The sequence below is a fragment of the Granulibacter bethesdensis genome (genome assembly GCF_001889525.1).
Taxonomy (GTDB): Bacteria; Pseudomonadota; Alphaproteobacteria; order Acetobacterales; family Acetobacteraceae; genus Granulibacter; species Granulibacter bethesdensis_C.
Map to the genome: position 1 here is coordinate 2,587,501 of NZ_CP018192.1, position 57,671 is coordinate 2,645,171.

The window sequence follows — 57,671 nt, forward strand, 5'->3', positions numbered from 1 at the left end:
GCACACCCTTTTCACGATGGCACTGCTCCAGATCGACAGCACAGGCCACTGATATTGTAGCCATATTGATATGGATGGCACCCGGCTTCATCGCCTCCAGCCCGCCGGCATCCATCATGACAGCACGGGTGGCCGCATCGTCCGACAGCATGGAGATGACCACATCTGCACCCGCGCAGGTGTCGCGAGGCGTCGCCCCGGCCACAGCGCCTTGGGCCACCAGCGCTGAGACCGAGTCAGGCGAGCGGTTCCAGACTCTGACCCGGTAGCCGGCCTTCACCAGATTGGCTGCCATGGGCTTGCCCATTGTGCCAAGTCCCAGAAATCCGATCTTCATTCCGCGTCTCCTCATGGTCAGGGCTTGGTCCGCAGAGTTCTTCATACTCTCCATGACAACAGGCGGCTTTTCACCGCCTGCTCCACACCACGAGGAATCTGACGGCTCTTACAGACCCAGCATAGCCCCGAACGGCAGAATGAACGTGCCACCCACATAGACGCCATCCTGAGGCCGCTTCGCAGCGGTCGGCGTATAGTAGGAGTTCGGATTGACGATGTAGTCGAACACCGGCTCGAACGCGACGGCGGAGTAAAGCTGGATATGCGCGTTCAGCTCAAAAATCGCCTTGTCGCGGGAGAAGTCACCGCCGGTACCACCGGCCACCGCATTGGCCTGCGCCAGATAATTGGCCAGCGCGCCCGTCATCCGTTCCCACTTGATCTTGACGCCGAAACGATCATTGGGACGGCTCTGGAAAGGTGCCTGCAGGGTTGCTCCGACATAGAGGTCTGATTGAATAGGAGCCGTTGCATCCAGCCCAAGCCCAAGCCCGCTATACAGCACCAGCGCGGTCGGGGTCAGGGTTTTACCTTTGCCGCCATCCGCACGCCACACCGTCTGCTGAGTATTCAGTACCAGCCCCTGCGTACCGTGGCTCTGGCGGAGCGGATCACCCGGAAAATAGGCTTTCGGCTGACCGGAGACGGTTTTGAAGGAATTATGATCTGCATTGTTGTAAAATGCGGTGAATGAATAGCTGCCAGGATAGGCTGAATTACTGAAATCAGTTTTCTGGCCGATTTCAACCATGGTCAACGCGCCCTGAGGCGTTTCCAGACCCCAATCCCACCCGCTGCGGCTGTTCGCATTCGGATTAGTGGCAAAAGACCCCGCCTCCACATACCAGCCTGGGCTGAAGGCGTAGCTAACCCTGCCGCCCCACATCGAATACTGCGGAGAAACATAGCCGGCATTAATATAAAGAACATCCTGATAACAGCTGTTGATAACCTGACAGTTCGGAGCCGCGAAATACCGGTTGGGATGCGTGCGGCCTGCTTCGATGACTAGCTTGTCATTCAGGAGATGCTGTTCATAAGTCAGCAGGGACAACTGATTAGGACGAAGATTATAGGGAGGCGGATAACCGATACTGTTATCGCCGATCTCCCCCGAGATCAGGACATTGGAACGCAGGGTAAAAATCGTTTCCTCGAAATGGAACGTGCCGCCCTTGATCCCGAGAATTTTTTCCAGATCAGCATCGGCCCCGACAATCAGATAACCCGAATTCGCAGTATTGCCGGTATAGGTGCCCGCGCTCGGATTGGCTTCCATGAAATCGAGAAACGTCCCGTGCAGCTTCAGCCCCGATTCGCGAAGCTTGCGCGAGAACGGGGCCAGGATTTCCTCTTTTTTCTCCTCCGGTGTGAGCCTCGGCTTTATCAGCCCTTCCACCACGCGGGGATTGAAATTGCCCTGTGCATCCGGTTTGCGTAGGACTCCTGATGTCTGGGCATGGGCAATACTGCCGCCGGCCAGCACCGCATTCATCATTACAATGGCCGTCACAGCGGCCCGCCGCCCTGTCTGCCTACCCATCACCATCACTCGTCTCTCCCGAAAGAAGCAGGACGACTGACTTTTCTTCCCGATCAGATTTTCGCGATGCGTTCTGAAAAGCGCGCTCGTTCTTCTGTCGTTATGATGGGTGGATCAGACGGGGCAGGGGATACGTCATATGACGTATCCCCCTTATGTATCAGGGTGCTCCATCAACGGAACAGGTTGGTACGGGCCATCTCCAGCACGGAATCGCCACGGCCACTCATCACCGCACGCAGCATGTAAAGGCTGAAGCCCTTGACCTGTTCCACGCTGACTTTCGGCGGCATGGACAGTTCCTGACGATTGACCACCGCATCCAGCAAAGCCGGCCCGGGATGGTTCAGAACATCCCGCACGGCCTCATCCAGCTTGCCCGGATCCTCGACCCTGCGCGCATACACACCACAGGCACGGGCCATGGCTGCGAAATCGGGGTTATCCAGAGCCACGCCGCTTTCCAGCAGCCCCGCTGCCTTCATCTCCATTTCGACAAAGCCGAGCGTGCCATTATTGAACACCACGATTTTTACAGGCAGACGATGCTGCACCAGCGTCAGGAAATCGCCCATCAACATGGCGAAACCACCATCACCCGACATGGAAACAACCTGCCGTTCCGGTGCCGATACCTGCGCCCCGATCGCCTGCGGCAGCGCATTGGCCATCGAGCCGTGAGCGAAAGAGCCGAGCAGACGGCGGCGGCCATTCATCTTGAGATACCGCGCCGCCCAGATGGTCGGCGTGCCGACATCGCAGGCAAAGACAGCATCATCACTGGCATGTTCGCTGATCAGCCGGGCCACGTGCTGGGGATGAATCGGGGGACGGCCCGCCTTTCCATCAGCCAGATCATCCAGCCCCTTGCGGGCCTTCAGGTAATGCTGACGGCAGGTGTCCAGATGCGCCGTATCCTGTTTGGCTTTCAGACGCGGCAACAGGGCGCTGATCGTGGCACTGACATCACCCACAACACCGAGATCAATCCGGGTGCGACGGCCCAGATTTTCCGGACGCAGATCGACCTGCGCGATTTTCGCCTCTTCCGGGAAAAACTGCCGATAGGGAAAATCAGTCCCGAGCATCAGCAGCATGTCACATGATTCCATGGCGTAGTAACCGGATGAAAATCCGATCAGCCCCGTCATGCCGACATCATAGGGATTGTCGTATTCGATCCATTCCTTGCCCCCAAGCGCATGGACGATAGGGGCTTTTAAATGCTCCGCGAGCGCCACCACCTCATCATGCGCACCGCGACAGCCGCGTCCACACATCAGTGTGACCTTACCCGCCGCCTCCAGCAGCGCTGTCAGGGCATTCAGCGATTCTTCAGAGGGAGACGTCACCGGCGGCTCCGGACAGAGCGCCGTTTTCGTCGAGACGACGGGCGATGGAACCGTCTTCATCGCAACGTCACCGGGGATCACCACCACCGCAACGCCCTGATGGCCGATGGCGGCACGAATCGCGGTGTTCAAGGTACGGGGCATCTGGTCGGGGTCGGAGACCGTCTCGCAATAGACACTGCATTCCCGGAACAGCGCTTCCGGTCTGGTCTCCTGAAAGTAGTTCGAGCCGATTTCCGCCGTCGGAATATGGGCGGCAATCGCCAGCATCGGAGTGCGGGAACGCTGCGCATCATACAAACCATTGATCAGATGCAGGTTGCCCGGCCCACAGGAACCGGCGCAAACGGCGATCTGGCCAGTCAATTGAGAGTCTGCACCTGCTGCAAAGGCCGCTGATTCTTCGTGGCGCACATGGATCCAGTCCATGTCCGGACGCCGTCGCAATGCCTCCGTAATGGCGTTCAGGCTGTCGCCCACCACGCCATAGACGCGACGGACGCCGATGACATGCAGTGTTTCAGCCAGTATTTCCGCGACTGTGGGCTCGGCCATGAAAACCTCTGTTCCTTCGATTGAGGAAATCGAGCATGCACGAAACCACCGCTGTATGCGCCCTCCAAATTCATTGGGCGCAAAAAAAAATCCCTCGCCGAAGCAAGGGATGATCAACGGCATCCGGCTCAGCGACCGGTCATGATCCGGTCAACAAGCTGTTTGACGGTGGGGATGAAGCCGTTCGCATAGAACGGGTCAGTGCCGAACCGGTAGGCATTGTGACCACTGAACATCAGATTGTCCTCGATCACGTCCGGGTCGTTCTTGTGATGTCCGATCGTCTGCAACGTTTTCTGAATGCAGAAGCTGCGCGGATCGGCCTTGCGGCCATTGGTATGGTTCTCGGAACGCTGGCTCCAATTGGAGAAACGGCATTCCGTCAGGCACCCCATGCACGCCACCTGATCGGCCTGGATTGTGGCAGCCTGATCGGGGGTGACGAAAATCAGCGTGGAATCGGGTGTGCGCAAAGCCTCGATAAATCCGGCCTGTTCCCATTCCTGTACCCGACGCAGATCGGCCGGGGTCAGATAGACAGAACGCTTGCGCGGCCCTACTCCGTATACCGCCGTATGCTCGCCGACCACCTCACCCGTGTAGGCAACCTGACGGTCGCTGCGGGCGCGGAGTTCCTGCATAAAACGGTTGTTCACGGCTGAAGAATAAAATCCGGTCGGGCTGAACGGATTCAGAAACACATCCCCCGGCTTCAGGGCCAGCAGCTTGGCCTTCCACTGCTCGGATACAGGGCTTTCGCGTGTGAGCAGAGGACGGGTGCCAAACTGGAAGGCGACAGGGCCGAGTTCGGGATTATCGATCCAGTCTTCCCATTCCTCCAGCCACCAGACGCCACCCGCCATAATGATAGGGGTCTCGCCAAGGCCGAACTGACGCATCTGGTTACGAAGCGCCAGCACGCGGGGATAGGGATCTTCCGGCCGGTTCGGATCTTCCGTGTTGGAAAGCCCGTTATGGCCGCCCGCAAGCCAGGGATCTTCATACACCACGCCCCCCAGCAGGCTGGCCGCCTTGTGGTAGGCGCGCTTCCACAGCGCATTGAAGGCGCGCGCGGAGGAAACAATCGGATAATAATGAATGCCGAAATGGGTGGCGATCTCGGACAGTCGATACGGCATGCCGGCACCGCAGGTCAGGCCATGCACCAACCCCTTCGCGCCTTCCAGAATGCCGGTGATCACCCGCTCCGCCCCACCCATCTCCCACAGGATATTGGCGTGGATGCGGCCCCGGCCGTTGGATTCCTCATGCGCCTGACGGGCCTGCTCGATCCCGCCACGAATGGCGTAATCAACCAGTTCGTCATGCCGTTCCCGGCGGGTACGGCCCCGGTAGATCTGTTCAATCAGCCGGCCACTGGAATCATGGCTGTCCGCGTTCACCGCGCTGAAGGTTCCCACCCCACCGGCAGATGCCCAGCAGCCGGAGGAACGTCCGTTGGAAACAGCAATGCCCTTGCCACCTTCCACCAGCGGCAGAACGTCAACACCGCCCATACGGATCGCGTTAATGGCCTTCATCACTCACTCTCTTCCGCAATCTGCCAGAACCCGGGAGGAGGTCTGACCGATCCTGACCGTTTCCGGTCTTCATCAGCGTCTCCGGCAGGCTGCCCCTGATCGGGACAGCTTGCCGAATCACGTCTTACTCGGCCAGATCGCCCTCACCGCGACCGGCTCTGCCACCTTTGGGGCCGACCTTGTCAGAGATGTCCTCGCCCGTGGCCTGATCAACCAGCCGCATGGACAGTTTCACCTTGCCGCGATCATCGAAGCCGAGAACCTTCACCTTCACCGCATCACCGACATTGATGACGTCGGAGGTCTTGTTGACCCGGCCCTGCTGAAGCTCGCTGATATGCACCAGCCCGTCGCGGGAACCGAGGAAATTGACGAAGGCACCAAAATCAGCGGTTTTCACCACTTTGCCATTATAGATCTTGCCCACTTCCGGCTCTGCCACGATGCCCTGAATGCGATCAATCGCCTTCTGGGTGCTTTCCTCGCTGGTCGAGGCAATCTTGATGGTTCCATCATCCTCGATATCGATCTTCGCACCGGAAAATTCAACGATCTCGCGGATCACCTTGCCACCGGTGCCGATGACTTCGCGGATCTTTTCCTTCGGCACGTTGATAACGGTGATGCGTGGTGCAGTCGCGGCGACGGAGCCACGGGCACCGGTGATCGCCTTTGCCATCTCGCCCAGAATGTGCATACGGCCGTCACGGGCCTGCTGCAGGGCGATGCGCATGATCTCGGTGGTGATGGAGGTGATTTTGATGTCCATCTGCAGGGAAGTCACGCCCTGCTCGGTTCCGGCCACCTTGAAATCCATATCACCAAGATGATCTTCATCGCCGAGAATGTCGGACAGCACGGCAAAGGCGCGATCTTCCTTGATCAGGCCCATAGCGATACCCGCTACCGGACGCTTCAGCGGCACGCCCGCATCCATCAGCGCCAGAGAAGAGCCGCATACGGTGGCCATGGAGGACGAGCCATTGCTCTCCGTGATCTCGCTGACCACGCGCAGGGTATAGGGGAAGGCGTCCTTGGCCGGCAGCACCGGATGAACGGCGCGCCAGGCCAGCTTGCCATGGCCGATTTCACGACGGCCCGGGCTGCCCATACGACCGGCCTCACCCACGGAGTAGGGAGGGAAGTTGTAGTGCAGCATGAAATGACTACGATATTCGCCGGTCAGGGCGTCCACCACCTGCTCATCCTGCCCGGTGCCCAGCGTGGCCACGCAGAGCGCCTGCGTTTCACCACGGGTGAACAGCGCGGAGCCATGGGCGCGCGGCAGAATACCGACCTCGCCGATGATCGGGCGCACAGTGCGGGTGTCACGGCCATCGATGCGGATACCGGTATCGAGGATCGCATTCCGGACGATATCTGCTTCCAGATCCTTCAGCATCGACTTGGCGATGGATTCTTCCGGTGTACCACCGATCCCCAGCGTTTCGATAATCTGCTTCTTGGCGGCGGAAATCTTCTCCTGGCGAAGCTGCTTCACCTTTTCCTGATAGGCATTGCCCAGCAGGGTACGGCCAGCCTCGTTCAGGCGCTGCTTCAGCGCGACATGCTCCGGATTCTGCTCGGGCAGCGTCCAGGGATCGCGGGCAGCGTGTTCGGCCAGAGCGATGATCGCGTCGATCACCGGCTGGAAGCCCTTATGGCCGAATTCAACGGCGGCCAGCATCTGGTCTTCGCTCAGCTCTTCAGCCTCGCTCTCGACCATCAGCACGCCTTCCGCGGTGCCGGCGACCACCAGATCCAGCTTGCTTTCGGCGCGCTGCTCAAGGGTAGGGTTCAGCACGAATGCGCCATTCACCAGACCGACGCGAGACGCCGCGACCGGGCCGAAGAACGGAATGCCGGACAAGGTCAGCGCCGCGGAGCAACCGATCAGGGCGACAATATCCGGATCGTTCTCCATATCGTGCGACAGCACGGTGGCGATGACTTGAACCTCGTTATAGAACCCTTCCGGGAAGAGCGGGCGGATCGGACGGTCGATCAGGCGGGAGACAAGGGTCTCATGCTCGCTGGGACGGCCCTCACGCTTGAAGAAGCCACCGGGGATCTTGCCCGCGGCGAAGGCTTTTTCCTGATAGTTGACGGTCAGCGGGAAAAAATCCTGACCGGCCTTGGCGGATTTCGCACCTACCGCCGTACATAGAACGATGGTGTCACCCAGCCGGGCCAGAACGGCACCGTCGGCCTGGCGGGCGATCTTGCCCGTTTCCAGTACCAGCGTGCGTCCACCCAGATCGAGTTCCTTGCGGAAATAATTGAACATGCAGTCTCCGTCTCTTGCGGTGTTTTGAGTGCGCTGCGAGGCGGAGTCCGGCGGCTCGGGCTACAGGGATCGCGGCCTGCATGGATGCAGCCGCTTGCCGTGTAGCCGGAGACGCCGATCAAATTCCGCCACCCGGCGCGGTTCGGTCACTCTCTTACAGGAACAGGCGCGATAGCCCAAATCCTAATCGTCCAACCCTGTCCAGGGTGAGGGATCCAGAGTGCGTGGGGGGAGAAAAGAATATTTCTCCCCTGCTCCATCCCTTTTGGCATCCGGCCCTGCCGGCGAATCAGGAATGGAGAAGTCCGGCGGAGGCCAGCCTGGGCTGACCCCCTTTATGCCGGTTGGAAACGCCAAAATTAGCGGCGCAGGCCCAGACGCTTGATCAGCGCGTCATAACGGGCAACTTCCTTACGCTTCAGATAGTCCAGCAGGCCACGACGCTGGCCAACCAGCATCAGCAGGCCACGACGGGAATGGAAGTCCTTCGCGTGGGTCTTCAGATGTTCGGTCAGGTTGGCGATACGCTCGGAGAGCAGGGCAATCTGGACTTCCGGGCTGCCGGTATCGTTGGCGGCGCGGGCATATTCGCTGATCAGCGCGGTACGGCGCTCTGCGGTAATCGACATCGGTCACTCCATGAGTCAGGGTTACAGTGGATGTGTCACATCATGCGCTCAGGCCGCAGCAGACCATCCTGCAAGCGGCACAGACCAACGACGCGGCTCCCCGCCATGGCGCGAACCAATCCACCATCGGGATCGATCCGGTCTGGAATGCGGCCCATCAACGGGATCAGGCTGAGGGCCTGCCCATGGGAAAGGCCGGTGGCCTCCTGCTCGGTCAGGGCCAGCGCCGGGATGTCGGCCAGCGCGGTCGCGACCGGAAGCAAAAGGTCCGGGGAAGCATGGGGGGTATCGCCGGAAGCAAGCGCCTTGTCCAGCGAAATAGCCGTCGCCTCCGTAAAGGGGCCGACCCGCAGCCGACGCAGGGCAACGATATGGCCCACCGTTCCGCAGGCGCGGGCAATATCGCGGGCGAGGCTGCGCATATAGACGCCCTTGCCGGACTGGACCTCGAACACCGCCAGATCATCATCCAGACGCTCGATCAGTTCGAACCGGTCCACCCGAGCGGGGCGGGGCGGCAGATCGGGCGGACGCCCATCCCGCGCCATATCATAAGCGCGCTCTCCCGCCACCTTGATAGCCGAATAGGCGGGGGGAATCTGCATGATCGTACCGCGAAAACCCTCCAGCGCCGCCCGCAGCACATCATCGGTGGGGCGCACCGTGCTGGTGGCGGTTACTGCGCCCTCGGCGTCGTCCGTATCGCGCGACTCGCCCATTTTCAACGTGAAATGATACAGCTTCGTGCCGTCCATCACATAAGGCACGGTCTTGGTCGCCGCCCCGAACGCAATCGGCAGCAGGCCGGTCGCCAGAGGGTCCAGCGTGCCGCCATGCCCCGCTTTCTGGGCATCGAAGCCGCGCTTGACCCTGTTCACCACATCGGTGCTGGTCATACCCTGCGGCTTGTCAATGATCAGCCAGCCATCCAGAGGCCGACCTTTTCTGCGTCTGTTCATGCTCAAAAACTATCCCGGCCCACCCAAAGGGCCACCTCCCGGCAGCCCGGCCGCGGGCCTGTAACATGGGATGACGGGTTCGGATATGCCCCGCTTTCCCATATCCGGCATGTGCAGACACGGATCAGAGCACCACAGATGGCCATAGCAGGCAGACTTGCCAGTTGCTCCATACTATGGCTCAAAAGAGTAACACCATTGCTCGGGATCACTATCGCATATGCCCACCGCTCTGATTACCGGCATTACCGGCCAGGATGGCGCCTATCTGGCGCAGCTTCTGCTCAGCAAGGGCTACCGCGTTCTGGGGATGATGCGCCGCTCGGCCTCCTCCGACGTGATCGGTGAGCGCCTGCGCTGGCTCGGCGTGCTGGACCGCGTGGAGCTGATTGACGGCAACCTGACCGATCTGTCCAGCCTGATCCGCATTATGAGCGATCACGCCCCGGACGAGGTCTACAACCTCGCCGCCCAGAGCTTCGTCGCAGCAAGCTGGCAGCAGCCTTTGCTGACCGGCAATGTCACAGCGCTGGGCGCCGGTAACGTACTGGAAGCCGTGCGAATCGCCGCGCCGAAAGCACGGTTCTATCAGGCCTCCTCCTCCGAGATGTACGGTCTGATCCAGGAACCGAAACAGAGCGAGAAAACCCCGTTCTATCCGCGCTCACCCTATGCGGTGGCCAAGCTGTATGCGCACTGGATGACGGTGAATTACCGCGAGAGCTTCGGGCTGCATGCCTCATCCGGCATCCTGTTCAACCATGAAAGCCCGCTGCGCGGCATCGAATTCGTCACGCGCAAGATCACCGATGGCGTGGCCCGCATCAAGCTTGGCCTGGCGAAAACGCTTGAACTGGGCAATCTGGATGCGACCCGCGACTGGGGCCATGCCCGCGATTACGTTCGCGCCATGTATCTGATGCTGCAACAGGACAGGCCGGACGATTATGTCGTCGCCACCGGGCGCACGACCTCAATCCGTGACTTCTGCAAAATCGCCTTCGGCTATGCAGGATTGGATTGGGAAGAACATGTGGTAACGAGCGCCGCCTTCATGCGCCCGGCCGAGGTCGATGTGTTGCTTGGAGACAGCACCAAGGCACGAACCCAACTTGGTTGGGAACCCGAGACCTCTCTGGAAGATATGGCTAGTGAGATGGTGGAGGCAGATCTGGCCCGGCATCGTGCCAGGCTGGCCCGCTGACCTGCATACATCCCGTCAGACCCGGCTTTACGGCCATCCGGACCTGACGGATTTCATTGAAGGAGATTATTCGATGCGCTTTTCCCGCGCGATTTTTCTGACCATTCCCGCCCTGATTGCGACATCTGGCCTGCTCGGCCTGACCGGCTGTGAACGCGAAGCCCCCATGCAACGTGCAGGGGCCGCGCTGGATCGGGCCGGAACCAAAACCGGGGAGGCCGTCGGCACCGCCGCCGACAAAACCGGCAAGGCCATGAACAATGCCGGCCAGTGGGTTGATCAGAAAGTGAACGACAACAAATAGTCCCGTCGGTACCGGCTATATGCAAAGCCCCCGCTTTCAGAGGCGGGGGTTTTTCGTATCAGCCTCTACTGGGCCGTCACGTCCTGTGCCTCTACCATCAACCTGACGTCTATCGAATCCGATCGTCCTGCGCTGTCCTGCACAGTCAGGTGATGAAAGCCCGGCCCATCCTGTCCCTTTGATGGCGTCCAGACCGGACTCTGCCCGGGAAATGAAAGCGGCGGCAGAGTCCGGCCATCCACCATCCACCGGTAGGGAGGCTTGCCCTCCGCAGCCCGCAGATCGACCGGCTGCCCGCCGCTGCTGTCGATCACTGCTCCCTTGGGAGGAAACAGGATGCGCGGCCCCTGCGCCATCATCGACTGCCCCAGACGCGCCAGTCCTGCCCCCAGTCTTCCCCTTCGTTCCGGGGCAGCCACCGTCAGAGGTGCCTCCGGCGGCAGAAGGTCGAACAGCCGGAACAGCACTGGGCCGGAAGCTGTCAGACCATATGCACCGGGTCGAGGGGCACCGTCTTTCCGCCCGCTCCAGACCACAATCGTGTAGAGGGGGGAGACGCCAACCGACCATGCATCCCGGAATCCATAGGATGTACCGGTTTTATAGGCGATGGGGCGCTCGGGCTTCGCCACGCCATCGGGCAAGGAGGTATCACGCAGACTATCCAGCACCGCCGCAGCAGAAGACGCAGAGCACAGCCGTCCATTCTCCACCGTCTGACCGTGCCGACGCAGTGTGAGGGGAGACATGATCCCACCAGAAGCAAGCCCGGCATAGAGCGCGGCCAGATCCTCCATCCGCACCCCCGCCCCGCCCAATGCCAGCGACAGACCGGCAGAGGAAGCCCCTCTCGGAAGCCGAACCGTCATGCCCGCAGCCCGCAGAGCCGCCAGAAAACGATCCGGGCCGAGCCGCGCCAGCAAGGCCACCGCCGGAATATTGAGCGATCCTTGCAAGGCACGACGGGCCGTGACATCGCCATGCCAGCGATGATCGAAATTATGCGGGGCATAGGTGCTGACCTGCAAAGGCATATCGGCAATCAGCGTATCAGGAGCCGCCAGCGCATGATCGAACGCCATGGCATACAGAAACGGCTTCAGCGTGGAGCCCGGTGAGCGGATCGCCCGCACCATATCTACCATCCCGGCATCCACCATCCCGGTTGGGCCGAAATAATGGCCACCTCCGACATAGGCCAACACGGCGCGATCCCTGTTGCGGATGACCAGAGCCGCCATATCAGCACCGGAGCCGCTCCATTGCTCCAGCTGGCTGGTGATGACCTGTTCCGTGCCGGACTGGATATGTCGATCCAGCATCGTCTCCACCGGCCCGGCATCGCGCCCAAAGCGAGCGGTGAGGTGCTGCGCAAAGGCTGGAAACCTGTGCCAGCGCATATCGGGCCAGATGGCAGCAGAACCATCCGGTTTTCCATGCTCCGCGATGGCCAAAACATGGGCGGCGCCGCGACGGGCGGCCTCCTGATGCCGATCCGGGCGGCGGCTGGTCGGACTTTGCGGAATAGCGACCAGCAGGGAAGCTTCCTCCCTGCTCAGGCGGTCCGGTTCATGGCCGAACCAGATCAGGGATGCACTGCGCACCCCTTCGACATTGCCCCCCATGGGAACCAGCGTTTCATACAGGGCCAGCACCCCCTCCCGCCCGAGATGCGCCTGCAACTGCACCGCCCGCGCCATTTCCAGCAGCTTGGCGGGAATGCCCCGCCAGTTGCGGGCATGCTGATACTCCGGATGCAGCAGACGCACGGTCTGCATGGCAATGGTCGAGCCGCCCGACACCACCCTGCCATGCCGCAGCACCTGCCAGCTCGCCCGCAATAGGGAAAGAGGGTTCACCCCCGGATGCCATGCAAACCACCGGTCCTCACGCGCCAGCAGCAGGGAACGGTAGAGCGGCGCCACCCCCTCCATCCGAGGACGCAGCCGCCAGAACCCGTCGGACGTCACGGCAACGTTCAGAATCCCGCCCGAGGAGTCCCGCAGCTCCGTCGAAAGCCGCCCCGCACGGGACAGATCGGGCGGACAAGCCGCGTCAAGCACCAGCAGGCTGGACGGCACCAGCACGACCGCCAACGCAACCAGCCGCCATTTACCCCGCATGGATCAACGCGCACCAACCCGCGTGACGCCGGCTTCCGTGCGGGCCATGACGGACGGGCGATACATATCCTCGACAATCGCTTCGGGGCGGGTGAATTGTCCGGGGGTTACCAGGCGCACGATATAGGCCACCCGGAATTCCCGGGATGACAGGACGGGATGTTCTTCATCGTGATCCTCGTAGCGACGACTCCCCTCTTGCCCCAGCACGAAAGCAGCCACAAAACGGTCATCGCGGGCCTGCCAGTTTTGCAACGGAGACAGATCCTGAAGGAATTCATACCCTTTCACGCTACTCATCGGCGCCTCGATTTCCCAGCCCGCCGGTAGCATATCCACCAGCACCGTCTGATGATTGCCATCATCCCTGACCTGACCGGACAACGCGACGATCAGCCGGTCGTTCTGCCGCAGACGCTGCGGATCAACCGGCGAGCCATCCATGTTCAGCAAGGTGCGGGTCAGGGTGTAGCCAGCCTCGATCGGCTTCGGGGACGCTTTCGGCGTTCCCGTCACGGTCACCGTGCGGAAAAGTCGCGCCTGCGTGTCATTGCGGACTGCATATCCGCTGGCCAGTTGCTCCGGCGAGGGTGACAGCGCTATCGGCAACACCCCCGGTCGGGATATACCGTTCACCGTCAGCAACGACCCGCCCTTGAGCGGCGCTCCGTTCTGTAATTCATGCGCCGCCATCAGCAGCCATGCCTTTTCCTGCGTATTCAGGCTCCCCGGCTGAAGGTTCTGATTCTGCACGCTCGCCAGCAGAGAGGTCGCAAGATCGTCATTGCGCGTTTCCGCCGCAATCGCGATCAGCGCCGCCAGATCACGCAACGGCGTGTAGTAAAAGCCGCCCATCCACTCACCGGGCACAGAGGAAAGTTTGAGATTGGCGGACGCCAGCCGGAACAGTTTTTTCGCCCGCTCCGTATCGCCGGTGAAGGAAGCGGCCCCCGCCAGCTGGGCGAGCGCAATCGCCGGGGCCGGTTTGCCGTTCTCGAACGTCACACTGCCCGGCTCCGGCTTGTCACCACCCATCCAGCCGAGACTGTCACTGATACGGTGCAGCAGGGCCGCATCCACCTGGCCACCCGAACGGGCCAACAGATAAAGACCATACACGACCGTCACATCCCGGCTGGCGCGATAATAACCGCTTTCCTCGTTGCCGGAACCGGATACGATGGCCTGAACATTGGCCAGCCCGCGACGGAGCGCCGCATCGGGAATATCGAAACCGGCCTGCCGCGCATGCGCCAGAAAATCAACGGTATAGATGTTCAGCCAATCCGAAGCCCCGTTATCGCCCAGATGCCATAAACCGAACCGGCCGGTTGCGTCCTGACGATCGAGAATCGTGTCGATCGCTCCCTGCACACGCTGAATGACGACCCGGTTTTCCTTCCCGTCCCTGCCGATCAGGGTCGGATCATTGAAATAGAGCAGGGGCAGCGCCGCAGAGGCTAACTGTTCCGTGCAACCATACGGATACTGGTACAGCGACCGCAGCAGACCGGCAACATCGATACCGCCGAAACGGTTATAGCCGATGGAAACCGACACACTGCCAGGGGCGAAGCTTTTCTGCGCAACCGGGTCATAGCTCCATAGCTCTCCCGGCGTCTGAAGGGCGGTCTGTGCGATGCTGAAGGGAAAATGAGGTTCCCTTACCGCAATCTCGTCATGATGGGTGACATGGAACCCGTTCGGGCCCGTGACCTCGGTCTCCATGGTCAGGATGCCTTCACCACTGGCAGTCAGGGTCAGCGGATCAGCCACGCGATCCCCCTGCTTCAGATCATAGTCCAGCGCATGTTGTGCACTGACCTGGCCGGGCCCCTGAGTCGTAATCTTCACGGTGTAGCGGCCTGCCGCGCCGTCAACATCATGCAGTTGCAACACCGGCTGCGCGACATCGCCCGGTGCCAGAAAACGTGGCAGCGCCAGAGTCACCACCACCGGATCGCGCACCGTCAACGGCACATCCGCATGCCCCAGCGCCTGCGGATCATAGGCCACCGCCATCAGACGTAGTTCACCCTGAAAATCCGGGACATCCAGTTCAATGGTGGCATCGCCCTTCGCATCCAGCGCCACCGGTCCGTGGAACAGCGCCACGGTCCGGCTGCTGCGCACCGGCAGGGCGGCCCCGCCCAGATCGTCATCTCCGCCGCCACCGCCTTCATGCACCGCGCCGACACGGGCACCGCCATCCAGCAGACGGCCGTAATCATCGCGCATGGACACGCCCAGACGCTGTTTTGCCGCCAGCGCACCCAGCGGGTCCGGCGCGTGGAATTTCGTAATCTGGAGGATGCCCTCATCCACTGCCGCCAGCGTGACATAGGCGGATTGCAAGGTGCCTCCATCAGGCCGTACTACATGCACCGGCACCCATATGTGCTGACGTGGCAATGTCTGCTGCGGCGCCTTCATCTCAACGGTCAGATGATGGGAGGAAGTATCCGTAGCGATCCAGGCGAGCCCCACCGCCCGTACCGGATCATGCGCCCGACGCTTCTGATTAAGCGGCCTGTACAGCGTTGCCAGAACATACGCCCCCGCCCCCCAATCCTCTGCAGCCTTCACATCGACTGTCAGACCGCCCGCAGGAACCGCAATATCACGGGTTTCCAGCACCCGGCTGTTGGCGATAACGATCTCCGCCCGACCGGCAAAAGGTGCGTCGATATGCACCCGGGCGGTCTCGCCGGTTTTCAGGGTGTTTTTGTCCGTGGAGACAGCCAGCTTGTCGGGACTATCCACATTCATATCGGTGGAGGATTGCCAGCCGGAAGAAAATCTCATGCTGGTGACAGCCCCGCTGGCCTCATCCGAGACGATCAGCCGATAGGTGCCCCATGGCAGAGAACGCTCGATTCCGGTCTTCCCGTCCGCGGTGCTGTCCACTGTGCCGGACGCCACCGTCCGATCCACGACATGATAATGATACGTCCAGTGGCTGCCGTTTTCACGCAGCCAGTCCCAGTGCCGCTCCTCCTGCACCAGCGCCCAGTGCAGGCCGGGACGGGCCACGGGCTTGCCATCGGTGGAGAACGTAGCAAGCCGGAAACGGGCGGGCGTATCCTCCTTTACCTGATCGCCGGAAAATTCCGGCAGCAAGCCGATCAGAAGAGGTTTTGTCCGCAGCTTGATCTGCTGACTGGCCTCTACCACCCGCCCGCTCGGCTCCGCCAGACCAGCCACCAATGTCGCGATCAGGGGGGAGGCAACAGAATCAGGCAGCTTGGGGGTCACGTCGATTGCCACCTTCCCCGCCGCATCGGCATCAGGCAGTTCGAGCGGCATGGCATTCTGCGCCACCGTCTCATCCACCACGCCGAAATGCCAGCCTTTCAGACCAGGCACCGGTTCGGCGTCGGGGGCAAATTCCAGCCGTGCTTCCGCATGCAGCCCGGCCGCCGGAGCACCATACAGGAACCGGCCCGTCAGCGTGCCGGTGATAGGCTGGGCCGGGCCGACTGCCTTCGGCATTCCATCCAGCGTCACCGCAAGCGTCTGCGGCACGAAATCCCTCACCTGCACCTGAAGCGTGCCGACCGGCGGTCTGGAGGGATCGGTCAGCGCCTCGATCGTCCAGTTGCCGTGAGAGGATGGGTCAGGGAGCGTGAAATCATGCTGGAATCCGCCAGACGGGCTGCCAGACGGGCTGCCAGACGGGCTGGATTTCGCATCCAGCATAATGCGCTTCGCCTCCATCCCGTTCGGGCGGCGCAACACCAGACTCAACGGCATGGAAGCAGCCGCATCCAGCGAACGTTGACGCAACAGCGCCATGACATGGATCGTCTCGCCGGGGCGGTAAATGCCGCGATCCGCATAAAGATAGGCTTCGATAGGGCCAGGCGGCTGCCGCCCGGAAACACCGCGATCAGATAAATCGAAAGGCTGACCCTCCAGACTCTGAACCGCGATATCCCCATTCCCGCCCTGTGCAATCAGCAGTGCCGGCGCAGCCGCCCCGGTGCCTGCCAGCAATGGCGCGGCGAAATGGGCTTTGCCGGAGGAGTCGGTTTTCGCAGTGGCCAGCACATCCTGCCCGCGTGAGAGCAGATGCAGGCTCAGCCCCGCCTGCGGCATCGCATCAGACAGCGCGCGCGCCACCACGGTCAGCCCATCCTCACCCTGCCATGTGGACAGGCCGGTACGGGTGGCAATCAGCCAGTGTCCCGCAATGCTGCTTTCATACACATCGCCATTGTCGCTGGCCCCATCCTCCGTTCCCGGCAGCAAAGAAGCCACTGGCCGATCCGCATTTTCCGCGATGACCAGATACGCACCAGCCTCTTCCGGCTTGATGATGGAGGGAATCGGGAATGCCGTTTCAACGGTCGCATTCTTCTCCGACGCAGCACCGGTTCCGGTATCCATCGTGCCGGACCAGATCTGTGTCACATCGCTCTGCAACAGACGGCGGAGTTCCCAGACCGAGAAATTCTGTTTGCCGAGATCGATATCGCGTCCGTACTGCGCCGTATTCGTCAGTTTGGAGGACAGCAGATGTTCGCCCATGCGGAACACCCGCACCCGCACCCGGCGCGTATTGACCGTCTGGATCGTCAGACCGGAGGCAGTCGCGCGCGACAGGATCCAGCCTTTGCCACCCACCGCGATCATCGGATCGCGATCGGGCATTGTCGCCTTGACGGTAAATGCACGGCTGGTCTTCTGCCCTTTGCTGCCCGTCAGACCGGGCAGAACGGTGATGGTATAATCGCGCCCCGGCGACAGGCCATCCACACAAAGGCGGTTTGCGGTCACGCGGGTGACGATGCGGGCGGCCGGAGACACTTTCAAAAAGCCGGCTTCATTGGTGCCGGCCTCGGTCGAAAGCTTGTCATCGAATCTCAGACACAGACCGGAGCTTTCGGCTGTCTGTTCGGGAGTCACACCCCGAAACTGCAATGTCTCCTGCCCAAAGGCGGGGGAGATGGCCAATCCTGCCAACAGAGCCGCAGTCCAGAAATGTGTTGCAGCCCTGCCAAACATTTTTTCATCCTCCCGTGCTGTCGATCAGGAAGCAGCAAGAAGAAACATGCTACAAAATTCAAGACGCAACATCGTGATTTCGATCTGAAACCAGAACGCACATTATTCTGCCTTGCAGGATCAGTAAGCCAATACTGAAACCGGCGCCCTTTTCACGGCGCCGGTTCTGATCGGGATGATCTACTTATTTAAAGAATACTGCCGCAGACCCGCGCGCGGACGGAGGCCCAGGCGGTGGCCCCGGAGGAGGACCCGGGGGCGGGCCAGGCCGTGGTGCAGGCGGTGGCGGTCCAGGAGGAGGGGGAGGCGGTGGCCCACCACCCCAGCGGCGGCCACCACCCCAATAAGGCCCACCCCAGTAGGGATTGCCGTAATAACCGGGATAGCCGCCACCCCAGTAAGGCCCGCCATACCCCCCGCTATACCCACCCCCGTAGCCGCCAAAGCCGCCCATATTCGAGCAAGCCCCCACCACCAGCACAGAGGAGAGGAGCAAACAACGTGTCATCCAGCGAAGAGCGGTACAGTGCATCATCGCACCTTCAAACACCTATAAAGTGGCCAGATCATGGCGGCGGAGCATAAGGGTTACAACGTTTACCGATCGTAAAGTTTCCAGCGTGAAATAGCCCTTTTGGGCATACACAGACCCGACACTCCCGTAGAAGAGTGTATGAGGAGAAATCACGGGGGAGGATCAGCCGGTCTTCCCGGCGGAAGAACCGGTGCGCCCGTCCAGTTCCTGCCCCCCGCGGCATACGGATCAATCCCGTAAGGACCACTGGCATTGCCGGGCTTGTACGCGGCTCCTGCATATCCTCCATTCTGCGCACATCCGGCCAGCGCCAGACCAAAGGCCAGCAGCAGACATGAGGTGCGGAGGGCACCATACCGGATCACACCATCACGGCATGAACGCATCCCCATCACAGCAGAGTTTCCGCCTGACGCCGCACGGCGGGATGGTCGATTTTACCGCTGCCCATCAGGGGCAGCGCATCCACCGTCACGATCACCGCCGGGACCATCATTTCAGAGGCACCGGCTGCCTTGGCATGGACCAGAAATACCTGTTTGGACGCATCGGCCTGCGTGGTCAGCATCACAATCCTCTCCCCCTTGCGGCCATCCGGCAGGGATGTGGCCGCCGACATCGCATCCGGCCACAGATCGGAGGCGAGAGCCTCCACCGCCGCCAGCGAGATCATTTCTCCGCCCAGTTTTGCAAAACGTTTGGCACGGCCTTGAATAGTGACGAAGCCATCCTCGCCGATGGTGACGATATCACCCGTATCGTGTTCACCTCCCGGTGGAGGCTCGATCACACCCGGTGTATCAGCGCGCAGATAGCCGAGCATCACATTCGGCCCCCGCACCCACAGACGCCCGCCCGTCTCGACCCCTGCCACCGGCTCCAGACGCGGCACGATCCCCGGCAGCAGACGACCGACGGTGCCGTAACGGTTATGCATCGGCGTGTTCAAGGCCAGCACTGGAGAGGTCTCCGTTACGCCATAACCCTCCAGCACACGCACCCCGAATTTTTCCTCATAGACATGGCGGGTCACGGCTTTCACCGGCTCCGCCCCTGCCACGACATAACGCAGGGCGCGCATATCATAGGGATGCGCCATACGCGCATACCCCATCAGAAATGTGTCCGTGCCCAGCAGGATGGTCGCATTGGTGGCGTAAATCAGCTCCGGCACGATGCGGTAGTGCAAAGGCGAGGGATACAGATAGCTCGGCACCCCGAAAGACAATGGCAGCACCAGTCCCGCCATCAGCCCGAAAGAGTGAAAAACGGGCAGTACATTGAACACTTTGTCCTGCCGCCCGAAATCGATCACCGCCGCCGTCTGCGCGGAGTTCGCCAGAATATTCCGGTGGCTGATCACGACGCCTTTCGGCGTACCCTCCGAACCGGAGGTAAACAAAATAGCCGCCGGCGCATCAGGGTTCCGCCCCGGCACCAACGCCCTGGATTTGGTCAACAGCCCGCGGAGCTTGTCCCATTTGCTCAACCCGGCGCGCACATCTTCCAGATAGACGATGCGCTGGCTGGCAGAGAGGGCCTCGATCACCGGCTCCAGCGCGGCCTTGCTGATGAAAGCGCGGGAGGTAATCACTGTTTTCACCTGCGCAGCCCGGCAAGCCGCCAGCAGATTGGCCGCGCCCGCCGTGAAGTTCAGCATCGCCGGAATCCGGCGAGCAGATTGCAGCGCGAAAAACGTCACGGCGGTGGCATTGGCGTTAGGCAGCAGAACGCCCAGCGCCTCATCCGGCCCGGCATACACGCTCAGCGCACGGCCCAGTACTGCCGCACCTGTCAGCAGACGGCTGTAGGTCAGCGGACCGGTGACCGGATCCTCGATCGCCACGCGCCGCCAGCCATGCAGGCAGGCCGCCTGTCGCACCGCCTCGAACAGCGTGTGTTCAACCGTGGTCGTGCGCCAGATCAGATCGGTCATCACATCATTCAGCGCACGGCCCGCAACCTCCCTGCGGCGACGGCCGATCAGACCGGCGGGAACTTCCAGACGTTGCGGTGCCAGCGCCGTTATCCGCACCTTGGGAAACAGGCGACGTGGCGCCTGTTCCCGGTTGAGGCGGCTGAATGGCGTGTATTCCAGACCGCTGAGCCGGACCGGAATGACGTCCGCCTCGCTCCGCTCCGCGATCATCGCCGCGCCGTCATAGACCTTCATCAGGCTGCCGGTGACGGTGATGCGGCCCTCGGGGAAGATAATAAGCGGATCGCCTGCTTTCACGGCATTGATCAGTGTGCGCGTAGCAAACGGCTTCGCTGGCTCGATCGGCAGCGCCCGCACGAAGCGCAGGAAAGGCCGCACCCACCATTTTTCAGACACGGAACGATCAATCGCGAAAACCGGCTCCTGTTCCAGCAAGGCCAGAGACAGCACGGCATCCAGCCAGCTGACATGATTAAGCGCGATCACCGTACGCGGACCAGTGCGGGCCAGATGTTCAGCCCCCTGCAACTCGACACGATAGACGATGCGGAACAGCAGCCAGATCGCATCCCGCAGCGCATTGGTAGGCAGAAATGCCAGCGCCAGCCCAGCCACCACCAGACTGGCCATGCCGAGCAGTCCGAACAACACCCCGCTGCCCAAGCCCACCAGTTGCAGCACCGCCACCACCATGCCGCCAGCGACCATGCCACCCGCTGAAACAATATTCGCAGCCGCCACGATACGGGCGCGTTCGGATCTGGCGGCCCATGCCTGCAAGGCGGAAAAGGATGGCACGGCGATCAGACCGGCCGACACCGCCAGCAGGACCAGATCACCCATCACATGCGGCACACCGGGCTGGTGCAGGAACGTGCCGAGCGGCAGATCATGCCCTGTACCCGTCGGCACATGCGCGATCACCCGCCACAGATCGAGACCGGCCAGCCCTTGCAGAACCGCCCCCAGCACCGAAGGCAGCAATGCGATCCGTCCCCCGCCCAGTGCCGCCGCCAGAAAGGAGCCGAGCGCCACGCTGATGGAGAACACCGTCAACGACAGAGTCACGGCCAGTTCATTGCCATGCAGCACGGATTTCACCAGCGGCCCCAGCAACGACAAGCCCACAGCGCCCGATACCCAGAACCATGCGGCAATCAGCGCAGTCCGCCACAGCCGCTTTTCTTCCCATAACTGACGCAGCAGGGAACCGGTAGAGGCCATGATATTAGCCCGGATCCGAAGCCCCGGGACAGCAACACCGGTCGCTGGAATACGCCGTGCAAATAGGAAGGAGAGCACCGCAAACAGCGTGACCAGCACGGCAAACACCGCAGGTGGCGCACCCCTTGCCGCCAGTCCGCCAGCAACGGTGCCCAGCAGGATGGAAACGAAAGTCGCCGCCTCGATCAGCGCATTCGCAGCCCCCAGACGGGTCTGGGGCAAATGATCGGGCAGAATGGCGTATTTCACCGGCCCGAACAGGGCGGACAAAACACCGAAGCAGAACAGCGCCAGAAACAGCAAAGGCAAAGAGTGCAACAGAAATCCGGTCACGGCCAGAATCGCCGCCGGAATTTCCGCCGCCTTCAGCCATGTGGCGACACGGGCCTTGTCATGTCCATCCGCCATCTCTCCTGCCAGACCGGACAGCAGAAAAAATGGCGCGATGAATACCGCGCCCGCCAGAGTGACCAGAGCTTCCCCGCCATACTGGGTACCCTGGTGACCGCCGACACCCCAGAGGATCAGGAAGACCAGTGCATTTTTCAGAAAATTGTCATTGAACGCCGCAAAGAACTGGCACCAGAACAGCGGCGCAAAAGCCCGCTCGGCCAGCAACGGACGCCGCTCGGGCGGGCGCTCCATGGTCATCTCCTATGACGGGGCTAAGGCGCGCAAGCGCTATTCGAGTTCGAGAGTGCTGGTGGGCAACGGACGGGCACGCCGATTTTCATCAATGGCGACGAACACGAACACAGCCCGCGTCACCTTGCGATAATCCTCCGCGACGCGCGGGCGTCGCCACGCTTCCACCGCAATCCGCATCGAACTGCGCCCGGTGGAGAGCAGCTTTGCATACAGGCTGACCTCATCACCCACCACCACCGGCGCCAGAAAGGCGATCGAGTCGACAGCGACCGTGACGCAGCGGCCCCGTGCATAGCGTGTGGCCACGTTTCCAGCCGCCATATCCATCAGCGACATCAACCAGCCGCCGAAAATATCACCGGCTGGATTCGTATCCGCCGGCATGGCGATAGTACGGATCATCGGCGGTTCGGCAGGCGGCCCTTCACCTTCGGACAGTTCAGGATCCGCAGAATGGGAGGAGGAGGTTAAGTCTGGATCGGACATTCGAACCTTCGCTTTTTTCCGGCTGTCACCTGGTGACAGGTCAGGAAAAGGGCGGCACCCTCTCCCCTGACCGGGTTATTCGATCCTATCCTGTTGCATCACTTCATGCCGGTCCAGAGTTAGAACTACCAAAAATCTCACGGATCGCATGGCTGACAGGCCGCTTGACGGCAAGGCAAGGCCATTGCCACATCCGATCCAGTGACATGAGCAGCACCATGACCGATACAGCGACATCTTCCCAGTCTGACAACTCTACTGACAACCCTACCAATGCGCCCCTCCACACAGAACTGCCTGCACTTGATGAAAGGCTGGCAACCTCCCTGTTTCGGGACGGACGGAGCTTCGACCGATGGAAACCGCTGCCGGTCAGCGATGAAACCCTGCGCACTGTTTATGATCTGGCCCGGCTTGGCCCGACATCCGGCAACTCCTGTCCGGCCCGGTTCGTTTTCATCCGTCATCCGGAAGCAAAACAGAAACTGCGCCCGGCCCTGTCCAGCGGGAATGTCGAGAAGACCATGCAGGCGCCAGTCACGGTCATCGTCGCTCATGATCCGTTATTTTACGATAAGCTGCCGCATCTGTGGCCTTACGAGGATGCCCGCGACTGGTTCGTGCATAATGCGGCGCTGGCTGAGGAAACAGCGATCCGGAATGCAACCCTGCAAGGGGCCTATCTGCTGCTGGCTGCCCGTGCGGTCGGGCTGGATGCCGGGCCCATGTCGGGTTTCGACCGGGCAAAGGTCGATTCCGCTTTTCTGATGCCGCAGGGTTGGCGCAGCGAATTTCTGATCAATCTCGGCTATGGCGATCCTGAAGACCTGCCTCCCCGTGCACCGCGTCTGACATTCGAGGAAGCCTGCGAGATCCTGTAACCCTTGTTTTCTCAAGGCCTACAGCGACACCGCACTGTCCTGATGGGGCAAATGAGCCTGCAAAGCGGATGAGGCCAGCCCATTACCTGAGTCTCCGACATCCGGGTCATTGTCTCTGGACAGTATATCGGGTGGTGATTTTTCCCATACGGGAATCCAAAAAGCGAAAGTGCTGCCTTTGCCCTGCTCGCTCTCGATGAATAACTGCCCGCGATGACGGTTGACGATGTGCTTGACGATAGCCAGGCCCAGCCCGGTACCGCTGGCCGCACGGGACCGTGCCTTGTCCACCCGGTAGAATCGTTCCGTCAGACGCGGCAGGTGCATGCGTGGAATACCGGGACCATCATCCCCGACCTTCACCAGCACACCACGCCGTTTCAGGCCGTAAGAATTCAGGGAAACATCCTGATCAGGCTGCGCCGCCAGGGTGCCCGTCTCAAAGCCGGTTTCGATGGCGGTGATCGTGACCTCTCCGCCATCACGCCCATATTTGATGGCATTGTCCAACAGATTCTGTAGAACCTGTGTCAACTGATCCGCATCCCCGGCCACTGTCGACAAAGGCGGCAGGTTCAGCTGCAATCGCATGTTCCGCTCCTGAAGGCGCGGCTCGAACGCCTCAATCTGACGTTCGATCAACTCATGCAGCATGACCGGGCGATCCGGGCGCTGATGCTCCATCAATTCGATCCGCGACAGGCTGAGAAGATCATCGATCAGACGGTTCATCCGCTCCGCCTGTTCGGCCATGATGCCCAGAAAACGGGTCTGCGCTGGAAGATCCTCGGCAGCGGGGCCGCGCAGCGTGTCGATAAAACCGATCAGGCTGGCAAGTGGCGTGCGCAACTCATGGCTGGCATTGGCGACGAAATCGGCCCGCATTCGCTCAACCGCTGCCTCCCGCGAGCGGTCTGACAGAACCAGCAGGGCATTACCGGCTTTCTGAGGATCAGGCTCCAGATGCAGGATGGTTGCCTCGACCTCCCGCTGCATCGGCGCAGCCAACACGATACGGGCATTCTGGCGGGTACGGGTTTCATAGGCTTTCGTCACCGCCGCCTGAATACCCGGATGACGCAGCACCGCCGGAAGATCATGGCCAAAAGTCGTGCGGGCCGCCTCGTTACGGCGCGCAGGCAGGCGGCGCTCGTCCAGAATGATCAGCGGATCAGGCAGTTTTTCAACAATCGTTTCGTTCAGCAGGGCGCGATCATCGGCGGCTGCGACCTGCAATGCGAAAGAGCCGGTTACACGGCGGGTTTCTGCCCTCAACCAATGCGGCGCACCCCATGCCACCGGACCATCGTTCATCACTTCCGGCTTCACGCCGTCACCCGCACGAAGCGCGGTATACAAACCTCGTAGTTCAATAACCCGCGATCCGGCTGCCGACAGGGCCAATGCGATGATGATGGACGCGGTGATCGCGCACTCCCGCCAGGTCAGAAGCTGAAACGCGGCCAATCCGCCCAGCAACAGCAAAAAGGGCAGACTGAGCCGGATAGCCGTCAGCCAGAACAACGTCATGCCCGGCGGTTTGACCGCCGGAGGAGAAGGAGGAAAAGTCAGGGGCACAGGGGCAGGCTCAATGAAAACAGGACGTCAGCCTAGCGCATTGACGCGCCAGGCGGCAGTCACACCGTGTGACACTTCAAACACAATGCACCAGCGCCCGGCTTTATCGTCAGCTCCCGGTAGAGTTCAGCTTTTGCGGGGCCGGTTCGATCATTTTGGGATTGCCCGACTCTATCTCATACAGAGCCAACCCGCGGCTGACCTTTCCGTCCGGATGCAACACCAGAACCCCATCCACGCCTGCAAATCCGGCCGGTCTGGTCAGGCTGTCCGCCGACACGCTGCCTTCACTGGCAATGACCCGCGCGATGGAGGCGGCATCATAGGCCAGATCCTGCAACGCCAACGGCACCGAGCCGTATTTCGTCTGGTAACGCTGCACATAATCGGTACGCGTGGCCTGATCGGGGGCAGCATACCATGCTCCGTTCAGCGTATCGCCGGAACCGGCGCGAGCGCGCTCTGAAGACCACAGCGCAGGCCCCATGATACGCACGGTTGGCGTGTTGATATCATAATAGGGCAGCAGGCTGCCGATCTCGGCCAGACGGGTGCCGACATCCGCAAGCAGCAACGCATCGAAAGGCGGTGGCGGAACGGAATTACGGGACAGCTCTGCCGCCAGTTTGCGATCACCATTCTTTTTGGCCTCGCGGATTTTCTGCTCCAGCGGCCCGCGACGGCTGGCATAACCGGACAGGTCACGCACGGTGGCGTTCATGGCCTCCATCCCGCCGGAATAATGCCGCACCGTGGCATCCGGCGCAAACTGCACCAGCGCCCGGCCCATGGCAGAGCCCAGTTCGGTATTCGGCAGCAGCGCCGCGATATGAGACTTACCTTGGGCGCGTGCAGCCTGCACCAGTCGCTCTACCTGCTGATCTGGGGTCAGCCCCATCACCCATATGCCGGGCTGGGCCTGGGCCGGACTGGAGGTAAAGGCGAGCACTGGTATCCCGGCCTGCCGTGCCGGCCCTGCCGCTGCGCCTGTTTCCGCCGCGCTGAACGGGCCAAGAATCATATAGGCGCCCCCCGCCACCGCCGCCTGGGCAGCCTGTGCCGCCCCGTTGGGCGTGCCATGCGTATCAATCGGCTCCAGACGCGGAGAGCCGGGGATATCAAGCGCCAGCTGTGCCGCCTTGAGCATCGCCTGCCCACGCGCAGCATCCGGACCGGAGAGCGGCAACAGAATCGCCAGATGCTCCAGTTTACCGCTACCCTGCCCTGCGCTACCGCTGAGACGGAGTGGGCCGCTCCCCCCTGAAAGGGTGTTCGAGCACCCCGCCAGTGCCAGACTGGCTACGAGGAGAGACAATGTCCGACGCCGCATGCGATCCCCTTTCCACCGGTGCATCCCTGCCCGATGCCCACACCCGGCAGGCAAACGCAGAGAACCCGGCCATTGTTGCACAACCCGCCCGAACGACGGAACTGGACGATCCGGGCGAACAGACCCGCGCTCTTCCCGCTGGTCTTGCCCCTTCCGGTCTTGTGCTCGTCTCCACGCCGATCGGCAACCTTCAGGATCTGTCGGCACGTGGCATTGAGACACTCAGACACGCCGATATGATCCTGTGCGAGGATACCCGCACCACCACCCGCCTCTGCACCGCTTTCGGCATCAACCGCCGTCTGGAAGCCCTGCATGAGCATAATGAGGAAGCCCGGATTCCCGCGCTGCTGGGACTGATGCGGGCCGGAAAGCGGCTGGCTCTCGTCTCCGATGCCGGCACACCGCTGGTCTCCGATCCCGGATTCCGTCTGGTGCGCGCCGCCATCGCCGAAGGGTTGCCGGTGACCGGCATTCCCGGCGCCAATGCCGCCCTGCTGGCCCTGACCCTGTCCGGCCTGCCGCCGCATCCCTTCCTGTTCCTGGGCTTCCCCGCCTCGAAGGAGGCCGCGCGGCGCACCGGCTTTACCATCTTACGGGCGGCAGAAGCGGCCGGGCTGAACGCCACCATGATCTGGCACGAAGCCCCTCACCGACTGGCAGCCTGCCTGCATGACATGCTGGCCGTTTTCGGGGATCGCCCCGCCGCCGTCGCGCGCGAGCTGACCAAGCGGTTCGAGGAAGTCCGACGCGGCTCTCTCTCCGACCTCGTCCAGCATTATCGGACCAGTGAAGCGCGCGGCGAGATCACCGTCCTGCTCGGCCCCCCCCCTGCCGAGCAGGCCACAGCGCAGGATCTGGATACCGCCCTGTTGCAGGCGCTGGAAACCCACAGCGTCAAGGATGCGGCCGCCCTGGTGGCCACCGCCATCGCCATGCCGCGCAAGCAGGTTTATGCGCGCGCGTTACAGCTTCAGCAGCGGTTGAAATAATCCGATGAGGACAGGCAGGGGAGTGGTGTCCCCGGCGGGATTCGAACCCACGGCCCCAGGATTAGGAATCCTGTGCTCTATCCTGCTGAGCTACGGAGACACTGCTTCCCATCATACCCGATCCTGAAATTCTTGCTACCCCGCGCCACCTCAAGCGGCGTCCCTCGGCAGCACCGTCTTGACTTCGTCGGGCGAGCGCCGATGCTTCCGATATGGACCCTCACACGCTGCATCATTCTCTGCTGACTTTCGATAGCCATATCGACATCCCATGGCCGGACGGGCCAGGCGTGTTCGAAGACAGCCCAAAGCGGCATGTCGACATTCCCAAGATGGAGCGTGGCTCTCTCTCCGCCGGATGTCTGGTGGCCTATGTACCGCAGGGGCCGCGCACCGATGAAGGCCGCAGCGCTGCACGCAACCGCGCCCTGGCCATGCTGGAAACCATCCGGAGAATCGGCGATGATGCTGCCTCCCACGGGAAATCCGTGCGCGTGGTCGATACCGCCGACGCCATCGAAGCGGCCCATCGCGACAAGGCCATCGCCATCCTGCCCGCGGTCGAAAATGGCTATGCCATGGGCACCGACCTGACCGTGCTGGACCGATTCCGTGCTTTGGGCGCGCGGTATCTGACCCTGACCCATAACGGCCATAACGATATTGCCGACTCAGCCCGGCCCATTCCGGCACTGGGTGATGACGGGCCGGAGCATCACGGACTGTCTGCTCTGGGACGAGACGTCATCCAGCGCCTCAACCGGCTGGGCATGCTGGTCGATGTCAGCCATGCCTCGAAAGAGACCATGCTTCAGGCGGCCGACCTGTCCACCACTCCGGTCGTGGCCACGCATTCCTGTGTCCGGGCGCTGTGCGACCATCCGCGCAACCTCGATGACGAACAGCTCGATGTGCTGAAAAGCACGGGGGGGCTGATCCAGATCACCGCCATGGACGGATTCCTGCGCAAGGGGGGCACACTGGAAACGGTCGGCATCGCGGATTTCGTCGATCATATTGATTATGTCGTGCGCCGCATCGGCATCGCGCATGTCGGTATTTCCTCCGACTTTGATGGCGGCGGAGAAATCACCGGCTGGCGGAATGCGGCGGACAGCCCGAACCTGACCGCCGAGCTGGTGAAGCGCGGCTATGACGAAGCCGCTATTCAGGCATTCTGGGGCGGCAATTTCCTGCGCCTGTTGCGAATCGCGGAGCAGCGTGCGGGCTGAACGAACACATGCCCTTCAATCAGATCGGGGCGGTTGGCCCTCCCGTGCCAACCGCCCCGACAGCAAGGGGAAACCATGCCACACCTCGCTTTCCCCTCGCCTCCAGACGACGCGCCAACCCCTTTATGGCAGGCCGTCCGGGCGTTCCCTTCCGCCGAGCAGGGGGCTTTGCGGAACAGAACATCTTCTTATCAATCTGTTCCTCCCTCCCGAGCGGGACGAAAACCGGTCTGACGACCGATGTACCGGCGGGGGCCAGCACCGTTCGGATGGGGGGGAACATCGCCCACACTCTTATCAATCGCCCTCCGGAAATAGCGATTGATAATGATTCGCATTTAAAGGGTGAGCACAAGCCCCGTCAAGCCTCTTTTTTCCTTAGGCTCTCATTTCGTGCCGAACAGGCGATCTCCCGCATCACCGAGGCCGGGCCGGATATAACCATGCGTATCCAGCTCCCGATCCAGCCCGACGGTGACGATCTCGATATCCGGATGGGCGGACGCCAGATGACGAACCCCTTCCGGCACTGCCAGCAGGCACAGAAAAATAATCTGAACCGCCCCGGCCTGTTTCAGCCGCGTGATCGCCGTGACCGCCGACCCTCCGGTAGCAAGCATCGGATCGACCACCACCACCAGCCGCTCGGCAATATCGGCGGGGAGTTTCAGATAATACTCCACCGGCATCAGCGTCGCCTCATCACGATACAGACCGACATGGCCAACCCTGGCGGCAGGGATCAGTTCAAGCAGCCCGTCCAGAAGCCCGTTGCCGGCCCGGAGAATCGAGACCAGACACAATTTCTTGCCAGTCAGAACCGGGGACCGCATCTTCTCCAACGGCGTTTCAATCTCGATATCCTCGACGGGCAGGGCGCGCGTGACCTCATACCCCATCAACAGGCTCATCTCCCGCACCAGACGACGAAACTCTCCGGTGGACGTGTCATGACGCCGCAGCAAGGTCAGCTTGTGCTGCAACAGCGGGTGACGCAGCACCGTCAGAGTCGGGAAGGTCTCATCTGTCCGGTCCATGCACCCTGCCCCGCTGCTTTCGCCACATCGTCGCATGTCCATATGATCAGGCGCCATACAAGAAACGAACGGAGTCACAATGGCAGATGATTTCCCTGCCATACCCGGCATCGTTCTGGCGGGTGGTCTGGCCCGCAGAATGGGGGGCGGTGACAAGGGATTGTGCCTGCTCCATGGCCGTCCGCTGCTGGCCCATATCTGCGCCCGCATCCGGCCGCAGGTGGCCATGCTGGCCCTGAATGCCAATGGCGATCCATCCCGTCTGACGCAGGCTCTGCGCCAGGAGGCGGATTATCCGGCATGGGCGCCCACCACGATTCTGCCCGACAGGAGTCCGGATTTTTCGGGTCCTTTGGCAGGTGTGCTGGCAGGGCTGGCATGGGCCGAGTCGCATGGATTCACCCATCTGCTGAGCGTGCCGGGCGATACGCCCTTCCTGCCGCCCGATCTGGTCCACCGCCTTTGGCGCGCCCGGCAAAGTCTGACCGAGACCTCGCCAGGAGCAGTCGCAATCGCCCTTGCCCGTTCCGGCGACCGCACCCATCCCGTCATCGGCATCTGGCCTGTCATGCTGAGGGACACACTGGCGCAGGCCCTGCAAAGTGGCATGCGGCGCATCGGCCAGTTCACAGCCGCTTTTCCGGTGGCCCACGCCGAATGGGCCATCCCCGAAGCGGGTGATCCTTTCATCAATATCAACACTCCAGCCGATCTGGACCATGCCCGACTTGCAGGAGCAGCCTTCACGTCATGACCGACATCTCTCCCGATCCGCAGAGCCTGCTGCACCCGGAAGCGGCCGGATTTCTGGTCCGCATGCAGCAACTGGACAGGCCACGCTTGCACACAATGCCACCGGACCAGGCACGGGCAATCTATGATCGCGGTCAGTTGCATCTGAACCCGGACCCGCCACCCATTGCCGAGTGCCGTGACCTGTCCTGTCCCGTAGAAGCCGGCGAGATCACATTGCGACTTTACCGCAATGCACCGCCCTCTTCGGAAGGCGATCCCGTATTTGTTTTCTTCCATGGCGGAGGCTGGGTGCTCGGTACTCTGGACACGCATGACGTGCCCTGTCGCCAGATTGCCATTGCCGCCGGGGTCACCGTTATTTCAGTCGGGTATCGTCTGGCGCCGGAGCATAAATTCCCGACCGCGGTCAATGATGCCATCATCGCCTGCACGTGGATTGCACACAATGCCGCCATGCTTGGCATCGACCCGGCGCGCATCGCCGTCGGCGGTGACAGTGCCGGTGGCAATCTTGCGGCTGTGCTTTGTCTGACGGCACGGGACCAGCCCATCCTGCCCCACCCGATCCGCCAACAGATCCTGCTCTATCCCAGCACGGATATGAGAGGGCGGCAGGCCAGCCACACCCTGTTCGGACAGGGATTCGGCCTGACATCCGACTCGATGCGGTATTTCCTGACGCATTATCTCAGCTCCCCTCAGGATATACGGGACTGGCGCGCCTCCCCCTTGCTGGCCCCACGACATGACGCCCTGCCGGAAGCCCTGATCATCACCAGCGGGTGCGACCCGCTGCGGGATGAGGGGGAAGATTATGCTATCAAACTGCGCGAAGCCGGGGTGCTGGTTTCGATGCAGCGTCTGGAAGGGCAGATCCATGGCTTCCTGACCACCGGCCGCTATTTATCCGCAGCCGGGGAAACCATCGCTACGATCGCGGATTTTCTACATCGGCTTTAGAAATAGCCTACCCCATTCACCACATCCTCCCCGGTCAACCAGGGGTAGTAGTCGTTGAATCCGGAATAGGTCGGCATGCCCCCTCCCATCATCATGGGAGGAGTCATGGCGGCAGGCGGAGCAGGCTGAGCAGACGCGGCAGGCTGCTGGCTGGCCGCCTTGGCCTTCATCATGGCGGCAACATATCCGGCAGCCATGAGCACATTGCCGTGCTCCTGCATGCAGGTGAGATAATCCGGATAGGAATAAGTCCGCTTCGGTTCAGAAGCCGGCAGCCGGGCCAGTAAAGCTGGATCGCCCGCCTTTTCGCGGCAGGTTTTGCCATCACTGCGATACTCCGCCAGCGACTTATACGGTCCCGGCAGAGCCACCAGCGGATTGCGCGGCGGTGTGGAATGTGTCGAGCATCCGCTGACCGCCATCATGACGGCCAGCGCGACCAGAGAGCCAATCCGCCTTCCATTTCGTTTCATCTGCGTATCCTTCATCCCGTCCTGCCTCCTTGAGCCGCTTTTTCCCGCGACAGGAAAGGCACGACTAGCGTAGACCCACCCCTGTCCGATTGCCACCTGCGGTCGCGGCGGCGCAAGCGGTCCCTGCCGACAGGGACCGCCCCCCGATGATCCCGCCCTGAAACGGAGACGTCTTTTGTCCGATATCGGTAACCCGTTCGACCACAAGCAGACCCCACAGATCATGGAAGATGCCGGTCGTGCCATGCCGGGGCTGATGGCCCATGCCCTGCGCGTCATCATCTGGGGCACTTTTCACTTCTTCCTGTCGCTGATCGAGCAGATCGCAGCCCTGTTCGCGCCATTGCTGCTGGTTGTCGGCGGTATCTGGCTGGCGGTCAGGCATGCTGCAGGGATGGTCAACGTGCATGAAGAACATGTCCAGGAAGCCATCAGCCAGGCCACATCCGTTCTCGGCCATGATGTCCTCCTCGCTGGTCATACGCTGTCACCGTTGGGACTGATTATTGACGGGCTGATTCTGGTTGCAATCGCTGCCGCCTGTCACACTTTGGGGCTGGTACTGGTCAACGAAATGTATGCAGACAAATGAAGCAGCTTTCCCGCCTTTTCATCCTTGGCATGCTGACAATGACTTTGTTCGGGCTGACTGCCTGCCATACCGGGCGCCTGCAAAGTCAGGATGGTCGGATTCGGGGCGGCTATGTCAGCGGCGGTATCGGACCGGGATTCTGACACCATTTTATTGATAAAAATTATAAATCATATAATAAGATTTTTTTAAATTTCCATTGACGGTGCCGTGCAGCCTTCACACAGTAAGGTTGTCTGATGACAGCGTGCGGGAGAGTGCTTTCCCTCCTCACGGAGAATGGCCGCCGAAGGAGCAACCCCCCGGGAACCTCTCAGGCCCATGAACCGCACGCTCAGGACACTCTGGAGAGAGGCCCGGCAGGGTCCGCCGAAGGGGAAGTCCGGCTTTTTGCGGAAACGCCAGCCGGGTGATGCTCTCAGGCACCAAGACAGACGGGGGCGACGGACACGCGGAGACACGTGACCGGTCGCGTTCCCACCCCTGTCGAGGAACCGGATCACGATGAACGCGATCACCCTTTCCACCCGATCCCTTCTGCCCTCCGGCCTTCAGATTGCGCCGGTTCTGCGTCGATTTGTGGAAGAGGAAGCCATGCCCGGCACTGGCATCACAGCCGAGGCATTCTGGGCCGCACTCGCCGTCGCCCTGCGCACCTTGGGGCCCGCAAACGCTGCCCTGCTCAATCAGCGGAATACGTTTCAGGCCGAGATCAACCAGTGGCACCGCGCCCATACCCTGCCGCAATCCGGTGTCGGTGCTGCCCTGGCGACACAATCCGACGCCTACCGCGCTTTTCTGCATGAAATCGGCTATCTGCTGCCGCCACCCACCGCGTTTCAGGTCGATACCGCACAGGTGGATGATGAGATCGCCCATATCTCCGGGCCTCAGCTCGTCGTTCCGGTCAACAATGCACGGTATGCTTTGAATGCCGCCAATGCGCGCTGGGGCAGCCTGTATGATGCGCTGTACGGCACAGATGCCGTTGGACGTCAGCAAACCGCGACGCGCGGCTATGATGAAGCACGCGGAGCCGAGGTCATAAGGCATGGCCGCGCCGTGCTGGATATCGCAGCCCCTCTGGCCGAAGGCAGCCATGCCGATGCCATGCTCTATGCGGTGTATAATGGCAAGTTACGGATCGCGCTGGCCAACGGACATGTGACCGGACTGCGCGATGCGTCCGGATTCTGCGGATATACTGGCGCGCCTGATGCACCGAGCCGTATTCTGCTGGTCCGGCACGGACTGCATCTGGAAATCCTGTTCGATCGCGACCATCGCGTCGGTCGCAATGATAAAGCCGGTATTGCCGATCTGATTCTTGAATCCGCCCTGTCCACCATCATGGATGCGGAAGACTCCGTCGCCGCGGTGGATGCGGAGGACAAGGTCGAAGTCTATCGCAACTGGCTGGGTCTGATGCGCGGCGACCTGACCATCCGGTTCGAGAAAAACGGTGCCTCGGTCGAACGTAGCCTGCATCAGGATCGGGTTTACACCACGCCTGATGGCAGCGGCAGCCTGACGCTGCCCGGTCGATCCCTGCTGCTGATCCGCAATGTCGGTCATCACATGATGACCGATGCGGTTATGCTGGACGGGGCAGAGGTGCCGGAGACCATTCTGGACGCATTCATCACCAGCCTGATCGGACTGCATGATCTGCGCGGCCGGCCCGGCAGGCGCATCACCAACAGCCGAACCGGCAGCCTGTATATCGTGAAGCCGAAAATGCATGGGCCGGATGAGGTAGCCTGGGCAGGGCGTCTGTTCAGCGCGGTAGAAGATGCGCTGAATCTGCCCCGCAACACCATCAAAATGGGCATCATGGATGAGGAGCGCCGGACCAGCCTCAATCTGGCGCATTGCATCGAGGCAGTCCGCAGCCGGGTGTTCTTTATTAATACGGGCTTCCTGGACCGCACCGGAGATGAAATCCACACCAGCATGGAAGCCGGTCCCATGCTGCGCAAGAACGATATGAAGCAGACGGCCTGGTTCGTGGCCTATGAGAATGGCAACGTGGATACCGGGCTGGCCTGTGGCCTGCCCGGCCATGCCCAGATCGGCAAAGGTATGTGGGCGGCACCCGACAACATGGCGGCGATGCTGGCCGAGAAAATCGACCATCAGCGCGCCGGGGCCAGTACCGCCTGGGTCCCTTCCCCCACGGCAGCCACGCTGCATGCGCTGCATTATCATCAGATCGACGTGGCCCAACGGCAAGCGACCATTGCCAGAGAAGGCGCCCGCACCTCCCTGCACGCTCTGCTGACCCTGCCATTGCTGGAGGAGGCGGGGAAACTCACGGCTCAGGAAATCAGGGATGAGCTGGACAATAATGTTCAGGGTATTCTGGGCTATGTCGTCCGCTGGGTAGATCAGGGGATTGGCTGCTCCAAAGTGCCAAACATCTACAATGTCGGCTTGATGGAGGACCGCGCCACGCTGCGCATTTCCGCACAGCACATCGCCAATTGGCTGCGTCATCGTGTCGTGAGCCGGGAACAGGTCGAAGAAACACTGCGCCGCATGGCCGTAGTGGTGGATGGGCAGAATGCGGGCGATCCCGCCTATCGACCCATCGCACCCGCCTTCGATGGACCCGCCTTTCTGGCGGCATGCGATCTGATCTTCAAGGGCACCGAGCAGCCAAATGGCTATACCGAGTTCGTGCTGCATCTTCGGCGTCGAGAGGCCAAAGCCCGGGCCTGAACAGCGCTCCGATCATTCCGGTTCATGATGAGCCGGGATGATCCCGCGTAACTGCCAGCGTCCACCCCCCGCATTCATCTCAACGCGGGAGAGGGGTGCAATGTCGATCCTCCAGAATGCATCAACGGGCGCACCCAGCGCATGGATGACAGCAGCCCGCATCACGGCGGGATGCGTCACCGCCATGACATACCCACCTGAATGCTCAGCCACGCCATTCAGCCAGTCGGATACACGGCGAAGCAGGGCAGAGACCGACTCCCCACCATGCGGCGCCGCATCAGGGTCTTTGATCCATGACTGCACCGCCTCCTTCATGGTCTGTGCGCAATCGGCCAGAGTTCTGCCGCGCCACGTGCCGTACTCCAGATCCGCCAGCGCTGCTGTTATCTCCATCTGCTCAGCCCGTTCAGGCAGGCGCAAAACCTCTGCCGTCTGCTGCACCCTTAATTCGGGGGAGAGAAACAGCTGCCCCATTCTGGCAGGCAGGGAGGGATTCCATATGGCCAGACGCTGCCTCTCCCGCTCTTCGATCGGCTCGTCGCCTGGAAAGCGTGCCTGACGCGTGGCGTCGGTCGCAGCATGACACAGCAGGATCAGACGAAGCATCCCAGCCTTCTCCCCTTCGCAAAATACGCTTTGCATTGACAGGAAAGGTCGGGATTTTCTACGGTTCGTCCACTGCAAACATATGGAAGCCGGTGTAAATCCGGTGCGGTCGCGCCACTGTAATCAGCCTGAGAGGGCTGAAAGTCAGACCCTGTTTTTGCAGACTCTATCCATTTCACCTGCCGTTTCATCGGGGCGCGCTTCCCCGTCAGGAGTTTCCACCCAATGTCTGCCATTTATTCGACCCTTCCCCGTCCGACCGCCACCCCACTGCCTCGTCCGGTTCCGCTGCGGGATATTCTGCCCTGGACGCTGTTCGGGATGGTCATGTTGCTGGCACTGTATTTCGTTGGCATTGAGGAAGGGGCCACCTCCCTGATTTCCGGCATGTATGTCCATGAATTCGTGCATGACGGCCGGCATCTGCTCGGCTTTCCCTGCCACTGACGCCATTATTCTGACCGTATCATGATCCGGACATTGTTGATCCGGGGCATGCTTGCCGGGTTTCTGGCAGGCATTGCCGCGTTCGGGTTCGCACATCTGTATGGGGAACCGCAGGTGGACCGCGCCATCGCTTTTGAAGCTGCCGCCGAACACGCAGCCCATCACACTCATCATGCCTCCGGCGGGACAGCGGAGGAAGCAGAGGCCGAACCTGAACTGGTATCCCGTACCACGCAGGCCGGGCTGGGGCTGCTGACCGGTGTAACCGTGTACGGGGCTGCTTTCGGTGGTCTGTTCAGCCTCGTATTTGCCGCCATGCTGGGCCGCCTGCCACTTGGTCCCCGTGGCCTGTCCGCCTTGCTGGCAGGATGCGGATTTATCGCCATCTGCCTCGTACCGGGGCTGGTCTATCCACCCAATCCCCCTGCCGTGGGACAGGCTGATACCATCACCGAACGCACCACCCTGTATTTCGAAATGCTGCTGATCTCCCTGTCAGCCATGACGCTGGCCTTCGTGATCCGGCAGCTTTTTGCAACACGCTGGGGAGGATGGAACAGCACGCTGGCCGGGGCCGGTTTCGCTCTGTCAGCCCTGCTTCTCATCGGGCGTGTCATGCCGGTTATCAATGAAGTGCCGGTGACATTTCCTGCTGATCTGCTCTGGCATTTCCGGATCGCTGCCTTCGGCACACAGGCCGTGCTATGGGCGGTGATCGGTATCGGCTTCGGCTGGGTTGCAGAGCAGCAGATACAACTGTCAGCCCGCCCCACAAACCGCTAACCCAGCCCTTTATTCAGCCGCGAGACGGGAGGTCTCATCCTCCCTCTCCACCCCCCAATCCACCAATGGCTCCGGATCCTCCAGATCGAAATGCGGCCGGCCGAGCAGGCTGTTGATGATTGTCCCCGCCCGCCATGCCATCAGACTGAGCTGAGGTTCGGCAATCCCATGGCTGTGGCGCCCTGCATTCTGGACAAAGATGCGGGCAGAAGCGGGACCATCCCAGACAGCCGAAAAATCGGGCCGCAATGTGTACCGCCCTTCTTCATCCAGTTTGAGACGCTTCTGGAGCAATCCGAAACAGGCTGGCACGGCTGCCTTGTATCCGGTTGCACAGATGACCGTATCCCCGGTGACCTTATCCATCTGACCATCGAGGTGATGACGCAGATGCAGGGTGATCCCTTCTCCCTGACGCCTTGCAGCCTCCGCCTCCCGATACGGCATCAGCCGCACGAAATCGCGTCGGCCATCAAGGTGGCGGATCTGGTATAGCGCGCGATAGATCTCGTTCAGTGTGGTCGGGGAAGCCCCGTCACTTGCCAGTTTCTGCGCGGCCACATGACGGGCACGCAGATCAGGCGACAGTCCATGGAAGCGCGCGACATAGGACGGCGTAAAATATTCGTTGCTGAAAGCGACTTCATCCAACGATGAGAAATTCATCCGGCGCGTAATCCAGGTAACCTCCCCCACACGGTCTGGCCCCCGACGCAGCAAATCAAGCACGATTTCCGCACCGCTCTGCCCCCCACCGACCACAATGACATGGCGACCCGTGTAATCACGGTCTTTCTCGGCAAAACGGGATGTATGCAGGCACATATCTTCCAGACCAGCCGCCCAGCGCGGCAGATAGGGATGATGCCCGGTTCCGATCAACACATTGCGCGATCTGACTTCTCCATGGCGGTGCGTCAGCACAAAGTGACGGCCATCGAAATCAACCGACTCAACGGGGGTTCCGAAGTGCAGCGATGGAAGCTGTGCTGCAACCCAGCCGAGATAATCATCGAATTCCCGGCGATAGATTCCTTCAAATCCCGCTGTGATGAATTCGTAAAACCGGCGCCGCGCCACCAGATAGGAGGTAAAGCTGAACGGGCTGGTCGGCTGTACGGCACTGACCAGATCCTTCAACCATGATGTCTGCAAGGTGACATCAGGCAGCATCATGCCGGGATGCCAGGCAAAGCGCGGGTTGCGATCAAAAAACTGCGCCTGCACCTCCGGCACGCCATCCAGCAGGGCCGCAACACTCAGATTGAACGGTCCGATCCCGATCGCCGCAAGATCCTGCAACGGAGAGTCAGAAAACTGAAAGCGATCCGTCATCAGGCCATACTCCCTGACTGTAAAGCTGAGTATTGGTGCGGGGCATAATTCCAATCGCCGCGAAGTGACCAGTCATCATAAAGAGGATTATGGAGAGACGTTCCGATTTCAGGTTTCGGCCGTACCGGTGTGTCGCCATACCCGATGGAGAAACGGGCACGGTTGATGCAGATACGCATCATGGTCGGGGCAAAAAGATCAAACATCTCAAAACGTGCCGCCAATTCCGGACAGCCGGCCTGATATCGACGGATGACACGGGCGAGACCCTGATAAAAAGCCTGCTCAGGATATCCATCATGCATCAGCAAAGCATCTGACAGGAACCGAAGAACACTGACAAAATGGCCCGTCTGGAGATGATGAATCAGATGCTCGGCCGGACGCCGGCCAACCTGATCAGCCAATCCTTCCGGCAGAGTCTCATGCTCCGGCAAGGCAGGAGTGACGAGATCGAAATCCCCCTGCAAATCCTTCAACGCCACGCCACAGGGCACCCAGTCTTTCAACAACAGCGTGACATTCTGTCCATGGGCGATAAACCCGGCGCCATAGCGGCACATCAGATGATAAAGCGGGACCACGACAGAAGAAAACAACCTCTCAAGCCAGATGTCGCACGGCATGGAAGAACGGCGGATACAGGCCGAGATCAGCGGCACACCATCCCCGCCACTCACCTGCAATGCCCCCAACATGATGGCTCGCTCATCCCCGGCCAGTGATGGCTCAGCACGCTGCCGCCATACGGCGCCCAGTAATTCATGAAAACGGTAGGGAGCCTGAGCAATTTTTCCATATACAATTTGCGGCACTGCATAACCAGCCATATCCCGAAGGATCAGGACCTTCGTATTATGGAAAACAGAATCTTTGGCGACACATTCACTCAGCCATGATGACAGGCCAACACCGGTCAGAATGCCTTTACCAGGCAGGCCACGCCATGCAGACGTATTGAGAATGGTTACCGGCAGTTTGATATCATGCGCCGCCGCTCTTTCGGCATTGGCCAGCGTCCGTAGCGATTGTTGTGGTCGATAAAGATCACCCCTTTCACCCAGTGGTACAATCCTGCCTGATGCAATATCAGCTGCAAAATGCGTCTGGATATAATTCTGCCACTGCCATGGATGCACCGGGATCAGACGATGACTGATTCTGTCAAATCCACGCTCGAACAGAATACGATCAATCTCCCGCAGATCATCAACACGCAGCATTTCCGACAAAAGATCATCTTCGCTGATATCACGCGTCATACCACCAAGGCAGGCTTCACGCGCCACAGCAATCCAGTGCAGGCGGAACACAGGATCATATTCAGGGGCATAGGCGCGCTGATCTTCCAATCCCCAGCCAACCCTGCCTTTCGAGGCCGGCGCTTTGGGATGCCCATCGAGCCTTGCCTGCAAACGATCATTGTCGAGATCAAGCATAGCCGTCGCAGACAGACCATCCCGCCTTCTCAGCAGTTCCATATCGGTTTGCAGTGTGGCGTACAGCTCCTGCAGATACATTGCCAATGTCGCATCACTCATACCCAGTGCAGATTGTGCATCCACAAAAAACTGTGCAGCATCATGGGCCTGACTTTCATCGCCGTTTTCAATCCTGATGATACTATCAGGATCGATCGTCAGCTGCCCCCAGATGCGCAGCTCCGCTTCACACCGGTAACGCACGTCACCAAAGCGGAATATCCATAGTCCGCCGGCTTCTTCCTCGGGATGAAATGCTTCCTCATAGGCCAGTTCAGACAGGGACTTGGCAAGACAGGTCAGATTGACGCGTCGCCACAGGGAAGCATGCAAGGAGGCATGGCGGAGAGCATCCTGACGATCACGCATCACGTTGAATTCATTTGATACAATCATCTAATGCACTCCCTGAAAAAGTGATCACGTGTGCAGGTAATCAGCATCGAACGTTTGTGCGGAAAATCGAACTCGTATTCCAGCTTGTAACCGGATTCCTCACAGAGACGCAGCATATTGCTATGAGCGGCACTCGGTTCCCCAACGACCTTTCGTGTTCGGCAATCATCCAAAAACAGGCAATGCGTGATCGCACGGAACCATGCCAGCGTACGGTCGCGACCAAGATGGCGTTTTTCTCCAACCAGCACATGCCAGCCACGATCATAATCATCGGCATCGTAATGCGGGCCGAGCCTGTCTTCCTTACCCCAATAGATCTCGAAATAGGTCGATGGCTCACCATCCAGTTCACCGATCACGGAGAATGCATGCGGATCAGCATCCATACGACGCAGATAGGCTTCATGCTTTTCAATCGGGCCGGCTTCATCCCAGAATTTTGCCACACGCGGCTGGTTCTGCCACATATGGAACAGTTCGAGATCACGGCCGATATCCAGTGCACGCAAGGTTAATTCATGCCCGGTTATGGCATCACGCCGTCGATAGAACACACCTTTCGGAGCAGGCGGACGTAACGGATGATCACGCCCATCCGCGAGCGCACGACGCAGAAGCGGCTGACGATGCGCAGGTGGACCGGCCTGCCAGAAATCCCGGTGCTGACGATGCCCCTGCCGGTACAGCAAAGCTGTGTTATCCCGTATCTCATGCACCGGGAATGATGCATCGGCAGGATCAGAAACCGATTCAAGAGAAACTGAAAAACAATCAGCCCCTTCTGAAAAAGCATAATCAGCCAGGACATAGATCAGAAAATTTCTGTCCCTTTCCGGCATAGACCAATGCAGGCCGATGGCCTTGGCCATTTCCTCCTCAAAATGAAGGTGCGTATGAGCGACGACAGATCCATTAAGCAGTATGCTCAGTTCGCCTCCTCCCATGATCATGACAGAGCGGCCATGTGCATCCCGGAATGTCCAGACCGGGGCCATATCCTTAACCGGTAGCGCGACCGGATGCTCCAGAACACCACTCATGACTGCACCAGCGGATTTGGAACGGATACATAACTGGCAAGAGGGCTGGCAGTATCTGCGTTTTCGTTGACATCCCTCAGGTATGTCATCACATTGCCTTTCATCCAGATCGACGGACAATCCAGCAGGTAGCGAATCACAGATGGATCACGCAGCCCATCATCGCTCATGGATTGAAGTCTTTGCCGTAAAATGCGTAGAAGTGCCTGTTCCTGTGCGACTCTATCGAGCACAAGTGTATCAAGAACGCCGAATACGGAATTACCGATCAGATAATACCCGATCAGTTGCGGCCCCAATGCGGCATCGATGATATTATCTGTCCATCGTCCCAACTCTGGAACGTAAGTTCGTAGAGTCTCGATCATATCGGTTGCAATGGCCGTGCCCTGGCAATCACGGAACCAGGCCTGTTCGGGCCAGCCATTCCGCAGACCAAGCACGACATTCTGCTGATGGGCACTCATCATCACACCATGACGGGCATGGAGATACAGTACCGGCTCCATCAGAATAGCGAGGAAACGGCGAAACCATTCCTCCGCAACATCGGACTGGCTGCGTTTATCGCGTGTAGCGATCATGCGGATGATATGGCCCAGTCTGCTGGGAGCATTTCTGTCGAACAGATCATCCTGACAAAGCGTCGCAAGCATCGCAACATGACGACCACCTGCATGTACGCCCTTTGCTTTATCGGCGAAAGGATTATCCCTGAATACAACGGAACTTTCGACCATAACCTTCCCATCAAGCCCTCTCAGGGACAAATGAGCTGGTTCTTCGATCACTGAAAAACCCTGATAGCGGGTAAAGACATCCCGACCGACCGGGCCACGCAACAGACGCGCCAGATGCAGGCCGCGATCAAGCTCACGCGGCAAAATTGTACGAATCGAATTGGTAATCCGCATCGATAGCGAGAACTTTATCATTAATGGAGACTGCGCACTCCATAGACTGCGCAGGGATGCAGTTGCACGGAATTGTGGCCCCATGACACCCAGATCGCGCAGCCGATCCTCCATGCGCAGACTGGCAAGTTCGGGCAGGCACAAAAGTTGACCGGCTTGCCAGGGATGAACCGGTAACAAGGTCCAGCCTTCCGGGACGGCATGCAGTGCTTCCTGACCGGCATCGGTCGATGCAAGCATCTCTTTCAGCAGTGACTGTATGTCGGCCACGTGAACACTGTCGCCAATTACGTGATCCGGATGGACTGCGAACCAACGTAACGCGAAGCTGTTGCCATGATCAGGCCCATACGCCGCATCTTCACTTTCAGAGAGGCCTTCACGGAATTTGGGTGCGGGATGAAACGGATGACCCAGGATCAACCCCTGTTCCGCCGTGATAAAATCAGGCATACTGTCTGCCTGATCATGTGTTCTATATTGATGACTGAGCAAGGCGGCTGAGACACGTTCGGCGCTGTCCATCACGCGCTTTCGGAAAGTCATCCTGGTCGGCAGGGATGCCGTCTGTGCAAAGGCCGTGTGATCCAGGAGAAGATCCAGCAGCAAACGCATATCCACCGATCGGATGGCACCATGACGCCTCAGCAAAGGCGGCCCCGCAAATCTGAAACGCCCGGTTTCAGTGGACGCGGCAAGCGGCAGCAGCAACTCCCCTTCCTGCAACAGCAGGGGAACTGAAATCGCACCTGCCGGACAATGCACATATGCACCACATCGTGATGCAGCTTCCTGCGGATCGAGCTTTTTCCAGCCGCGCCATTCACGCAGCACACCGTTCAGCAATGTCGTCGTTGCCATTCCGGCCTCAAAGGAACGACGTTCAATGCATGCTGACGTATCGCGGGTTTCCATGGCTTCCAGCACAGGCGTTTCCCTTTCTGTTGCATATCGTGCCGCTTTGCGGAGAATCACCTTGCGGCATATTGCAATTGATATTCATTCCTAATTTAATGCTGAAATGCAACCCCGGAACCCCTCCCTCTCTGCGGGCATCAGCCCTGCTGATCCAACATCACCCGATGTTATCACTTTGTCGTGCGCAGATCGTTTCGGCTTTGCTTCGCTTGTCTGCTGTGTAGGGCTGACACAATCATCACTGATTGCATTTTTGCCGATTTTATCGATCAAAACAGGATTATCTGTTCTGTCACTTGGTATTGTTACCAGTTGTGGAATGCTGGCCATGCTTGGTGGTGCGCCTCTGGCGGGATGGCTGAGCGATCGGGCAGGTCGACGACAGACTTTGATGGCCTGCCTTGCCATTTTCTGCGTAGCCCAGCTTTTTCTGGCGGCCATTGTATCGGCTGCGATGAACGGGACTTTATCCCCTTCGCTCTGTCTCGGACTGTTGATGATATGCCGCCTGTTACATGGCATCGCGACAGGCGGCCTGCTTCCAGTGGCACAGGCATGGGTCGCCGATCTGACCGGAATTCAAGGTCGTATGGCTGGGCTTGCAGCCATCAGTGCCGGGTTCAGTGCCGGTCGGCTGGCGGGTCCGCTGCTGGTCTCGGCCACTTTACCGCTGGGGGCTACAATGCCGCTCTGGGTCATGGCGCTGCTGCCCCTGCCGCTCGGCAGCATCCTGTTACGCCGCCCGCCCCCGGAAAGCTGTCATAGGAACATCCGGCCCCGATCAGGGGCTGCATGCTGGCGCAATCCGGCGATTCTGCGGTTGCTGATATTGGCCGCCATCGTCAACATTGCTTTTGGTGCCTTGCATTTCGTGCTTGGCCCCTTGTTCCAGCAAAGGCTGGGCTGGACCGCACAGATGGCAGGAATCAGGCTGGGCTGGATCACCGCCCTGATGGCAGCCCTGATGCTGGCAAACCAGATGAGCATCATTCCGCGGCTGACCGCATGGCCACGGCACACTCTGGCGGTCGGCATAGCCGTGATCTGGCTATCCGCACTCTGTCTGACCTGCGGGCAGGGCATGTGGAGTCTTGGGGCCGGTGTCTGTCTGCTCGGGCAAGGGCTGGCCTTATCGGGTCCGGCCTGCACGGCCCTGGTCAGCATTGCTGCCGGAGGAAGACAGGGGGCCGCCTCCGGGCTGTTATCCTCCGTTCTGACGCTGGGGTATGCTGCGGGAGCCACGTTGGGCGGTTTTCTGTTCACCTGGGGGGATGCATGGCCCGCTATGACCGCACTGGTGATCCTGCCGCTGATCCTGCCGTTTTTCCCGCTTCCGGAATCATGGACAAAGCGGTCCGATGATCGGCAGATAGCAGGCGATGCGTAAAGACGAAGACATAGCGGCATGGTGCGAGGCGCGTATGGCCTCTCCCGCCGGGTTTTCTCCGGCGGATGACATGGACGTCTCCCTCCTGACAAGGCGGGAGACACTGGCCCCCGGGATAGAGCGATTCGCCAAAACCCTGCCGGCAGGCGCCGATCCACGCGCCATCGGATCACTCTGGAGCAAGGCCTATACGCGGGCCGTGTTGCCGCCGCTGTTTATTCTGGCTATTCGGGACGGACGCAACGCTCTTAATCCCGCACAGACCGTGCCACCCGGACTGGTTCTTCTTAAGGATCGCCCGGATCAACTGGCACTGGATGCAGCCACCCTGCCACGTCAAACGCCTGAGCAGATCATGACCATCGCGCTGGGGCAGCATATGCAAAGCGTATTCACCGCGTTGCGGGACTGCACCGGCCTTTCTCCGCGCGTGGCATGGTCCAATGCGGGCAACATGGCTGATTTCCTGTTCCGACGCATGGCCGAAACGCCATCATTGGCCGATCAGGCCGCACAGTATGAGGCCCTGATCATGGAGCCACGCCAGACCCCGTGGTTTCCACGCCAGAACTGGCTGCATGCACCGTTGCGAACCGTTTCTGTCCTGCTGGACGGAGAAGCGATTCCGTTGCGCCAGCGCCGGATATGCTGTCTGAGAGACAAGGTGCCGGGCATGACACTTTGCTCTACCTGCCCCAGATTATCGGAGGAAGAGCGCCGCGCGCTGGTCGGTCAACGGCACCGCCATTGATCCTGTCCGCAGACATTTGTCAGGAAGGCGAAGGATAATGAGCCGCCGTTTCCAGAGCATGCTCCTCACCCCCTGTTTCATCCGGGGTGCCAAACTCCAGAGTATCGTCCCGCAATCGTGGCACAGCGGGCCGGTTTGCGGCCATCAGGCTGACAAGAGTGGCAGTACCAAGTGAAAAAGTGCGTTCCATCACACGCTCCAGCCGGTGATCTGCCGAGTATGTCGATAATGATAGTGATTCGCAACTAAAGACTGCTCGACCAGCGGTAAAAAGGGAAATAGCCGCTTCGGCCCCTGTCCCGCTCAATTCAACAGGAAGACGCTTCCGTGATGGCGAGGCTCCCGGCTATGTTTTGGCGGTGATCACATGCACCGTTTTTCAATCCCGCCCGACCTGTCCCTGTAAAGGGGTGTAGGCATGGCCATTCTGCCCATCCTGCTCTGCGCCGCCACCTGCCTGGGACTGGCGGGGGAATGGCTGATGGCCGCACCGCCGCGGCAGGATCGGCGGATTCTGCCCGCACGGCTGAGGCGGCTGGTATTGTACCATATCGTGCTGTGTGCCGTGGGGGGTCTATCCTGCCTGTCTGTTCTGCTCGGGGGCGCGTCATGGAATGGAACAGCATGGGTTGGCGGTTCCCTGCCCGCGCTGGTATCGGATGCCATTGCCCTGCGTCTGGGGCTGGACGGATTTTCCGCCTTTACGGCGCTAGCCGGATTTTGTGCGCTCGGGCTGGCCAGCACCACCGGGCTGGATCGACCCGGAGAAGGAGCCACGCGGTTGGCCTTTGTAACAGCCGCGTTGATGCTGACCGTCATGGCGGCCGATGTCATGACACTGGCAGGGGGCATCGCTTTGCTTTTAGTCGCCCTGTGGGCCTGCCCCACCCATGATGGGGCGTCCCCCGGCACGGAAACGAACACGTCCAGCCCGGCCCATACCGTGCCCCATTCGGGGAATGCGGCTGCCATTGTGGGAATTCCGCTGCTGATCATCTCTACGGTCATGCTGATGCAGCACGCCTCTCCCGCAGGTGGGGGTCCGGTACAGGCCGTCGGGTCAGCCCGGCCTCTGGTCTGGATTGCCTTGTTACTGCTGACCATCGTCGTTCTGACGACGATGGTTGCCCTGCGCACGCCCTCCTCCGAGCGATCCCGGATCGTGACGGAGGAGCACCCTTCGGGGTTGGAACCGACCGCCCCGGATCTTGCTGCCATCACCCCTGCTCTGCCAGTCCAGCGCAGCCCTGCCCCCGCCCTCGCCACTCCGGCGCAGATCGTCCGGCCCGCCTTGCAGGTGATTGTGCCGGTTTACCTGCTCGGGCGGCTGGGACTCGACTTCCTGCGTGAAGCGGCGGGACCGGGAGAAAGCACTCCGCTGATGCTGGCGGGAGCGATTCTGGCCTTGGCCGGCGGAATCAGCACTTTGCGGGGACACAGCATTGGCAGCTGCGTGAACGGAATGGCAGACAGCCAGACCGGCCTTGCGATTCTGGGATGCGGGCTGGCCGTAGCCGCCATGGCGGTTGATCTGCCCGATCTTGCCAGCCTTGCCCTGGCTTCCGTCCTGATCATCGTCCTGTCAGCCGCCCTGCTGATGCCAGTGCTGGGGACCGGTGCCACACTGATCGAGGAAGGGGCCGGCACCACCATGCTGGACCGGCTTGGCGGCACCATCATCGGGATGCCACGCATCGCTTTACTGACCGGCGGAGCCTGCCTGGCCAGCGCAATGCTGCCGCCTTCCCCGCTTTATGCCGGACGCTGGATGCTGGTTCAGGCCCTGATCGGCGGCCAGAGAATTCAGGATGCCGGTCTGGATGCCCTGCTGACGCTCGGACTGGTCGCCACGGCGCTGGCCTCGGCATTGGGGATGGTGGCGGTACTGCGCCTGCTCTGCATCGCCATTCTCGGCCGCCCCCGTGCGCCACGGGCCGCCGCCAGCACGGAGCCGCGGCGCCCCGCCGGCCTACGGGCCATGCAGGCAGGGCTTGCGGCCTGTGTCGTGGCAGGGCTGATCCCCGGCCCTGTCCTGCGCCTTCTGCACGGGTCGCTGATTGCGCTGTGCGGTCATACCATGGATGATCGGGCTGGCTGGATCGGTATCAGCGCACAAGTCGACAGCATGCTCAGCTACACCCCGCTGTGGATCGCGCTGGCGCTGATCTCCGGCACCGCCCTGCTGCTGCGCTTCCTGCACGGGCGGCGCAGCACGACCCGGAACGCCGTGCCATGGAATGATGGCGATGCGCCGCCGCCGCCCTGGCTGCCCTTCGGCGATCCGGCCACCCAGCCTGACCCTGATTCGGTGGCCGATACTTTTCTGGCCCCGCTGCCGCCTCTGAAACCCACCCCTCCGGCCCTGTCCGGCCTGTCGTCACGGCTGCAGATGATGCTGACAGCCATGCTGGGCCGGGCAGAACGTTTCATACCGGCCGGCGCCTCTGCCGGGCTGCTGGCAGTGCTCTGTCTGCTGCTGGCCATGGCCGCTCTGGAGGCACGGCCATGACGGGAAACATCTCGGGAAACATCTCGGCCAGCTTCTTTTCCCCCGCACTGCATATCGTGCTGCATATCGTGCTGCTGGCCCTGCTGGCGCCGCTGGTGTCCGGGATCATCACCAGCATCCGCATCCGGGCCAATGGGGGCGGCAGTGGGGGCGGCTGGCTGTCCCCCGCCGCGCCTTACACATGGCTCCGGGCGACGATGAAACACGGCATTGTCATTCCCGCACAGGCAACCAGCCTGTTCATGGTCCTGCCATGCGTCTCCCTGGTTGCAACCGCGCTGGCCGCCTTCCTGACGCCTTCCTTTCTGATCGACGGCCCTGTGACCGGAGAAGGCGACGCCATCCTCATCCTGGGCCTGCTGTCACTGTCCCTGATCGCCAGAATCATGGGGAGCATGGATACGGGGCTGAGCCAGAACAGTATCGGCACGCTGCGACAGGGCGGAGAGGTTCTGTGGATGGAGTTGATTGTAACCCTCAGCCTCTCCGCCCTGACGATGCTGGGCGGAAACCCGGTCCTGACAGCCCTGCATACGACCGGGATGATCTCCGGTGGCACCTTGCTGATCTCATTGCTGCTGCCAGGCCTGTGCCTTGCCGCGCTGGCCGGAGCAGGGATGTTGCGCACGCCATCAGAAGACATGCCGCATCTCTCCGGCCCGCTGCTGGCCATGGCTTCTTATGAACGGTCCCTGCGTCTGTTGACCTGGATCAGCGTCATGGCGATCGTTTTTCTGCCTTTTGACATGATCTCCCTTCAGGCCGGCCTCCTGCACTGGGGCTTCGCCATTCTGACATGGGGCGGCAAAATCCTGTTTCTGGCCGCTCTGCTGGGTCTGGCGCAGGCGCTGCTGCCTTTTCCGGCGGCCGGACGGGGAGCTGCGTTCCTGCTGCTGGGCAGCGTCTTTACCCTTCTGGCCGTCCTGTGCCTGCTGGCGGGACAATATCCGGCATGACCATCACACCCGGCACCATTTTCATCCCGCTTCTGGCGATGATCCTGCTCTCCGCTATGATCGCCGCGCTCTGCACCCGGCTTCGGGCCGCGCGACAGGCGGTATTGGCTCAAGCCTTGCTGGTAACAATCGTGGCCGCGGCAAATGCCTCGTTAACGGCTTTCTGTCTGCCTGATCGCCCGGCCTGGCCCATGGCCGGAGTTGCTCTCACGGTGCTGCTGGCAGGGTTGTTTCTGGGGCATAGATGGCGGAGCAGGCCGCTCGCCTTGTCATCAGAACCGGATCTCAAGACTGATCAGCCAACCCTGCCCGATACAGTCTGGATGATGGGAACCGGCCTGATTATCGCCTTGGTCGTCTCCGGCGGCATCGGATTGACGCCTGTTGTCTCTCACGCTCCGGTATCCGCCGCGACGCTACCCATAGTCGCGCCCGATCCCGCAACGGTGATCGCCATCAGCCTGACGATGGGGATGCTGTCTCTGCTATGGCTGGCCCGTGATAGCAGGGTTGGTTTCCTCGGCCCGGCACTGCTTCAGGCCGGGCTGGCAATCGCACTGGTCATGAGTGCGCTGGATACTCACCGGCTGATACCGCTCTACACCCTGCTGGGTCTGCTGCCCGCTTTGCTGACGGAAGAAGCCTTCCGCCTTCTGCGCCAGCGGGAAGCAAGGGCTGAGACGGAGGCTGCACCATGACGGATCACGCCCCCGATTGGCTTTCCCTTCTGACCGATCCGGCATGGTGGCCTTGGCTGCTGCCACTGCCGTCGCTGTTGACCGCCGCACTGAGCATGGCGCTGTCCGGCTGGCAGGGAGCAGCCTGGGCCGGTCTGGTATCCGCCTTTCTGACGCTGGGGCTGGCAGCTGGGGGGATGGCCGCTGGGGGGATGGCAGAGGCTTCATCGACCACCATGGCATCTGATCCGGCCGCGGGAGGAGCGTTGCTCACGGCCCTGATCAGCGTGATGGCCGCCACATCCTGGCTTGGCTGGTGCGCGGATGAAGTCGCTGCCATGCGTATCTCCCTCGCCCGATTGAAAATCCTGGCAGTCGGGCAGCAAACCGCATTGGCGGGAATTCTGCTGGCCTTTGCCCCCTCTCCATGGGCAGGCTGGGCCGGGATCAGCATCGCCATAGCCGTGCTGACTGTTTTGACCGCTTTATTCGGCTCTGCATTCCCCTCTTCGGCCCTATCCCGACGGAAAGAGACGCTGACAGTCGGGATCATGGCCTGTCTGCTGTCCCTGTTCGGCCTGATCATCCTTCAGGCGTCCTCCGCCGGCCTCCCTTTTTCCGGACAGGGGCACGGTCTGGTCCCCACCATGCCAGGCCTGATCTGCCTTGCCGCCGGGCTGGCCGTTCCTGCAGGCCTCGCCCCGGTGCATCAATGGCTGCGAGAGACCGTCAGCGCCCTGCCACCGCCGGGACAAGCGCTGATCACCGGCGGGCTGCCTGCTGCCGCCCTGCTGTTCATGCTGAAACAAGCCGGCGCGGGCATGCCGCCTTTTATCTATGGCACGCTGGGGATTCTCTCCGTGCTGGCCGGTGCGGTGCTGGCGATCCGCTCCAGCGTCACCCTTTCATGGCGCTGGAGCGGACCACTCTCCTGTCTCGGCGGCGGCTGTCTGGCGGGGGGGAGTCATGGTCTGCTCTATCCGGCGCTCGGGCTGCCGGCCCTGTGTGCCTGTCTGCTGCTCGACGGGCGAGCACGGCAGATCGGCGCTGTCTCCGATCATACGCCCTCTCCGCCGGGGCATGGCGGGTTGGATGCATTGCGACTCGCGGCCCGTTTCAGTCTGGCCGGACTACCGGGGGGCACTCTCGCGGGACTGGTCGCCCTGCTGTCCGGGACTGCCCTGACGCATCCTCTTCTGGCCCTGCTGCTGGCGGCCGGGCTTGGAAGCAATGGCTATGCACTGCTCCGTCAGGCTCCGATGCTGCGACCCGCCCGAAGACCACCAACCCCCTCACGCGCCTGTCTGCCGCTTGATATGACCGCAACCCTGCCCGCCGTGATCCTGCTGCTGACCGGCATCCTGCTGGGGCTTGGCAATGGGCCATCCCGCTGGTTCACCTCTGCCATCGCTGCGGTGACGCAATGAGTCTGGACTCCCTGTTGCAGGGTGCCGACACCGAGGCAACCCACCACGATGCCGCCACGCATGCCGTGGCACGGAGGCTTCTGACCGCCTCGCTCTGGCAGGAGCTGGCAGCCAGCACCCAGGCCGGGTTGCTGGCGCTCTGGGCCGACCAGGCGCGCTGCCATGCCTTGTATCGCACCGCGCATGGCATTCTGCCGGTGGCAATCCCGATCGAAGGGGGGCGCTTCCCCGCGCTTTCCCCCTTCCGTCCAGCCGCCGCATGGCAGGAGCGGGCCATCCGCGATTTATGGGGCTATGAGGCCGAGCACGGCGTGGATAGCCGCCCATGGCTCGATCACGGCAGATGGCCGATGAGTGCCCCGCTTTCCGCCCGGCCCGGACCGCCTTTGCCACCGCCCGAGCAGGCGGAGTGGCGGATGGCCTCGCCCTTCGCCTCCTCCTTTGTCTCGTCCCGGCCCGATAGCACGCTGCACGAGCGCAGTATTGGGCCTGTTCATCCATTGATGCGGGAGCCGGCACAGTTGCGCCTGCACCTGCATGGCACCCTCATCCGGCAGGCGGAATGGCGGCTCGGCTATACTCATCGCGGGATCCCGTGGCTGATGCGCGGGAAATCCCTGCGGGACGCGATACGGATCGCGTCCCGGATCACCGGAGATGCAGCGCTTGCCCACGGTCTGGCCTTCGCCCGTGCTGCTGAGGCCGCCTTGCGGCTGGAGCCGCCTCCCCGCGCCCTGCTGCTGCGTGGCCTGATGAATGAGCTGGAACGCTGTGCCGTCCATCTGCATGTCCTCGCCGCCACAGCCAGCGCCGCCGGAACCGACACTTATGCCGCGAAGCTGTCCGCATGGCGGGAACGTCTGTTGCGCGCCATTCAGGATGCCCTTGGCAGCCGCATGATGATCGACCTGCTTATTCCTGGCGGGGTGCTGACCGATCTTCTGGACGGCACCGCGTTGGAAACAGCCTTGCAGGCCCTCGCCCGGACCATGCCGGAGCTGATCGAAGGCTATGAAACGGCTGCCAGCCTGAGTGGACATGGACTTTGCGCCTGTCTCCGTGGATGCGCTGTCCTGTCCGAGTCGGATGCTGTTTCTCTGGCCGTGCCCGGCCCCGCCGGACGCGCATCGGGTCGTCCCCATGATCTGCGCACCACCTGGCAGCAGGCTCCGCATGGTACGGTGCACAGGCTGGTGCTGGCAAATGGCGACGCGGATGCCAGAATGCGGGTCCGTCTGGCGGAAATTCAGGAGAGCCTACGGCTGGCACTGCTGTTCCTGGAGTCCCTGCCGGTCGGACCGATTGCCAATCCCATGCCGATCGGTACAGGCAATGCCAGCGGAGAGGGGTATGGCGGGGTGGAATCGGCCCGTGGCGCATGCTGGCACTGGCTGCGCATCGAAGGCGGAATGGTGGTCTCCGCCCATGCGGCCGATCCGTCATGGCGGCTGATTCCCGCTATTGAGGCCGCTCTGCCCGGCACCGACATTGATCTGCTGGGGGTGGCGCTGGCCTCTTTCGCGCTCTCGCCCGCCGGGGCTGATCTGTGAGGCGCTCATGAGATGGTTTCCGTCCCTTCGTGCTTCCCATCCAGGGCTGTGGGAGGATGCCGCCAGCCTGCCGCATACGGAAACCGTCGCCGCGCTGATAGCCCGCCGCAGAAGCAGCGCAAGGCCAAGGCTGGGACAGGCCCTGTCCATCCTGCACGCAGAGAGCGGCGGCGGCGGCGCCTGCCTGCTTGAATTGGAGGCATTGCGCGCCGCGCCCGGCCTGCTGGCTCGTCATGGATTACGGTTTGTCGGCTCGCCGCTGCATGCCGATATCCTGCTGATCACCGGCTATGGCTGTCGCAACCTGACGAGCGCCATCCATCAGGCATGGGAGGTGATGCCAGGCCCGCGATGGGCCATCGCCGTCGGTGACGGAGCCGCAGGGGATGGTCTGCTGCACGGAAGCTATGCCAGCACCGGCAGTATGGAAGAGATCCCTCTTGATCTGGTCATTCCAGGCAGTCCACCTGCAGCGGATACAATCCTGTCCGGCCTGCGCGCCCTGGTCGCAGCGAATGCTGATCCGGTCTAGAAGCTGACCCCAACAGCGGCTGATCAGTCGCATGATAAGCAAGCTGCCTTTCCCCGAAATCGCTTGCCGCCTCTGGACCGTCATTCACATCATCCGTGGTATACCTCCATGGTCCGGTGCTGTACCGACCGCTTTCCGGTGTCCACCCACGCTGTCATGATCCTCCACAGACGCTGGAACAGGGCTATTTCCTCCTTCCACGCTGGACCCTGATGGCCAGGATTGGGTAAATCGCTCTCCTTCACAGCGATAAGTGATCTTCATGTCCATGACCCGTACTGATATCGACCGCGTGCAGACCTACCTGCGCCGCCTGCTTGGCACCGACCGGATTCAACTGATTGTCCCGCCCAAGGCCGGACTGTCCGTAGAAGTGGCCGTTCAGGATGAAGTCATTGGCACGATCCACAAGGACACCGATGATGGTGAAACCTCCTATTCCGTGCATCTGACCATTCTTGAAGAAGATCTTCCTCCGGCACCGAAAGCCGTCCCTGTCAAAACAGGCAGAACACGCTGATCATTCGACACGCGGGATTTCGTTTTCAGGGATGATATGCTCCCTGGAGGCGAAATCCCTTCATTGTGTCAGAATTGTTTTACTGTCACGGCATAAAAATCGTGAACGTTCAACCTTAAGTTTTCATAATCCAGATAGTTTACAAATAAACACTATAAAAACCAAAAAATTATATTTGTTTTTTATTAGAAATTTCTTGCCAATAAACAGGATTTTGGCTTTCTTTGGTTCGCGAACATAGGAGCCAAGTCCATGGCTATTTCCGTCTGGCAAAAGAAAAAAATGTTCCTGAATGCTCGCGACATGCAATCCCCGCCATCGGAAACCCCCTCAAATGTGATTTCATTGCGGGGCGGAGACACACCTGCCGTGGAAAACATTCTGAACGTGCTGATCTTCGATCCAGATTTCTACCGGTCACGTTACATTGACGTGGCCGAGGCCGGGATTGATCCCGTTGACCATTACTTTACCGTTGGCTGGAGAGAAGGACGGCAGCCCAACGCCGCGTTCGACCCGGAAGCCTATCAGAATGCCAATCCAGATGTCCGGGACGCACAGATTAATCCCTTCGCCCATTATCTGCTGAGAGGATACCGGGAAGGTCGCCCGCTGCGGTAAAGCATAGAATGCCAAGAATAGAAAATAATCTCCTTTCCCGGGTCTTTCTGAGTATTACATTCATAATATGGTTTCAAACCTGCCTGACGTCCCCCCCTTGTTTTAATGGAGGGTTTTGATGCCAATCAAGAAAATGAGGCCGGATTTTGACAAGCAAGATCGTAGCCAGGCGGGTTGAAACCGGCCTCAATATTACGTTTAAGCCTTTTATGCTCTCCACAATGCCGGAATTCGCTTCCGTCGTGCTGGATCAGATACTGACCGCCACCATCCCCCTCAAGCCCGGCAAAGGCGGCACTCTCATCGCCGATATTGCTCTGCCGGATTCCCAGATTCTTCAGACGCTTGAACTGCTGGATCCCGCCTCCGGACGGTCTCTGTTCGATGCCCCTTATTCCCTGGCAGATTTCTACAGCCTTGAAGCTGAAGAACCTACTGTGAGCGACGGGCGGCTGACCGGGCGCTTTTCCGCCAGCGCCTTTCTGGCAGACCGGCTTCTGGTCGATCTGACCACTGAAAACGATACGATCGTCGCACGTGGTTTCGCCATACGGCAGAAAAAAACCGCCCGCATCGCCCATTATACGTTCGACATCCCCCTCTCCCTGATGTGCCGGCCGGATGAAAAAATCATCACCATCATCCGTATTGCCGGAGCCGTCATTCATGCCCCGGTGACTATCACCGCACGGGATATCGGATGGCTCGGTTTCGTGGATCTGGTGCAGACTGGTCTGATATCCGGCTGGGCCATTGATCTGACCGGGGCCGGTCGCCGGGTAGCACTGGATCTGATCGTCAATAACGAGGTCATGTCGCAGATTATCGCAGATGATTTCCGACCTGATCTGCAACAGACCGGAATCAGTGATGGGCATTCCGCCTTTTCATTCAGCCTGACGGCAAAACCGGGATTCAAAGGTCCCTCTCCGGCACGCGTCGTCGTCTCCGGAACGGAAATGACCCTGATCAATGGATCATTCCAGGCCACGCCACCTTCCAGTATTCGCGGCTGTTTCGACATTCTGCATGGCATGTCCGCCCATGGTTGGGCCGTTGATCTGGATAATCCGAAAAAACCGGTCAAGGTGGAAGCCGTCTGCAACGGCAATATCATCGGCACCGCGGAAGCCAAACTGTTTCGTGGCGATCTGCTGGACGCCGGCTATAATAATGGCCTCTGCGCGTTCAAAATCGATATTGGTGCACAGCTGCTCGACCTTCTCGGACAGGACGTGCTGGTGCGTATTGCCGGAACGGATCAATACCTGATCGGATCACCACGGGTCGCACAACAGAACAAGCATATTCTGCGTTATCTTCAGCCACATCGGGATGTTCCGCCTGCTGTCCTGCCGCGTCTGAAACGGATGATGAATTATCGGGCCGGTGCAGTGCGTCTTTCAATCGTCATGCCGGTGTATAATACACCACAGGATTGGCTGATCGAGGCCCTGAACAGCGTCCGCGCTCAATGGTGCGACAATTGGGAACTGCTGTGCATCAACGATGCCTCTTCCGAGCCGCATGTCGAAACTATCCTGCATGCCTATGCACAGCAGGATCCCCGCATTCGTATCCTGCGCACGGGTAACAATGTCGGCATTGCACGGGCCACGAATTTCGGCCTGCGTGCCGCATCCGGACAATACGTCACCTTCATGGATCATGACGATTATCTGGAGCCTGATGCCGTCTATCATCTGCTGAAAGCAGCCGGAGAAACACGGGCTGATTTCATCTATTCTGATGAAGCCACCACGGATGAAAACATTGCCAGCATTGCCGAAGTACGTGGTAGGCCTGCTTTCTCCCATGACTATTATCTGTCCCACCCCTATATCGTGCATATGCTCTGCCTGAAACGCGAGGTGGCCCACCAGCTGGGCGGGTGGGATGAAAGCATGGCGATTTCAGCGGATGTGGATTTCGTCCTGCGAATCATCGAACATGCCCGCACCATCGCCCATGTTCCACGGGTGTTGTATCGCTGGCGTACCCATAGCGGCAGCACCGGCCATTCCAAGAAACAGCAGGTTATGGAGGCCACGCAGAAAGCCATTCAGGCGCATCTTGATCGCCTGAAAACCGGTGCGACGGTCGAGGAAGGGGTATGGTTCAATCAGTTCCGCATCAACTGGCCGAAAAGTAAGGGCAGGGTACTGATCGTTATCCCGACCAAGAACAAGGCCGATCTGGTCCAAACCGCGGTCGAGTCCATCGAGCGAACCACCCCGCCTGATGTGGATTACCGCATCGTCGTGGTTGATCATGAATCCACCGAACCGGAAAGCCAGAAATATTTCCGTGCCCTGGCCAAACGGCATATCGTGATGCCGTATCAAGGCCCGTTCAACTATTCGAAAATCAATAATGAAGCCGTGAAAAAGCACGGGGATGATTGTGAATTCGTCCTGTTCCTGAACAACGATGTCGAAGCCATCACGGATAACTGGATCGACCGTATGCGCAGCCTTGCCAATCGTCAGGAGGTCGGTGCTGTCGGCGCATTGCTGCTGTATCCCGACAAGCGTGTGCAGCATGCGGGTGTAATCATGGGATTCAATGAATCCGCCGATCATGCCTTCAAGTTTGTCGATGCCTATCTGAATGACAAGGGGCGTCGCAATCTCGGCTATAATTGCAGCCTGAGTTCAGTACGAGATTATTCTGCTGTTACCGCGGCCTGTCTGATGATGCGGAAATCCGTATTCGATCAACTGGGTGGTTTCGAGCCCAGATTCGGCGTTGGATTCAACGATACCGATCTTTGCTTGCGGGTCCGGGAAGCCAATCTGAAAGTGCTGTATGATGGCGCCACGGTTTTGTTCCATTATGAAAGCGCCACGCGCAGCCAGACCAAGCAGGTGATGCATCCGGAAGACACCGATTATCTGCTGCAACGTCATGCTGCGATCCTGAAAAACGGTGATCCTTTCTATAACCCCAATCTTAGCTATGTGACGCAGGATCACGTTTTGCGTGAAGACGATGGCTGCAAATATTTCAGTGTTCGGGTCACGGAAAAGCCGGTTCCCGAAACCACGTCTCCTGTAATCTCATCGCCGAAACCGGTCAGAAAACAGAAGCGGCAACAACCACTGGCCATACCAGCCTGATCTGATCCTTTCAGAAACCTGAATACAAAAAAGGCCAGACGCTTTTGTCTGACCTTTTTACGATTCGCAGAACCCTACAGGCTTATTCGTCGAGATCCCGCTTAACCTCTGGACGGCGAAGCAGGGAATCCACATGCATCGCGTACTCAAGAGCCGAGTCTGGCTGGAAATGCAACTCTGGCGCATAACGCAGCCGCATCACCTTGGCCACTTCTCCACGCAAATAGGTCGCAACACGCTTCAGATTAGGCAGAAGCGGTTCGATCTCACTGCTGCCCAGACGGGAGATGAACACGGTGGCATGTTTCAAATCCGGGCTGATCCGCACTTCATTGATTGTAAAAGTGGTCGTGGCTAATTCCGGGTCCCGGAATTCCTGGCGTGCGAACACCCCGGCCAGCACGTGGCGGATTTCTTCCGCTACACGCAGCTGACGCTGGGATGGCGCACCTTTCGGTATACCGGCAGG

47 protein-coding genes, 1 tRNA gene and 3 riboswitches (2 of these 51 only partly in view) are annotated in these 57,671 nt (G+C 60.5%); of the genes, 23 read left to right on the top strand and 25 right to left on the bottom strand.

Features of this window, described 5'->3' with window-relative positions; all coding sequences use genetic code 11:
- The 7 genes from GbCGDNIH6_RS11700 to truB all read right to left on the bottom strand — a co-directional run.
- Window positions 1–391, bottom strand: partial view of an NAD(P)-dependent oxidoreductase gene (locus GbCGDNIH6_RS11700; RefSeq protein WP_332455399.1) — the start only. It extends 542 nt beyond the left edge of the window; the window shows 391 of its 933 coding nt (coding positions 1–391); the start codon lies at window positions 389–391; the stop codon falls past the left edge of the window.
- Window positions 392–445: 54 nt separating this feature from the next.
- Complete coding sequence (locus GbCGDNIH6_RS11705) at window positions 446–1,888, bottom strand: carbohydrate porin (RefSeq protein WP_072564112.1); 1,443 nt, start codon at window positions 1,886–1,888, stop codon at window positions 446–448.
- Window positions 1,889–2,055: 167 nt separating this feature from the next.
- Window positions 2,056–3,789 (bottom strand): ubiquinone-dependent pyruvate dehydrogenase, encoded by a 1,734-nt coding sequence (gene poxB, locus GbCGDNIH6_RS11710; protein ID WP_072564589.1) that lies wholly within the window; start codon window positions 3,787–3,789, stop codon window positions 2,056–2,058.
- Window positions 3,790–3,917: 128 nt separating this feature from the next.
- On the bottom strand, window positions 3,918–5,330 hold the full coding sequence (locus GbCGDNIH6_RS11715; protein WP_072564113.1) for an NAD(P)H-dependent flavin oxidoreductase: 1,413 nt from the start codon (window positions 5,328–5,330) through the stop codon (window positions 3,918–3,920).
- Between the two features lie 124 nt (window positions 5,331–5,454).
- Window positions 5,455–7,617 carry a polyribonucleotide nucleotidyltransferase gene (gene pnp / locus GbCGDNIH6_RS11720; protein WP_072564114.1) on the bottom strand — a complete coding sequence of 721 codons (2,163 nt, stop codon included), beginning with the start codon at window positions 7,615–7,617 and terminating at the stop codon, window positions 5,455–5,457.
- Between the two features lie 359 nt (window positions 7,618–7,976).
- A complete protein-coding gene (rpsO, locus tag GbCGDNIH6_RS11725) occupies window positions 7,977–8,246 on the bottom strand; it encodes a 30S ribosomal protein S15 (protein WP_011633052.1) in 270 nt (89 codons plus the stop codon).
- Between the two features lie 35 nt (window positions 8,247–8,281).
- Window positions 8,282–9,205, bottom strand: coding sequence for a tRNA pseudouridine(55) synthase TruB (truB, locus tag GbCGDNIH6_RS11730; protein WP_072564115.1), 924 nt, complete (start codon window positions 9,203–9,205; stop codon window positions 8,282–8,284).
- Between the two features lie 220 nt (window positions 9,206–9,425).
- On the opposite strand from truB, the gene gmd reads away from it, so the two are divergent.
- Complete coding sequence (gene gmd / locus GbCGDNIH6_RS11735; protein ID WP_072564116.1) at window positions 9,426–10,409, top strand: GDP-mannose 4,6-dehydratase; 984 nt, start codon at window positions 9,426–9,428, stop codon at window positions 10,407–10,409.
- Window positions 10,410–10,482: 73 nt separating this feature from the next.
- Window positions 10,483–10,713, top strand: coding sequence for a hypothetical protein (locus GbCGDNIH6_RS11740; RefSeq protein ID WP_157692432.1), 231 nt, complete (start codon window positions 10,483–10,485; stop codon window positions 10,711–10,713).
- Between the two features lie 65 nt (window positions 10,714–10,778).
- On the opposite strand, the gene pbpC is transcribed toward GbCGDNIH6_RS11740, so the two are convergent.
- The 6 genes from pbpC to GbCGDNIH6_RS11770 all read right to left on the bottom strand — a co-directional run bounded on the left by pbpC (window position 10,779) and on the right by GbCGDNIH6_RS11770 (window position 22,675).
- On the bottom strand, window positions 10,779–12,836 hold the full coding sequence (pbpC, locus tag GbCGDNIH6_RS11745; protein ID WP_072564118.1) for a penicillin-binding protein 1C: 2,058 nt from the start codon (window positions 12,834–12,836) through the stop codon (window positions 10,779–10,781).
- A gap of 3 nt (window positions 12,837–12,839) precedes the next feature.
- A complete protein-coding gene (locus GbCGDNIH6_RS11750) occupies window positions 12,840–17,843 on the bottom strand; it encodes an alpha-2-macroglobulin family protein (RefSeq protein WP_072564119.1) in 5,004 nt (1,667 codons plus the stop codon).
- 184 nt (window positions 17,844–18,027) lie between these two features.
- Complete coding sequence (locus GbCGDNIH6_RS12610; RefSeq protein ID WP_198355768.1) at window positions 18,028–18,339, bottom strand: hypothetical protein; 312 nt, start codon at window positions 18,337–18,339, stop codon at window positions 18,028–18,030.
- A 188-nt stretch (window positions 18,340–18,527) separates the two neighbouring features.
- Window positions 18,528–18,770: a hypothetical protein gene (locus tag GbCGDNIH6_RS11760; RefSeq protein WP_072564121.1), complete on the bottom strand. Its 243-nt coding sequence runs from the start codon at window positions 18,768–18,770 to the stop codon at window positions 18,528–18,530.
- Window positions 18,770–22,186, bottom strand: coding sequence for an acyl-[ACP]--phospholipid O-acyltransferase (locus GbCGDNIH6_RS11765; protein WP_072564590.1), 3,417 nt, complete (start codon window positions 22,184–22,186; stop codon window positions 18,770–18,772). The genes GbCGDNIH6_RS11760 and GbCGDNIH6_RS11765 overlap by 1 nt, the downstream gene beginning before the upstream one ends.
- A gap of 36 nt (window positions 22,187–22,222) precedes the next feature.
- Window positions 22,223–22,675 (bottom strand): acyl-CoA thioesterase, encoded by a 453-nt coding sequence (locus tag GbCGDNIH6_RS11770; protein ID WP_198355769.1) that lies wholly within the window; start codon window positions 22,673–22,675, stop codon window positions 22,223–22,225.
- A 218-nt stretch (window positions 22,676–22,893) separates the two neighbouring features.
- Between GbCGDNIH6_RS11770 and GbCGDNIH6_RS11775 the strand changes: the two genes are divergently transcribed.
- Complete coding sequence (locus tag GbCGDNIH6_RS11775) at window positions 22,894–23,556, top strand: malonic semialdehyde reductase (RefSeq protein WP_081370128.1); 663 nt, start codon at window positions 22,894–22,896, stop codon at window positions 23,554–23,556.
- An 18-nt stretch (window positions 23,557–23,574) separates the two neighbouring features.
- Here GbCGDNIH6_RS11775 and GbCGDNIH6_RS11780 read toward each other — a convergent pair whose 3' ends face one another.
- Entirely contained in the window at window positions 23,575–25,134 is a 1,560-nt protein-coding gene (locus tag GbCGDNIH6_RS11780) for an ATP-binding protein (protein ID WP_157692433.1), read from the bottom strand.
- A 109-nt stretch (window positions 25,135–25,243) separates the two neighbouring features.
- Window positions 25,244–26,464 carry a penicillin-binding protein activator gene (locus tag GbCGDNIH6_RS11785; protein WP_157692434.1) on the bottom strand — a complete coding sequence of 407 codons (1,221 nt, stop codon included), beginning with the start codon at window positions 26,462–26,464 and terminating at the stop codon, window positions 25,244–25,246.
- Between GbCGDNIH6_RS11785 and rsmI the strand changes: the two genes are divergently transcribed.
- The gene (gene rsmI, locus GbCGDNIH6_RS11790) at window positions 26,449–27,456 is read left to right on the top strand and encodes a 16S rRNA (cytidine(1402)-2'-O)-methyltransferase (RefSeq protein WP_232449841.1); all 1,008 of its coding nucleotides are present in this window, start codon (window positions 26,449–26,451) and stop codon (window positions 27,454–27,456) included. The genes GbCGDNIH6_RS11785 and rsmI overlap by 16 nt on opposite strands.
- Window positions 27,457–27,479: 23 nt before the next feature.
- Here the strand turns inward: rsmI and GbCGDNIH6_RS11795 are convergent.
- A tRNA-Arg gene (locus tag GbCGDNIH6_RS11795) sits at window positions 27,480–27,556 on the bottom strand.
- 112 nt (window positions 27,557–27,668) lie between these two features.
- Here GbCGDNIH6_RS11795 and GbCGDNIH6_RS11800 point away from each other — a divergent pair.
- Window positions 27,669–28,688, top strand: a complete 1,020-nt coding sequence (locus GbCGDNIH6_RS11800) for a dipeptidase (protein WP_025287647.1) — start codon at window positions 27,669–27,671, stop codon at window positions 28,686–28,688.
- Window positions 28,689–29,074: 386 nt separating this feature from the next.
- Here the strand turns inward: GbCGDNIH6_RS11800 and upp are convergent, their stop codons facing one another.
- Complete coding sequence (gene upp, locus GbCGDNIH6_RS11810) at window positions 29,075–29,725, bottom strand: uracil phosphoribosyltransferase (protein WP_025287649.1); 651 nt, start codon at window positions 29,723–29,725, stop codon at window positions 29,075–29,077.
- A 79-nt stretch (window positions 29,726–29,804) separates the two neighbouring features.
- Between upp and mobA the strand changes: the two genes are divergently transcribed.
- Window positions 29,805–30,479 (top strand): molybdenum cofactor guanylyltransferase MobA, encoded by a 675-nt coding sequence (gene mobA, locus GbCGDNIH6_RS11815; RefSeq protein WP_072564125.1) that lies wholly within the window; start codon window positions 29,805–29,807, stop codon window positions 30,477–30,479.
- The gene (locus tag GbCGDNIH6_RS11820; RefSeq protein WP_072564126.1) at window positions 30,476–31,441 is read left to right on the top strand and encodes an alpha/beta hydrolase; all 966 of its coding nucleotides are present in this window, start codon (window positions 30,476–30,478) and stop codon (window positions 31,439–31,441) included. Before mobA ends, GbCGDNIH6_RS11820 begins: the two co-directional genes overlap by 4 nt.
- Here GbCGDNIH6_RS11820 and GbCGDNIH6_RS11825 read toward each other — a convergent pair.
- The gene (locus GbCGDNIH6_RS11825) at window positions 31,438–31,914 is read right to left on the bottom strand and encodes a hypothetical protein (RefSeq protein ID WP_125918950.1); all 477 of its coding nucleotides are present in this window, start codon (window positions 31,912–31,914) and stop codon (window positions 31,438–31,440) included. The two genes, GbCGDNIH6_RS11820 and GbCGDNIH6_RS11825, sit on opposite strands and share 4 nt — an antisense overlap.
- Window positions 31,915–32,089: 175 nt before the next feature.
- On the opposite strand from GbCGDNIH6_RS11825, the gene GbCGDNIH6_RS11830 reads away from it, so the two are divergent.
- The 3 genes from GbCGDNIH6_RS11830 (at window position 32,090) to GbCGDNIH6_RS11835 (ending at window position 35,227) form a co-directional block, all read left to right on the top strand.
- Entirely contained in the window at window positions 32,090–32,506 is a 417-nt protein-coding gene (locus GbCGDNIH6_RS11830; RefSeq protein WP_072564127.1) for a hypothetical protein, read from the top strand.
- Complete coding sequence (locus GbCGDNIH6_RS12525; RefSeq protein WP_157692435.1) at window positions 32,503–32,649, top strand: hypothetical protein; 147 nt, start codon at window positions 32,503–32,505, stop codon at window positions 32,647–32,649. The genes GbCGDNIH6_RS11830 and GbCGDNIH6_RS12525 overlap by 4 nt, the downstream gene beginning before the upstream one ends.
- A 97-nt stretch (window positions 32,650–32,746) precedes the next feature.
- Window positions 32,747–32,845, top strand: a riboswitch (glycine riboswitch).
- A 4-nt stretch (window positions 32,846–32,849) separates the two neighbouring features.
- Window positions 32,850–32,941: riboswitch (glycine riboswitch) on the top strand.
- A gap of 69 nt (window positions 32,942–33,010) precedes the next feature.
- On the top strand, window positions 33,011–35,227 hold the full coding sequence (locus GbCGDNIH6_RS11835; RefSeq protein WP_072564128.1) for a malate synthase G: 2,217 nt from the start codon (window positions 33,011–33,013) through the stop codon (window positions 35,225–35,227).
- A 12-nt stretch (window positions 35,228–35,239) separates the two neighbouring features.
- Here GbCGDNIH6_RS11835 and GbCGDNIH6_RS11840 read toward each other — a convergent pair whose 3' ends face one another.
- A complete protein-coding gene (locus tag GbCGDNIH6_RS11840) occupies window positions 35,240–35,836 on the bottom strand; it encodes a histidine phosphatase family protein (protein ID WP_072564129.1) in 597 nt (198 codons plus the stop codon).
- A gap of 72 nt (window positions 35,837–35,908) precedes the next feature.
- Window positions 35,909–35,999: riboswitch (adenosylcobalamin (AdoCbl) riboswitch) on the top strand.
- A 62-nt stretch (window positions 36,000–36,061) separates the two neighbouring features.
- On the opposite strand from GbCGDNIH6_RS11840, the gene GbCGDNIH6_RS11845 reads away from it, so the two are divergent.
- Complete coding sequence (locus GbCGDNIH6_RS11845) at window positions 36,062–36,283, top strand: CbtB domain-containing protein (protein ID WP_025319301.1); 222 nt, start codon at window positions 36,062–36,064, stop codon at window positions 36,281–36,283.
- Between the two features lie 21 nt (window positions 36,284–36,304).
- Complete coding sequence (locus GbCGDNIH6_RS11850; protein ID WP_072564130.1) at window positions 36,305–37,066, top strand: CbtA family protein; 762 nt, start codon at window positions 36,305–36,307, stop codon at window positions 37,064–37,066.
- A 9-nt stretch (window positions 37,067–37,075) separates the two neighbouring features.
- On the opposite strand, the gene GbCGDNIH6_RS11855 is transcribed toward GbCGDNIH6_RS11850, so the two are convergent.
- The 4 genes from GbCGDNIH6_RS11855 to GbCGDNIH6_RS11870 are packed head-to-tail and all read right to left on the bottom strand — an operon-like array spanning window position 37,076 to window position 43,210.
- Entirely contained in the window at window positions 37,076–38,401 is a 1,326-nt protein-coding gene (locus GbCGDNIH6_RS11855) for a lysine N(6)-hydroxylase/L-ornithine N(5)-oxygenase family protein (protein ID WP_072564131.1), read from the bottom strand.
- The gene (locus GbCGDNIH6_RS11860; protein ID WP_081370130.1) at window positions 38,401–40,278 is read right to left on the bottom strand and encodes an IucA/IucC family protein; all 1,878 of its coding nucleotides are present in this window, start codon (window positions 40,276–40,278) and stop codon (window positions 38,401–38,403) included. Before GbCGDNIH6_RS11860 ends, GbCGDNIH6_RS11855 begins: the two co-directional genes overlap by 1 nt.
- On the bottom strand, window positions 40,275–41,321 hold the full coding sequence (locus GbCGDNIH6_RS11865) for a GNAT family N-acetyltransferase (protein WP_081370131.1): 1,047 nt from the start codon (window positions 41,319–41,321) through the stop codon (window positions 40,275–40,277). Before GbCGDNIH6_RS11865 ends, GbCGDNIH6_RS11860 begins: the two co-directional genes overlap by 4 nt.
- Window positions 41,318–43,210 carry an IucA/IucC family protein gene (locus GbCGDNIH6_RS11870; RefSeq protein ID WP_072564133.1) on the bottom strand — a complete coding sequence of 631 codons (1,893 nt, stop codon included), beginning with the start codon at window positions 43,208–43,210 and terminating at the stop codon, window positions 41,318–41,320. The genes GbCGDNIH6_RS11865 and GbCGDNIH6_RS11870 overlap by 4 nt, the downstream gene beginning before the upstream one ends.
- 46 nt (window positions 43,211–43,256) lie before the next feature.
- On the opposite strand from GbCGDNIH6_RS11870, the gene GbCGDNIH6_RS11875 reads away from it, so the two are divergent.
- Together GbCGDNIH6_RS11875 and fhuF are read left to right on the top strand one after the other, a co-directional pair.
- On the top strand, window positions 43,257–44,540 hold the full coding sequence (locus GbCGDNIH6_RS11875) for an MFS transporter (protein ID WP_072564134.1): 1,284 nt from the start codon (window positions 43,257–43,259) through the stop codon (window positions 44,538–44,540).
- Window positions 44,533–45,291 (top strand): siderophore-iron reductase FhuF, encoded by a 759-nt coding sequence (gene fhuF / locus GbCGDNIH6_RS11880; RefSeq protein WP_072564135.1) that lies wholly within the window; start codon window positions 44,533–44,535, stop codon window positions 45,289–45,291. The genes GbCGDNIH6_RS11875 and fhuF overlap by 8 nt, the downstream gene beginning before the upstream one ends.
- A 19-nt stretch (window positions 45,292–45,310) precedes the next feature.
- On the opposite strand, the gene GbCGDNIH6_RS12530 is transcribed toward fhuF, so the two are convergent.
- Window positions 45,311–45,481 carry a hypothetical protein gene (locus tag GbCGDNIH6_RS12530; protein WP_157692437.1) on the bottom strand — a complete coding sequence of 57 codons (171 nt, stop codon included), beginning with the start codon at window positions 45,479–45,481 and terminating at the stop codon, window positions 45,311–45,313.
- A gap of 228 nt (window positions 45,482–45,709) precedes the next feature.
- Between GbCGDNIH6_RS12530 and GbCGDNIH6_RS11885 the strand changes: the two genes are divergently transcribed.
- The 9 genes from GbCGDNIH6_RS11885 to GbCGDNIH6_RS11925 all read left to right on the top strand — a co-directional run bounded on the left by GbCGDNIH6_RS11885 (window position 45,710) and on the right by GbCGDNIH6_RS11925 (window position 57,202).
- The gene (locus GbCGDNIH6_RS11885) at window positions 45,710–47,800 is read left to right on the top strand and encodes a hypothetical protein (RefSeq protein ID WP_072564136.1); all 2,091 of its coding nucleotides are present in this window, start codon (window positions 45,710–45,712) and stop codon (window positions 47,798–47,800) included.
- Window positions 47,797–48,756, top strand: a complete 960-nt coding sequence (locus GbCGDNIH6_RS11890) for an NADH-quinone oxidoreductase subunit H (protein ID WP_072564137.1) — start codon at window positions 47,797–47,799, stop codon at window positions 48,754–48,756. The genes GbCGDNIH6_RS11885 and GbCGDNIH6_RS11890 overlap by 4 nt, the downstream gene beginning before the upstream one ends.
- Window positions 48,753–49,454 (top strand): hypothetical protein, encoded by a 702-nt coding sequence (locus GbCGDNIH6_RS11895; protein ID WP_072564138.1) that lies wholly within the window; start codon window positions 48,753–48,755, stop codon window positions 49,452–49,454. The genes GbCGDNIH6_RS11890 and GbCGDNIH6_RS11895 overlap by 4 nt, the downstream gene beginning before the upstream one ends.
- Window positions 49,451–50,860, top strand: coding sequence for a proton-conducting transporter membrane subunit (locus tag GbCGDNIH6_RS11900; RefSeq protein WP_072564139.1), 1,410 nt, complete (start codon window positions 49,451–49,453; stop codon window positions 50,858–50,860). The genes GbCGDNIH6_RS11895 and GbCGDNIH6_RS11900 overlap by 4 nt, the downstream gene beginning before the upstream one ends.
- Entirely contained in the window at window positions 50,857–52,410 is a 1,554-nt protein-coding gene (locus GbCGDNIH6_RS11905; protein ID WP_072564140.1) for a hydrogenase large subunit, read from the top strand. The genes GbCGDNIH6_RS11900 and GbCGDNIH6_RS11905 overlap by 4 nt, the downstream gene beginning before the upstream one ends.
- 7 nt (window positions 52,411–52,417) lie before the next feature.
- Window positions 52,418–52,942 carry an NADH-quinone oxidoreductase subunit B family protein gene (locus GbCGDNIH6_RS11910; RefSeq protein WP_072564141.1) on the top strand — a complete coding sequence of 175 codons (525 nt, stop codon included), beginning with the start codon at window positions 52,418–52,420 and terminating at the stop codon, window positions 52,940–52,942.
- A gap of 268 nt (window positions 52,943–53,210) precedes the next feature.
- Window positions 53,211–53,462 (top strand): DUF3126 family protein, encoded by a 252-nt coding sequence (locus tag GbCGDNIH6_RS11915; RefSeq protein WP_081370191.1) that lies wholly within the window; start codon window positions 53,211–53,213, stop codon window positions 53,460–53,462.
- A gap of 252 nt (window positions 53,463–53,714) precedes the next feature.
- Window positions 53,715–54,083: a hypothetical protein gene (locus GbCGDNIH6_RS11920; RefSeq protein ID WP_157692438.1), complete on the top strand. Its 369-nt coding sequence runs from the start codon at window positions 53,715–53,717 to the stop codon at window positions 54,081–54,083.
- A gap of 146 nt (window positions 54,084–54,229) precedes the next feature.
- Window positions 54,230–57,202 (top strand): glycosyltransferase family 2 protein, encoded by a 2,973-nt coding sequence (locus GbCGDNIH6_RS11925; protein WP_072564143.1) that lies wholly within the window; start codon window positions 54,230–54,232, stop codon window positions 57,200–57,202.
- Window positions 57,203–57,284: 82 nt separating this feature from the next.
- On the opposite strand, the gene rbfA is transcribed toward GbCGDNIH6_RS11925, so the two are convergent.
- Window positions 57,285–57,671, bottom strand: partial view of a 30S ribosome-binding factor RbfA gene (rbfA, locus tag GbCGDNIH6_RS11930; RefSeq protein WP_011633091.1) — the 3' portion only. Its footprint extends 30 nt past the window's final position; the window shows 387 of its 417 coding nt (coding positions 31–417); the start codon falls outside the window, past its right edge; the stop codon is at window positions 57,285–57,287.

Coding starts and splice junctions, on each gene's coding strand:
- GbCGDNIH6_RS11760 (WP_072564121.1), bottom strand. CDS start 18,770: ATGGGGATGCGTTCATGCCGTGATGGTGTGATCCGGTATGGTGCCCTC.
- GbCGDNIH6_RS11855 (WP_072564131.1), bottom strand. CDS start 38,401: ATGACGGATCGCTTTCAGTTTTCTGACTCTCCGTTGCAGGATCTTGCG.
- GbCGDNIH6_RS11840 (WP_072564129.1), bottom strand. CDS start 35,836: ATGCTTCGTCTGATCCTGCTGTGTCATGCTGCGACCGACGCCACGCGT.
- GbCGDNIH6_RS11850 (WP_072564130.1), top strand. CDS start 36,305: ATGATCCGGACATTGTTGATCCGGGGCATGCTTGCCGGGTTTCTGGCA.
- GbCGDNIH6_RS11775 (WP_081370128.1), top strand. CDS start 22,894: ATGACCGATACAGCGACATCTTCCCAGTCTGACAACTCTACTGACAAC.
- GbCGDNIH6_RS11750 (WP_072564119.1), bottom strand. CDS start 17,843: ATGTTTGGCAGGGCTGCAACACATTTCTGGACTGCGGCTCTGTTGGCA.
- GbCGDNIH6_RS11900 (WP_072564139.1), top strand. CDS start 49,451: ATGACGGATCACGCCCCCGATTGGCTTTCCCTTCTGACCGATCCGGCA.
- GbCGDNIH6_RS11770 (WP_198355769.1), bottom strand. CDS start 22,675: ATGTCCGATCCAGACTTAACCTCCTCCTCCCATTCTGCGGATCCTGAA.
- GbCGDNIH6_RS11845 (WP_025319301.1), top strand. CDS start 36,062: ATGTCTGCCATTTATTCGACCCTTCCCCGTCCGACCGCCACCCCACTG.
- GbCGDNIH6_RS11910 (WP_072564141.1), top strand. CDS start 52,418: ATGAGATGGTTTCCGTCCCTTCGTGCTTCCCATCCAGGGCTGTGGGAG.
- GbCGDNIH6_RS11715 (WP_072564113.1), bottom strand. CDS start 5,330: ATGAAGGCCATTAACGCGATCCGTATGGGCGGTGTTGACGTTCTGCCG.
- mobA (WP_072564125.1), top strand. CDS start 29,805: ATGGCAGATGATTTCCCTGCCATACCCGGCATCGTTCTGGCGGGTGGT.
- GbCGDNIH6_RS11875 (WP_072564134.1), top strand. CDS start 43,257: ATGCAACCCCGGAACCCCTCCCTCTCTGCGGGCATCAGCCCTGCTGAT.
- poxB (WP_072564589.1), bottom strand. CDS start 3,789: ATGGCCGAGCCCACAGTCGCGGAAATACTGGCTGAAACACTGCATGTC.
- truB (WP_072564115.1), bottom strand. CDS start 9,205: ATGAACAGACGCAGAAAAGGTCGGCCTCTGGATGGCTGGCTGATCATT.
- GbCGDNIH6_RS11885 (WP_072564136.1), top strand. CDS start 45,710: ATGGCCATTCTGCCCATCCTGCTCTGCGCCGCCACCTGCCTGGGACTG.
- GbCGDNIH6_RS11835 (WP_072564128.1), top strand. CDS start 33,011: ATGAACGCGATCACCCTTTCCACCCGATCCCTTCTGCCCTCCGGCCTT.
- rsmI (WP_232449841.1), top strand. CDS start 26,449: ATGTCCGACGCCGCATGCGATCCCCTTTCCACCGGTGCATCCCTGCCC.
- GbCGDNIH6_RS11705 (WP_072564112.1), bottom strand. CDS start 1,888: ATGGTGATGGGTAGGCAGACAGGGCGGCGGGCCGCTGTGACGGCCATT.
- GbCGDNIH6_RS11860 (WP_081370130.1), bottom strand. CDS start 40,278: ATGATTGTATCAAATGAATTCAACGTGATGCGTGATCGTCAGGATGCT.
- GbCGDNIH6_RS11800 (WP_025287647.1), top strand. CDS start 27,669: ATGGACCCTCACACGCTGCATCATTCTCTGCTGACTTTCGATAGCCAT.
- GbCGDNIH6_RS11895 (WP_072564138.1), top strand. CDS start 48,753: ATGACCATCACACCCGGCACCATTTTCATCCCGCTTCTGGCGATGATC.
- GbCGDNIH6_RS11920 (WP_157692438.1), top strand. CDS start 53,715: ATGGCTATTTCCGTCTGGCAAAAGAAAAAAATGTTCCTGAATGCTCGC.
- GbCGDNIH6_RS11905 (WP_072564140.1), top strand. CDS start 50,857: ATGAGTCTGGACTCCCTGTTGCAGGGTGCCGACACCGAGGCAACCCAC.
- gmd (WP_072564116.1), top strand. CDS start 9,426: ATGCCCACCGCTCTGATTACCGGCATTACCGGCCAGGATGGCGCCTAT.
- GbCGDNIH6_RS12525 (WP_157692435.1), top strand. CDS start 32,503: ATGAAGCAGCTTTCCCGCCTTTTCATCCTTGGCATGCTGACAATGACT.
- pbpC (WP_072564118.1), bottom strand. CDS start 12,836: ATGCGGGGTAAATGGCGGCTGGTTGCGTTGGCGGTCGTGCTGGTGCCG.
- GbCGDNIH6_RS11890 (WP_072564137.1), top strand. CDS start 47,797: ATGACGGGAAACATCTCGGGAAACATCTCGGCCAGCTTCTTTTCCCCC.
- GbCGDNIH6_RS11765 (WP_072564590.1), bottom strand. CDS start 22,186: ATGGAGCGCCCGCCCGAGCGGCGTCCGTTGCTGGCCGAGCGGGCTTTT.
- pnp (WP_072564114.1), bottom strand. CDS start 7,617: ATGTTCAATTATTTCCGCAAGGAACTCGATCTGGGTGGACGCACGCTG.
- GbCGDNIH6_RS11825 (WP_125918950.1), bottom strand. CDS start 31,914: ATGAAACGAAATGGAAGGCGGATTGGCTCTCTGGTCGCGCTGGCCGTC.
- GbCGDNIH6_RS11820 (WP_072564126.1), top strand. CDS start 30,476: ATGACCGACATCTCTCCCGATCCGCAGAGCCTGCTGCACCCGGAAGCG.
- GbCGDNIH6_RS11740 (WP_157692432.1), top strand. CDS start 10,483: ATGCGCTTTTCCCGCGCGATTTTTCTGACCATTCCCGCCCTGATTGCG.
- upp (WP_025287649.1), bottom strand. CDS start 29,725: ATGGACCGGACAGATGAGACCTTCCCGACTCTGACGGTGCTGCGTCAC.
- fhuF (WP_072564135.1), top strand. CDS start 44,533: ATGCGTAAAGACGAAGACATAGCGGCATGGTGCGAGGCGCGTATGGCC.
- GbCGDNIH6_RS11865 (WP_081370131.1), bottom strand. CDS start 41,321: ATGAGTGGTGTTCTGGAGCATCCGGTCGCGCTACCGGTTAAGGATATG.
- rpsO (WP_011633052.1), bottom strand. CDS start 8,246: ATGTCGATTACCGCAGAGCGCCGTACCGCGCTGATCAGCGAATATGCC.
- GbCGDNIH6_RS11785 (WP_157692434.1), bottom strand. CDS start 26,464: ATGCGGCGTCGGACATTGTCTCTCCTCGTAGCCAGTCTGGCACTGGCG.
- GbCGDNIH6_RS12530 (WP_157692437.1), bottom strand. CDS start 45,481: ATGGAACGCACTTTTTCACTTGGTACTGCCACTCTTGTCAGCCTGATG.
- GbCGDNIH6_RS11915 (WP_081370191.1), top strand. CDS start 53,211: ATGACCCGTACTGATATCGACCGCGTGCAGACCTACCTGCGCCGCCTG.